Raw genomic sequence first — 50,642 nt, forward strand, 5'->3', positions numbered from 1 at the left:
TAAGCCGAGCTCAGGTTAACTAATTTTATACCATCAGGTAATGCATAAATAAGGTCAATATAACAATGAAGATTTGGGTTGATGCGGACGCTTGTCCTGTTGTAATCAAAGAAATTTTATTTAAAGCGGCTAATCGCACTAAAATTAGCACCACTTTAGTCGCTAACCATTATGTAAAAGTGCCTCCCTCTCCCTTTATTAGTTTTATGCAAGTTAGTAGTGGCTTTGATGTTGCTGATGATGAAATTGTAAAAAAAGTAACCGCGGGAGATTTAGTGATCACAAGTGATATTCCGCTTGCTGATGAAGTCATTGGTAACTCGGCTCTGGCCTTAAGCCCGCGTGGTGAGTTATTTACCAAAGAAAACATAAAGTCACGCTTAAACATTCGTGACTTTATGGATACTATGCGCGCCAGTGGCGTTAATACTGGAGGACCTGCGGCGCTGAGTCAAAGTGACCGTCAAACCTTTGCTAATCATTTAGATCGTATCATTACCAAAAGCCAATAGCGCCTGTAGAGCAAATAATACAAGCAAGTAACACAAGTAAATAACGCTATTACGCTCAACGTAACGTTAACGCGGCTCTTTAAGCCCATCAGTTGTTGTACTTTTTGCCACTAACAAGGCTTTAATTTCTGCGAGTTCGTGTTCTAGTTTTTCAATTTGAGCACGACTTGCAGGCTCAGCCCCTTCTGGAGACTCGCCATGAAGTTCAGCACGATATAACTCATGCTCTTGTCCCATCACCTCTAACACGGTACCAACCATCATATTTAAAAAAATGAAAGCGGTTAAAAAGATGAAAGTAAGGTAGAAAATCCAACTCATCGGATACACTGCCATGGTTTCATACATAACATCGGTCCAATCTTCAAATGTTGCCACACGAAATAGCGTTAACATTGAGATAGAAACATCGCCCCACAATACTTCATTAATTCTATTAAAGAACATGCTGCCCATTGCGGCATAAATATAGAAAATAACAAACATTAACAAAGCGATATAACCCATACGGGGTATTGCTTTGAGTAGTGCGTTAATCAGTATTCGCAGCTCAGGTATCATCGAAACTAAACGCAATACTCTGAAAACACGTAATAAACGTGCTAATAAAATGCCAGTTCCACCAGATGGAATTAAACTGCCAATGACTATAATAGTGTCGAAAATATTCCAACCATTTTTAAAGAATTGTTTCTTTTGTGGATCTGCCAAGAAACGAATAGAGAGTTCTATAGTAAAGAAAATAGTTACGCCAACATCAAGCATTAATAAGATTGCCAATGCATTTTCACTAATACGGTGAGTCTTAGCGCCTATTAATAGCGCCGAAATAATAATGACGGCAATAACTAAAAACTGAAATACTTTACTGTTATTAACTCGAATGAGTTGCTGTTGCACACTCATAAGTACACTAGGCATGAGTTTGTCCTTTTACTTGGCTATTTACCGCACGATCACTAACATGAGGGTTTGTTAGGCGTTCATGACCAAAGGTGCTCATAGGTCCGTGACCGGGAATAAAGCGAACATCATCACCTAAGGGAAACAAGTTATGACGAATAGAGTGAACTAACGTGGCATGATCCCCTCGAGGAAAATCAGTACGGCCAATTGAGCCACTAAATAACACATCGCCTACTTGGGCTAACTTAGATTGACGATGAAAGAAAACGACATGTCCTGGGGTATGCCCAGGACAAAAATACACTTCAAGGGTAATATTGCCAAAGCTTACGGTATCATTTTGTGATAAAAAACGATTTGGCGTAAAAGGCTGAGCATAAGAAAATGCCGTACCAAATTGCATTTTTTGTTGCTCAACAATGTCGATCCAAAATTGATCGGCTTTATGGGGACCTTCTATAGCTACATTATAGTGTGCCGCGAGTGCCGTAGTAGCACCCGCATGATCAATGTGTGCATGGGTTAACAATATTTTCTCTAATGTTAATTTATGACGAGTAATGGCAGCAATGATTTTTTCAATATCACCACCAGGATCAACGACAGCCGCTTTTTTCGTTTCATTACACCAAAATAATGTGCAATTTTGCGCAAAAGGTGTAACCGGAATAATTTCAAAATTTAGAGTATTTTCTGACATAAGGGTTTTATATAGCTACATGAAAACAGGACAAGGTTAACCGTACATGCACGGCAACGGGCTAGGATTGTATCATAAATTTATTTCACCAAATTACGAGTAAAATGTAACAAAACTAAAAAAAACTTCCCCTGCGTCTTTTATCTCGGTAAGCTTTGCCAAAATTTAACATCTACTGAGTAATTTAGTTAATTTCTATGGCTTCCACTACAACTCGCGACTCTTTTCATTCTCGCCTTGGTTTTATTCTTGCTGCCGCAGGAGCTGCTATTGGTTTAGGTAATATTTGGGGCTTTCCAACCCAAGCTGCAAATAACGGCGGTGGTGCCTTTTTAGTGGTTTACCTTATTGTCACTTTTTTACTTGCACTGCCAGCACTTTATGCAGAAATTTATATTGGTAACCAAGCGCAAACTAACCCTGTTTCAGCACTAACTAAAGCTTGTGGCGAGCGCTTTAAAAAAATAGGTCATGGTGCCGGTATTATTGGCATTATTGGCGCTATTATGATGCTAAGTTTTTACACTATTGTTGCAGGCTGGATGTTAGCGCATGCATTGGCCTCAATTGCACAACTACTCGGCTTAGCTGATATTGCTCAATGGTTATCAACCTCAAGTACATTACGTAATATTGTTTTTACCCCTATTTTTATCGTGCTAAGTGCTACCATTGTTCATCAAGGTGTACATGGCGGTATTGAACGTTGGTCTGCCAGACTGATGCCATTACTGCTTGTTATGCTACTTGGCTTAATTGTTTATATTTTACAACAAGACGGCGCTCAAACAGGTTTAACTTTATACTTACAACCTGATTTCAGCCAAATAACAGAGCCAACATTAATTGTCTCGGCAATGGGACAAGCTTTTTTCTCACTTGCTATTGGCGTTGGTGCAATGATGGCTTACGGCTCTTACATTCCTAAAGACAAAAACCTCGGTGGCTTAGTTATTTCAATAACGTTGCTCGATACTTTTATCGCTTTTATTGCTGGACTATTAATTATACCGGCATTATTTGTTGCTCAGCATGGCGGGCAAGAGGTTTTCGCTGATGGTAAGCTAATTGGCAAAGCACAATTAATTTTTAATATTTTACCGACCCTATTTAGCTCAATGGGCACAGGTGGTTTATTAGTGTCTTTTGCCTTTTTTGCGCTATTAGCTATTGCCGCATTAACTTCGACTATTTCTTCAACAGAGCTTCCGGTAGCGTATTTAGTTGAAGATAAGCAGATGAACCGTAAACGCGCAACATGGATAATTTCGACGATTGTTTTTGTCGCAAGCATGCTACTCATTGCATTTTTCGATCAACTCTTTGGCTTAGTGATTCAAATATTAACGACAATATTACAGCCTTTAATGTCGCTATTTTACTTCATTGTGGTTGGCTGGATTTGGCAACGCGGTAATAAACTCACCAATTTAGCAACGCTTAAAGCACAACCTAAACTGAAACTATTAGGGTTTTACCTACGCTTTATTTGTCCGGTATTACTACTCATTGTTTTTGTGCACGTTGCTTTTCAACAATAAGATTAACAATACTGATAACCGCTATAAATTTAGCGGTTATCAGTAATAGTCACCCAAAGGCTCTTTGAGCAAAGTATCGCTAGATATAAGCCCAGATATAATTACAATACTCATTTATTTAATATAAATGACAAGCTCTTAATTTTACTCCAAGGATAGAAATGAAATCTCTCAAAACAATACTTATTACATCACTAAGTTGTTTATCACTTAACGCCTTTGCCAACAATGCAAATCAATTTACGTACTTTGGTGTTAGCTTACAAAATAGTAGTTACGATGATATCAATTTTCACCCTCAAGTTGATACTAGCGCTTTATCACCGCTTGAATACCACGAAAGCACCTCAAAAACGGGTTGGAAGCTATTTGCAGGTCATCAATTTAATCGCTACCTTGCAGTAGAAGGTGCTTTAGCATCATTTGGGAGCGCTAATTTCTCAGTTACCGAAGAACAAGCAAATGGCACCATGAAAACACTTCACCAAGGTAGCTTTGATACAATGGGTCTTGATATACGAGCAGTCGGCACCTACCCAATAACAGACAATTTATTTTTAAAAGCACATTTAGGTGCCTTATTATGGGATAACGATTTTACTTTTTTAACTAACAGCTCCAACGAGCTTGATACTCAAAAAAAGTCAGATACCGGTGTATCTCTCACAACAGGGTTAGGTATTGCATACGCCTTTAATAATTCTGTGGCTCTTTCATTAGATTATGAAACTACAGAAATAGCTCATATTGCCACAAAAAACTTAGGCCTATCTGTACTTTTTCGCTTTTAGTTCATATGATTAAATGGTTGGAAATCGAGCTCATTATATGAGTGAAGTAGCATAATTTTAGAGGGTGTATCTTAAATAATAGGGATTGTGTATTTATCTTAATGCAAAACACAAAAACGTAATGTACGCCCTGCTATGAATTCAATCAAACATAAACTAATAATTACCGAGCCAATGAATTAAACGGATGAAGAGAATAAGGACATTATGAACATTAAAGCATACATCGACTATTTTAATGAAATTAAAAGCTTACCTCGAGATCAACAATTTTCATTACTATTACAAGCACGTAATGACGTTATCGATAACACGGTGATAAACCCATTTACGTTAATTACTTTTGCTTTTCCTATTTTCTTTATTGCCTTGCTCAATACCGCCACTTACTTACTTTGGGGCTATTCTATTGTGCTAATGGTTATCGCTGTATTTATCGCTTTACTGATTTCAAGAGTGGTTACTAATGAGGTTTTAGATACGCTATTACTGAAAAGCTTAAAGCAAGTATTAGCTAAAAATTCGTAATAAAAAATCCTGCAGGCAAATGCGTGCAGGATTTTTTATTTATCAATGTAACAATAAGTGCTAGCTAACCTGATCTCGGCTTAAAAAATGGTTTCTCTAGCAGCTATTTTACTAACTTCTTCGTTAAATTTAACGTTTAAATTCAGAAGTTTTACTCCATTGTGGCCATTGACCGTTATTTGATAACACATAACCGATATCAAAGAATAACTGCATATCTTCTACAGCCCCAGACAAGTCCCAATCACTTGAGTACTCATCACATAAACCGTGGTAGCATTTGGCTAACTTAGCATCTAAAGTTTTTCTTAGCTCTGCAGTTTTTGCATCTGCCGCTTGTTTACCACCTTTTGCATACAATGCTGGAATACCAACACTGGCAAAGGCAAAGTGATCTGAGCGGTAATAAATGCCACTGGCTGGACGAGGATCACCTGAAATAATACGGTTTTGCTTTTTAGCCGCTTTAGTTAAGTAATTATCAAGCTCTGATTGACCTAAACCATAAACAGCGACATCTTTACTACGACCATTAACATTTAACGCATCCATATTAATATTAGCTACCGTTTTCTTCGGCGCTATTACTGGGTTAGCTGCATAAAATTTAGAGCCAAGTAAGCCTTGTTCTTCTGCTGTTACCGCTAAAAAGGTAATTGAACGCTCAGGCAGTTTATCGAGTTTAGTAAACGCTTCGGCCACTTCAATTAATGCCGCAGTACCAGTGGCATTATCAACTGCGCCATTGTAAATTTGATCGCCCTTTTTACTCAAATCTGTGCCTAAGTGATCCCAATGCGCGGTATAAATGATATGTTCATCTGCTTTTTTACTGCCCGGTAAAGTGGCAATAAAGTTATTAGATATTGACTTTTTAATGGTGTTTTTTACCGTAACAGAGGCTGTTAAATTGCCCATATCAACGTTATATCCACCTTGAGCCGCCTTTACTTTCGCTTGTTCGAAATTCAAACCTGCTTTAGCAAATAACTCTGTGGCAACTTCACTATTAATCCAACCTTCAACAGCAACACGACCTTTATTTAAATCATCACGTTGAAAACCAAACTGTGGACCAGACCAAGAATTTCTTACCACATCCCAACCGTATGACGCCGGAGCAGTTTCGTGGATAACAATAGCGCCTTCTGCGCCTTGACGGCTGGCTTCTTCATACTTATAAGTCCAGCGACCGTAATAAGTCATAGCATTACCGGTAAATAAGTCCGGGTTTTGTGTAGCATAACCAGGATCATTAACTAGCATGACCACGGTTTTACCTTTAACATCTAAGCCTTCATAATCATTCCAGTTGTATTCTGGCGCATTAATACCGTAACCAACAAATACTAAATCAGAGTTTTTCAATTCAGATAAGGTTGTAATACGGCTGCTGCCCATCACCATATCAGTTTTGTACTGGTAATCTTTACCACCAATACTTAATACCATTTCAGGTGAGGCTTCAATTGAGACTAACGGTACTTCTTGTAAAAAGCTGTCACCATTGCCTGGCTTAAAACCAATCGCTTTGAACTGCTCAGTTAAGTAGTTAAGCGTTAATGTTTCACCTTCACTTGACGGCGCTCTGCCACCAAACTTATCTGAAGATAACACTTGAACATGTTCGGTTAGTTGCTCAGCATTAATGCTGTTGTAGCTTTTTTCAAAAGAGTTTGCCGATACTGTGCCTGACATAACAGCGATGAACGCAGTTGTGCCAACCAGTAGTGAATTTTTAAGTTTATTCATTGTTATAATACTTTCTCGATAAATCAGACGAAACAGTATAAAACGTCTAGTGTAAGTTAACCAGTATGTTTTTAAGCTTGTCGTCAAAGCTAGTAAGTTCAGCAGGTGTTAATCACCCTGACTCAGCTTAGCCAGTTTTAACTCAGAACTTTTGCTATTCTTTGGTGTCAACTCAACCTTTTCTATTTTTTCAAAGCGGTTGGAAATTTTATTCGCTGAAGTATGAATTTGCTGCACATCAACCGCTGCTTGGTCTATATGTTTCGCTAAATTGGCAAAGCGACTTTTAAAACGGCTAAAATCTTGCCCTAAGTCAGATAAGTGTGCTTGAATAATATGAATTTGTTGACGCGTGGCTTCATCTTTTAACACCGACCTTGCGGTAGTAAGTATAGCCATTAACGTAGTTGGCGATGCCATCCATACGCGTTTTTTATTCGCGTATTCTACTAAGTCAGCTTGATGACCGTGAATTTCAGCAAAAATAGCTTCTGCGGGAATAAACATAATGGCGCCATCAGCCGTTTCATTATCAATTAAATATTTATCACTAATGTCATTAATATGCTTTTTAATATCAAGTTTAAACTGACGCATTGCAACTTTTCGATCTAACTCCGCAACCTCTAAGTCCATCATTTTACGGTAACTTTCAAGGGGGAATTTAGAGTCCACTACCACGTTACCAGTAGGCTTTGGTAAAAATAATACGCAATCGGCAATTTTCCCATTTGATAAAGTGTGCTGTAATTTAAAGCTTTGCTCAGGCAGTACATTGCGAATCAAGCTATTAAGTTGCACTTCACCAAAAGCACCGCGCGAGCGTTTATCGTTTAGCACTTCTTGTAAACTCACGACATTACTTGAAAGCTCTGTAATTTTTTTCTGGGCGTCATCAATCAAAGCCAAACGCTGCAGAATATCACTAAAGGTTTTTGTGGTTTTTTCAAAACCTTCACTTAAGCGTTTTTCTACTTGACCGCTAATTTCTTGTAAACGCTTGTCGGTTGACTCGGTAAGACTATCAATACGTTTTGTCATTTGTTCGCTACTTTGGCTTAATGACTTTGCTAATTCTTCGCGATTGGTTTGTGTTGCGCTATTAAGGTGTTGTAATAACTGGTCAAGCGATTGATTTTGATTTTGGTTCAGTTGATCTTTTTGCTCACTAAACTGGCGTAATAGCTTAATGCGTAAATCAGCCATTTGTTGCTCAAAAGTATTCGCTAATTGCAACTTTTGCTTTTCTTGAATTTGTACAAGCTGTTGTAAAAAATTAGCTTCGGCGCTTTGTCCATATTGTTTAACTAACTCAAGACAATTGAGTTGTTGTTGGTTATATAACGCTATTAGCTCATTACGTTGCCTACTTTGTTTGATGAGCACTGTGCAAAGTAACACAATGGATAATATAAAAAATAATGCGCAAAACAAGAATGGTGATAAAGGGGAGCTCAATAATTGCTGCATAACAGAAGATGTCATGATTTGATCCTATATAGAAGAAAGTACGCAGTGCTTAATGGGTAACGTTAATTAACAACAAAAAGCACTGTATTTATTAACAGTATCAAATTTTAAACTGAGATAATAGCAATTTGTCATCACCACTCTCACTTACTCCTCATGAAATTACATTAATATTGACCTATTTTTTTATTTTTCCAAGCATGAATTAAGTAGGATGAAATAGAATCTCGACTGCCGGTTTGAACATTATCGAGCTGTTCTCGGGAAAACCATTGGCAATCTTCTAAATCATCTTCACTAATATCTATTGCTGTTGATGTCGCAACGGCTGTAAAACCGAGCATAATAGAAGCAGGAAAAGGCCAAGGCTGTGAGGTAATATATTGTGGGTTGCTAACCACAACCTTTGTTTCTTCGCCAACCTCTCTAATAACCGCTTCTTCTAGGGTCTCACCAGGGTCAACAAAGCCTGCCAGCGTTGAATACATGCCAGCTTTCCAGCTTGCTTGTCGCCCCAACAAACAGCGGGCAACACCATCAGAAAATTGATGTTCAACAAGCATAATAACCGCAGGATCCGTACGAGGGAATGACATATTACGACACTCACTACAGCGCCGCGCGTGTCCCGCCTCTGTTGAACGACTGATATTACCGCACTTTCCGCAATATTGATGAGTGTTATGCCAGTGTATTAACGCCTTTGCTAACGCTTGAATGGCGGCATCAGTAGCAGATAAATTAGCGGTAACTTGTCTTAATGATTGCCATTGTCCTAATACAGCTAAGCTGTCTTGTGTTGAAAAATGTAAACTCTGTAAATTAACAGCGAAAAAAGACTGATCGGACTCTTTGACTATATTGCTAGCTCTACTGCTACCAGCACTGCTGTTTACACTGCTACCCGCATTAGTATCAATTTTTTTCCCTAAATAAATGCAACTACTCAGAGATAAGTTACTGAGTTGCTGTTGAGTTAAATATACCGCTTTGGTGCTATTTTCGTCGCAGCTAAAAAGCCCCATATCATTATTTACAATACAAAATAAGGTATTAGGATGATTGAATTGAGCTGTTAACCAGCGCTTATTTTTACGTTGATTAGTACACCTATCAAGAGGCATATTGCTATATATCATCTACTTTTTCCTTATTTATTTGCTGCGCCCAATACTCAGACCATTGACCTAATGGAGTAATAATCGCGAATAGCTCAACTCCCGTCGGTGTTAGTTGATAACCTAACGAGGTTGACTCAACCAAGCTTAGGGCTTTTAATTCTTTTAAACGTGTGTTTAATAAACTCGGCGATATTTTTTCACAACGCTGCTGCAAATCCCTAAAAGTTGCACTGCCTTTGCTGAGCTGCCATATAACTCCTAAAGCCCATGTACGTCCCAATAAATCGAGTAATGCCATAATAGGTTTACCTGTTTTAGAGCCACGAACTTGTTCTCCGGGTATGGGGATCGACATAATATTCCTCTGTTATTAAATTATCGGCAATAAGGATGCTACTATATTAGTAGCTATATTGCTACTTTATTAGTAGCACAAGGGTATTCAACTTACGGAGAGTTTACATATAAGCCAATATCTACAGTTATTACTTAATAACAATCAGTTAGCTTGAAAGGGTATTTTTATTTGAAGTTAAATGTTTTTTCCAAACAAGAAATCGTTTAAATTACAGCCAAGTAACGGCACTTAAAGAAGATAATAAGTATACTTTTGAGGATGCATTTGAGCGGATTATATTTGTATACGAAAAAGGTGCTTGACGGTTATAGGATGTAATAAAAGCAACAACTCAAGGAGCAAAGCTACCTAAATAAAGTAAGTTATTTAGGTAGCTACCTTAGCCATACTGACCAATGCTAACTAACTTGTAGCAATGGACAATAAAAACAAAAAAGCCCCTTCCACCATAAGGGTATTACAGGGGCTTTTTTTACTTACTGCCTTATACCTTCAATGTGTAAGCCCATTTCAACATGGGTCGATGCTGGACCTAAATTGTAGCTAATATTATAGTCTGTCAACTTCAAGCTAGTTGTCCCTGAAAAACCAGCGCGGTAACCGCCCCACGGATCTTGACCTTCGCCCACTTTTACTACATCAAATGAAATCGTTTTAGTGACACCTTTTAACGTAAAGTCACCTGTTACAACCGCATTTTCAGCATCGCTAAACTTGATGCTTTTACTAACAAAAGTCGCCTTAGGAAATTTTTTAACATCTAAAAAGTCATTACCTCTTAGGTGTTTATCACGTTCGGCATGATTAGAGTCAATACTGTTAGTGTCAATTTCAATGTTAATTTTCGCTTGGTTAGGGCTCTTTGCATCATATGAAAAGTCGCCGTCAAAATGGTTAAATCTTCCTAATAGCCAGCTATAGCCTAAATGTTTAATTTTAAATTCAACAAAAGCATGAGCGCCTTCTACATCAACCTTATAGTCAGCCGCTTGTACACTATGTGCTGCCACGCCACTAAGTAACGTACTTAATAATAAGCCACTTGCTAATACTGTATTTTTCATAAAGTTTTCCTTTCGTTTGGTTGTATATTGATTGTGCATTAATAATGTATCGTTACGTGCTATTTCACACTAACGGCATTGCTGTTTATTTACTTTGCTCTTACTTTAATCATTTATTACTGGGTAGTACTTTAAGCATACGCACTAAGGTATTATTTTTATTTATAAAATGATGTTTAAGTGCGGCTAAAGCATGCCCTGCACTTAATACAATAAGTGCCCAAGCCAGTATTTCATGAATCTCACCAGCTATATCTTCTTGGTTTTCAAAACTAAACGGTATTGCGGGTATTGAAACAACACCAAATACATCAATTGCTCGGCCATCAGCCGTTGAAATTAAATAACCACTTAACATTAATACTGCCATTAAAATATACAAAAAAATGTGCCCGTAATGCGCAAGGCCTTTTTCAAAACGACTGGCATTATTGTCTGCGCTTTGTGGAGTAACATTAACGAAGCGCCAAACCATACGCAGTAATAGCACTATAAATAAAGTCATGCCAATGCTTTTATGTAAATCTAACGAGCCTTTATACCAAGTGTCGTAATAGGTTAACTCCACCATATATAGACCTAAGCCAAAAACTGAAAATATTGTAATTGCCATGAGCCAATGAATAACAATTGCAATCAAACCATAGCCATTTGGTGAGTTTTTTAACATACTCGCTCCTTATCCCGAGTTGTTTACATTGCCATATCATAACCAAGTTATAGCTAGCAAAATATAACTATAAATGCGAAACTGTTGTGCATATTTGCACAACTAAAGAATTTAAATGAAGAATATTTCATGGGATGATTATAAAACAGCATATCAAGTAGCCCTTGATGGGAGCCTCAGCAAGGCTGGTAAGTCTCTAAATATTAACCATTCAACGGTACTAAGGCGTATTAACCAACTAGAACAAGCGCTAAACGTTAAGCTTTTTATTCGTCATCAACGAGGTTATAAGTTAACCGACGCGGGCTTTATTCTTATGGATGAAATGCCTGAGCTATTAGCTAAGTTTGCTAGCTTAGAAAACAAACTCCAACATGTTGAAGGGGATATTAGTGGTGAGCTTAGAATCACCACTGTAAGTTCATACTCTCCGGTACTTACTTTGAAATTAAAGCTGTTTTTACAAGAATACCCTAACATTCGTATTAAGCTGATCTCGACCGATACGATTATCGCCCTAGACTCTGGTGAAGCACATATCTCGTTACGCGCTGGGCCTAGACCAAACGGTGTCGATTTAATTGTCAAAGAATTGATGCCATTAAATACTCAATATTACGCAAGTTCTGACTATGTTGAAACATATGGCATACCAGCAACACTTGCTGATCTGAATGAACATTTATGGGTATTACCTTCAGTTGAAAAGCACCGTATCCCCTTCGTTCAATATGTTCTTGGACATATAGATAAAGATAGAATTGCATTTCAAAGCAATAATTTTCCTGATATTTATCAAGCCATTATTAATGGTGTAGGCATTGGTCCCTTAGCTAAATATCAAGCATTAACAGACCCTACCCTTTGCCTTGTACCTTTAGATTTACCTAAAAAAGATGAGTCAATTTGGTTTGTTTATCATAAGGATTTAAAACGCAGTGCTCGTATCACCTGCTTGTATGACTTCTTGACAACGACACTTTAAGATTTTTTGCAATGTATCATCAAGATTACACTTTAATAAAATCAAAAGAATGATACACATTAACCAACTCTGTTTATCGCTAACAATACTTCGCGATAAGGCGGCATCTAAGGTAGAATAGCCGCTTTAATTCATACGTATGTTAAATATACGCTTAGAAAATATACTTATAAAAATTTTCAGCTATTTATAATGTACAAACTGCAACAAATAAACGCCCCGTTAACGTAAGGTACTTTCTACTATGACAACAATCGTTTTAGCTACTGGTAATCAAGGAAAAGTAAACGAATTAGCTCAATTACTCGCTGAGCAAGGCATTAGCATTGTACCACAAAGTGATTTTAACGTGCCTGACGTTGCTGAAACTGGTACTACATTTGTTGAAAACGCTATTATTAAGGCCCGCCATGCTGCAAGTATTACTGGCTTACCAGCAATAGCAGATGATTCAGGTTTAGAAGTTGATGCCTTACAAGGTGCGCCAGGAGTTTATTCAGCGCGTTATGCACAAGATATAACTCAAGGTAATGTAACAGATGAAGATAATACAAATAAACTGCTTAATGCTTTAGAAAATACACCTGATGATCAACGCAGTGCTCGTTTTCATTGTGTTTTGGTTTATATGAAACACGCACAAGATCCAACGCCTATTATTTGTCATGGGGTTTGGGAAGGAAGCATTTGCCGTGAAAAACAAGGTGATCAAGGTTTTGGTTATGATCCCGTTTTTTTCCAAGAAAAGTTACAAATGACCTCTGCACAGTTACCACGAGATATTAAAAATAAACTCAGTCATCGCGGGCAAGCATTACAGCAGTTAGTGCAGCGCTTAAAGTAAGTTATTCATCATTCACAACCTCAAGAGCTCTTTATTCATGTTAAAAGCACCACCATTATCTTTATATATTCATATCCCTTGGTGTGTTGAAAAGTGCCCTTATTGTGATTTTAATTCTCACGCACTGAAAAATACTATTCCAGAGCAAGCTTATGTTGAAGCACTCATTGAAGACTTAGATGCCGACATTCAACGCTTTAACTTAACAGATCGCCCTTTGCACTCTATTTTTATTGGTGGGGGCACCCCAAGTTTGTTTTCACCAGAGGCGATTGAGTCTTTGTTAACACAAGTACTCGCCCGCTTTACACATAAAGCTGATATTGAAATAACCTTAGAAGCGAACCCCGGCACGGTTGAAGCAGACAAGTTTGTTGGTTTTTTTAACGCCGGCGTATCTCGTTTATCTATTGGCGTACAAAGTTTTGCCTCAGATAAGCTCATCAAGCTCGGTCGCATTCATGACAGTAATCAAGCGAAAAAAGCGGCCGATTTAGCGACAAAGTGTGGTGTGAGTAGCTTTAATTTAGACTTAATGCACGGTTTACCAAATCAATCTATAGACAATGCATTAGATGATTTAAAAACCGCGATTAGCCTTAACCCAACCCATATATCGTGGTATCAGCTCACCATAGAGCCTAATACTGCTTTTCATTCTAAACCGCCAACGCTGCCACAAGACGATATTCTTTGGGAGATTCAAGACCAAGGCGTAAAACTATTAACCGAAGCGGGTTATATTCAATATGAAATATCAGCCTACGCTAAAAAAGGTTATCAATGCCAACATAATCTTAACTATTGGCAGTTTGGTGATTACTTAGGTATTGGTTGTGGTGCTCACGGTAAGGTTACCGACACCTTAGCGCAAAAAATATATAGAACCGTTAAAGTTAAACACCCGAAAGGCTATCTTGATCAACACCGTGAACATCTTGATCATTTAACTGAGGTTGATAAAAGTGAACGTCCGTTTGAGTTTATGATGAACCAACTCAGACTACATACCAGCTTTAATGTAACCGACTACCAAAATACTACCGGGCTAGGTATTGAAACCATTGAACCAACTTTACTCATCGCGCAACAAAAAGGCTTAATGGAGTCTAGCAATCACAACGGTATAGTACTTTGGCAAGTCACCAAAAACGGACAACGTTTTTTAAACGATTTATTAGAGCTTTTCTTATGAGTGAATTAAATAAAAAACCATTAAATGTGGCTAGTGACAATCATGAAAAAGATGATGTGTACTTTATGCAGCAAGCTTATGCATTAGCACAACAAGCCGAACAACATAATGAGATTCCTGTAGGGGCGGTTGTCGTGTACCAAGGAGAAATAATTGGCCGAGGGTTTAACCAGTCAATTATGACTAACGACCCCTCTGCACACGCTGAAATGTTAGCGATACGAGCAGCAGGAAAACAGCTTAACAACTACCGTTTAATTGATTGCACGTTGTACGTAACATTAGAGCCCTGCCCTATGTGTGCTGGTTTATTAGTACACAGTCGAATAAAGCGTTTAGTTTGCGCCAGCCCTGACTTAAAAACAGGCTCAGCAGGTAGTGCTTTAAACCTCACTAATAATGAACAACTTAATCATCAAATTGAAACAAGTATCGGTGTAATGCAAGCTGAGTGTAGTCAATTATTGTCAAACTTTTTCAAGCGCAGACGTGCTGAGAAGAAAGCACTTAAAAATAAAAAATAACGGGCACACTCTTCGAGTTTCAGCGTTACTCACCCGCTACTTTTACTCTCAAAAGCATGTAAACTAACTCCCCCATCGGTATAAAATACCGCCAAGCAACTTATTTTTAAGTAATTGATAGCTAATCTTATTTCTTGTGCTAACTTATAAAGGTTAACCTTGTATAAGTTCTATGAGCATGCATGGCGCTGCCTGTGCATAACTGCGAACAAACCACAATAACTAAAAACAACTCACGAATACATAATATAAATGCAGTTATCAAAACAACCACTATCTACTAACGATACAGAAAAGCTACTGACGATAGGTAGGGCTAAATACCCTATTAGTAAACAAATACCTATTATGTCGTTTGCAGTTGTATTAATTGCCACTATTTTGATTAGTTTTTTCTTCTACTTTGAAACAGAGAAGTTATTAACCAAACAAACTGAACATGAGTTAGCAATTGAAACCAGCTTAGTCGAGCCAATTATTGAGCAACTTTATAGCCAAGCTTATTCAGATACGCTTTTTTTAAGTAAAACCCCAGCTATTCAAGAGATGATAACGGCGATAAAAAATAGTAATAAAGAAAACTCGCGATTGTGGCGCAGTCGGTTAGAACAAATATTCTCGGAGTTTATTGCTCATAAAGATTACTATTACCAAGTTCGTTATATTGGTTTAGCTAATAATGGCTTAGAGCTCGCTAATGTCCGCAATGATGTACCGCAAAAGATTACCCCTGAACAGGCTTTACAAGAAAAGTTAAACCGCCCTTACTTCCAAGCTACAATGCAACGTGCTGATGGAGATGTGTATTTCTCTAAGGTAGAGCTGGCAAAAAATCATGGTCGAATCGAGCTCCCTTTCAAGCCGGTATTACGTATTGCCACCCCTGTGTTTGACGAAAGTACACAAGCGTTTTTTGGCATAATTGTTATTAACCTCGACTTTAATCAGTTTGTTTTGACCCTTAAAGAAAAAATGTTGGGACAACTATCCTTTTATTTAACCAACCAAGCTGGAGACTTCATTTATCACCCTGATAACACTAAAACTTTTGGTTTTGACTTAGGTGAGCGGCATTTACTACAAAATGATTTTCCTAGCTTACAAAATGTTGTTGAAAATAACTTGGCAGAAATGTCTTTAATTCGTGTGAACATTGATAACAAAAGCTACCTTGGTCACTTTCGCAACTTAGCATTAAATAAGTTCAGTGGTGCTAACCCGCTTAACTTACTGGTATTAAAAGACACTTCTGAAATAGAGTTAAAGTTACAATCGTTGAAAATTAAAAGTATCTTGTTCGGTGGAATACTAGCACTAGTTACCTTAGTTATCGCCATATTCTTAGCTAAAAAAATAACCACGCCGCTACAGCAAATTACCGAAAATATTAGCGCTTTAGAAAAAAGCACTAGTGTCCAAAAACTCCCTCTAGCTAGCAACAGCGAAGTGGGCGTATTAGCACGTTGTTTTCATAACCTGCTTATTCAAATACAAAGCGCTTTAAAAGAGCAGCAACATTCAGCTTTATTAGCTAAGCAAGCAGCCAACAAAATCACCGCTATTTTTAATAGTACCGCAGAAGGATTTATTACGATTAATGAGCAAGGCATCATTACCTCATTCAATGCCGCTGCTCAGCTTATGTTTGGCTATTCTGAAGTTGAAGTAGTCGGAGAAAACATTAGTATCTTAATGCCGACAAATCACAGCATTAAACATGATGAATATATTAAGAATTACCTTGCTACCGGCCTAGCAGGTATTATTGGTGTTGGACGAAAGTTAACCGCCAAGAAGAAATCAGGCGAGATGTTCCCTATACACTTAGCGATATCAAAAGCCGAAAATGAAGAAGGTATAATATTTACGGGTGTAATTCGTGATACATCAAAAGAAGCCCTTCTTGAGCTTGAAAAAGAGGCTCATCAAAAAGAGTTAATTGAAGTGAATGAAAGAATGAGCTTAGCCACTCATGCGGCAAATATTGGTATTTGGCAATATGACATTCTTAGCGATAGGTTAGAGTGGGATGATCAAATGTTTATTATCTATGGTTATGACAAAACCAAATTTAATAACACTATCACAGATTGGAAAAGTGCTGTACACCCTGATGACTTAGAAGATTCCGTCAGCGCCATCAATAATGCCATTAAAAATAAAAGTTCATTTGAGCATGAATTTAGAGTAATTCAAGACAATGGCAATATAAGATATATAAAAGCAATGGCGCTAACCAAGCAAAATGATGCGGGTGAAACAAATCAAATTATTGGTGTTAATTTCGATGTAACAGAACGTAAAGAAGTAGAGCGTCAACATATTGCGGCAAAAGAAATAGCTGAAGAAGCTACGCGCCATAAGGCAGAGTTTTTAGCCAGTATGAGCCATGAAATTCGCACACCGATGAATGGGATTCTAGGAATGCTAGGTTTACTCAAGCGCAACCCGTTAAGCGACGAGCAGCTTCATCGGGTAAATTTAGCCAACTCAAGCGCTGAGGCGCTACTCAATTTACTTAATGATATTCTTGATTTTTCAAAAGTCGAAGCGGGTAAATTAGATCTTGAAATTATTGACTTTGATTTAAGAAAATTATTTGGTGAGTTTGTTGAGTCTGTCGCATTAAAAGGTCAAGAAAAAAATATAGAAATCATTTTAGATAACAGAGGCATAGAGCAAAGCCATGTCAAAGGCGACCCTGGTAGAATAAGACAAATTTTACATAACCTCACCAGCAATGCGATAAAGTTTACTCAGCAAGGTGAAATTGTTATTACTGCAGCCTTAGTCAAGAAAGAGGCAAATAGTGATAAATTGCTTCTGCAATGCCAAGTAACTGATACCGGCATAGGAATTCCAGAAAAAAAAGTAGCTATTATTTTTGAGTCATTCACACAAGTTGACGCTTCAACTACAAGGCAATACGGCGGTACAGGCCTAGGATTAGCTATTTGTAAGCAGTTATGCACCATGATGAATGGTGATATTAGCGTTGAGAGTACATTGGATAAAGGTTCAACATTTACTTTCACTATAGAGCTATCGGAGTCAGATCACGCTTATGAGGTTATGCCCTCAACCCCTATCAACAATACTGAAATTCTAATCGTAGATGATAATACAACTAACTTACTTGTACTCAAAGAGCAACTAGAGTTGTGGGGAGCAAATGTGCATCAAGCTGACAGTGGCGAAAGTGCACTTCAATTACTCAATCAATCGGTAATACTAGAACAAGAAGGCTCTTCCGCTGGAGTTAAAAGTAAAGAAAAGTCCCCAATAAAAATAGCTTTCTTAGACATGCATATGCCTAAAATGAATGGTGCTATGCTTGCTAAGAAAATAACAGAAACACCTAAATTCGCTCATATTAAACTCGTTATGATGACGTCAATGGCAACTCGTGGTGATGCCAGCTATTTTGCAAGCCGTGGTTTTAGCGCTTATTTCCCAAAACCTGCGGTGACGGGAGACTTACTTAAAGCATTACAACTATGTTTAGCTAAGAATGAAACCTCGAACGAGCAAACACCATTAATAACTCACCACTATTTGCAAGATCTTGAAAACAATAGTATTACACAAAATACTGATGATGAAATAAGAAAGCTAACCCACTGTAGGTTGCTACTGGTTGAAGATAACCGTATAAATCAAGAAGTAGCCCGCCATATACTTGAAGATTTAGGTATTACACCCGATATAGCCGCTAATGGCCTAGAAGCACTAGCGTCATTAAAGGCAGCAAATGAAGATACTCCTTTTAATATTGTACTAATGGACTGCCAAATGCCAGAAATGGACGGCTATCAAGCGACCAAAGCAATTCGCTCAGGTAAGTCTGGTGAAATCAATAAAGATATTACGATTATTGCCATGACTGCTAACGCTATGGCCGGAGACAAAGAAAAGTGTCTCGCTGCTGGTATGACAGATTACCTTAGTAAACCAATTAATTCCGCCTCATTAAAAGAGAAAATTTTAATGCACCTTATGCCGCAATTTATTGATGACGGCTTAGGCGAGTATCACCCGAAAAGTATTAGTTTAGCGCCTATGGCCGAACAGGAAGTAATAGAAGATAAAACCGCACTCCTCTCTCAAAAGCAAAATACTGTGACCACTGACAATGAGACTACTAACAATAATATCTCTCAAGATACTAATATTGATTTAACTTGGGATAGCGATGATTTTGCTAAACGCCTAACCTACAACGATGCGATTCAACAAAAGTTACTCGCACTATTCCTTGAAGAAACCCCTAGTCTTATCAATGAACTAGAGCAAAGCGTAGCAAAAGATGATTTACTTCAACAACAAGAAGTCAGCCATAAAATACAAGGGATGACCGCCAATATTAGTGCTAAAAAACTATCGGCTTTAGCAAAGCAGTTTAATAAATATGCGAAGGAAGCAAAAAGCGTAGAAACAAAGGCATTAATAACTCAGCTAGTGTGTGAGTATAATAACTTAACAAAACTGTTAAAGGAGGCGCAAATAACGCACTAAATCAACGTTAGCGTAAAGCTAACCAAGATTTAATGGTTGTTTTCTTCAAGGGTGCTTTGGTTAAAGTAAAATTGACGACGGTTAACCATTTTATGTTGTTGACGACTTAACTGCTTTCTTCGATGACTGCTACGCAGCTGTTTTTTAATTCTCATATTAATCACCTAGTTGGGTATTATTAGTAATAGATAAATGATTGATGTAAAAACCTAAAATATACCATAAGTGTTAAAGGCTCATATCAATATGCTCATCATGCCAATCAACTATGACAACTTTATGACATAAGTCAAAATAAACAGCTCAGATTATTCACCACAGTGTTGTAAAGGGCTTTAATTAACAAACATTTTGTAACCTGATAATTAATTCGTCCTGGTTTCTACCTCAACATCATTACCTGTTTCATCTTGTGTTGAACTTTTTAATGGCTCGCTATTAACCGTTTCACTATTGACTGAGCTATTACTGCTATCAGATATAGTCACAGCACGCTCAGCTTCTTCCAATAACTTCTCTTGCTCAGCTTTTGCCTTATCATCCAACCAAGTTAAAGTATCGTAATAACGCCTAATGTTTTCAACATAACGTACCGGCTCTTCACCGCGCGCATAACCATATTTAGTATTTTTATAGTATTTCTTCTGTTGTAATAACGGTAAGCGTTTTTTTACTTCAACCCAGCGATCTGGATCGCCACCTTGGCGCTGCGTAATAATACGCGCATCATTTAAATGCCCAAAGCCAACATTATATGAGGCTAATGCAAACCAAACTCTGTCTGGTGAAGGTATTCTGTCTGGTATTCTGTTAATCATACGCCTGAAGTATTTAGCGCCACCTCGAATACTTTGCTCGGTATCTAAGCGACTGACAACTCCCATTTGTTTTGCCGTGGCTAACGTTAACATCATCATGCCACGTACCCCAGTATGAGAGCGTGCTTTAGGACGCCAGTGAGATTCTTGATAGCTAATGGCCGCGAGTAAGCGCCAATCAAGGTCTTGCGCATATTTTTCAAATAAGGGCTGAAACTTAGGTAGTGTTTTATCTATCGCTTTAATAAAAGTACGAGTATCAACATAGTCAAAGTCTTCGATGTGTCCGTAATATTTATCATCTAAGGCAAGTAAAGTGCCGTCATGATGAACTTGACCAAAAAATTCAATGAGACTCGCTAACAGATCATCTTTACTATGCTTACTGACCATCCAAGCTAACGGCTCAGGTTGCTGAATACTAAAACCAATACTAATTTCTGGGTAATAACGGCGATTAATCGCTAAGCTATTACTGTCAATTACCGTATAATCAATCTCTTCGTTGAGCACCTTAACAAGTAGCTCTTCGCTATCAAATTCGTTAGTTTCTAACCAATTAAGATCTTGATGAGTAAATTTTAAATACTCAAGGTTTTCAACATAGCTCGAACCAGAAGTTACCATTAACTTACCGGTAAGATCGCTGACTTTTCTCGGTCTGACTTTACCTTGCTTAAAGACTAACTTTTGACTGACATGTTGATAACTCGGCGCAAAACGAAAGCGCTGATGGCGCTTATTTGTTATAGCTAAACCAGCAGCAAGCACATCCACTTCGCCAGTATTAAGCTTAATAAATAATTCGTCGACACTGTAGCTTGGTACTATTTTTAGCTCAACACCAATTGAGTCGGCGTATTTTTTTGCCAGTTCATATTCAAAACCAATCACTTCATCAGCATGCAGGTAATAATTGGTCGGCCCATAAATCGTCCCTACGTTAATATAACCACGTTCAAGAATACGGGTTAAGCTCGCTGACTTATTTTCTTTATCACAACCAGTCAGCATCAATAAAGTAAAGGCAAACATTAAGGTAAATGCTCGCTTAGCTAGCCTAATTAAGTGAAGTTTAATCGACAATTTTGTTAGTAAAAGCTGTATTTTCATCCTGCAATTGTGTCGTGTATTGCTTTGTTAGCCAAGTACTTTTTTTTCTTAGTTATTTACGATGCATTTTCCATTAACAAAAGCGCATTTTTCAACTATAATACGCGCGAAATTTTCGGTTAGTGTTAACTCGAGCTTTGCTTACAGTAAAAACTAATCAAAACCTTACATAAAACTTGGTGATTACCCTATGACGATGTTGATTAAAAACCTTCGTGGCGCTCCAGCACTTTCTGATTTTAGAGTTAAAAAATTATTAGCTCAATGTGAGCAGTTACAACTGCCTGTTAGCGATATTTATGCTGAATTTGCCCATTTCGCCCAGCTTAATCAAGAGTTAAGTACTAGCGAAGAGAACGTTTTACAGCAATTACTTACTTATGGTCCAACAATTGAAGAGCATCAACCTGTTGGTTTGTTCTTATTAGTCACCCCTCGTCCGGGTACTATTTCACCTTGGTCATCAAAATCTACCGATATAGCACATAACTGTGGCTTAAATAGCGTTGTGCGTTTAGAGCGCGGCATTGCTTATTACATTACCCTAGATAACGGTGCACAATTAACCACAGCACAAGAAGTACAGTTAAATGCGTTACTTCATGATCGCATGATGGAAAGTGTTTTTAATGATTTCGCGCAAGCAAGTCAATTATTCGCAAGCGCAGAGCCAGGCAAATTAACCGCTATTGATATTGAAAGTGGTGGTAAAGAAGCGTTAATTAATGCCAATATTGAATTAGGTTTAGCTTTAGCTGACGATGAAGTTAATTATTTGTTTGAAAACTTCACTAAACTAGGCCGTAACCCGCACGATATTGAACTTTACATGTTTGCTCAAGCAAACTCTGAGCATTGTCGTCATAAAATTTTTAACGCTGACTGGACTATAGACGGTGTTAAGCAAGAAAAATCATTATTTAAAATGATCCGCAACACCCATGAAGTTAATACAGACTTTGTACTAAGCGCTTATAAAGATAACGCTGCAGTAATGGTGGGTAATAAAGGCGGTCGTTTCTTCCCTAATCCTGAAACTAACGTTTATGGCTACAACCATGAAGATATTCAAGTATTAATGAAGGTTGAAACACACAACCACCCTACCGCTATTTCTCCTTACCCTGGTGCTGCAACTGGCTCAGGTGGCGAAATTCGTGATGAAGGTGCTACTGGTGTTGGTTCAAAACCTAAAGCAGGCTTAGTAGGGTTTTCAGTATCTAACTTACGTATTCCTGAATTTGTTCAACCGTGGGAAACTGATTTTGGTAAGCCAAGTCGTATTGTAACGGCTTTCGATATTATGATGGAAGGCCCGTTAGGTGGCGCAGCGTTTAACAACGAATTTGGTCGCCCTGCTATTCTTGGTTATTTCCGTACTTACGAAGAAGAAGTTAACTCATTCAACGGTAAAGAAGTACGTGGTTACCACAAGCCAATTATGCTTGCCGGTGGTTTAGGCAATATTCGCGATGAACACGTACAAAAAGGTGACATTGTTGTTGGCGCTAACCTAATTGCTTTAGGTGGTCCAGCGATGAATATTGGTTTAGGTGGCGGTGCTGCTTCTTCAATGGCATCAGGTCAATCGGCTGAAAATTTAGATTTTGCTTCGGTACAACGTGAAAACCCAGAAATGGAACGCCGTTGTCAGGAAGTTATCGATAAATGTTGGCAACTAGGTGATAAAAACCCTATTTTATTTATTCATGATGTTGGCGCTGGTGGTTTATCAAATGCCTTCCCTGAGTTGGTATCAGATGGCGGTCGTGGCGGTGTTTTTGAACTACGCAACGTACCAAACGATGAACGTAGCATGGCACCTCATGAAATCTGGTGTAATGAATCTCAAGAACGTTATGTATTAGCTGTTTCAGATGAGCAATTAGCACAATTTACCGCCATTTGTGAACGTGAACGTGCACCATTTGCTGTCGTTGGCCGTGCTACAGAAGAAGAGCACTTAACCGTAACAGATTCACATTTCGCTGATGACAAAGCACTTAATACACCAATCGATTTACCATTAGATGTACTTTTAGGTAAAACGCCTAAAATCATTAAAGATGTTGTCTCAGCAAAAGCTGTTGGTGACTCACTAGATTTAAATGGCGTTACATTAAGTGACGCTGCCGACAGAATTTTAAGCTTACCAACCGTCGCTGAAAAAACATTCCTTATTACCATTGGCGATCGCTCGGTAACAGGTATGGTTAACCGTGATCAAATGGTTGGTCCTTGGCAGGTTCCTGTGGCTGACTGTGGTGTTACCGCCTCAGCTTTAGACTCATACCACGGTGAAGCAATGTCACTTGGTGAACGTACACCTGTTGCGTTATTAAACTTTGGCGCTTCAGCGCGTTTAGCGGTAGCTGAGTCACTAACTAACATTGCCGGTACTGATATTGCAGGTCCTGACGGTGATAGACTAAACCGCATTAAGCTTTCTGCTAACTGGATGTCGCCAGCGGGTCACCCAGGTGAAGATGCCGGTTTATATGAAGCCGTTAAAGCCATTGGTGAAGAGCTTTGTCCTGCCCTAGGATTAACTATTCCTGTAGGTAAAGACTCAATGTCAATGAAAACACAGTGGGAAGAAAACGGTGTTGAAAAATCAGTAACGTCTCCTCTTTCTCTTGTTATCACTGCCTTTGGCGTTGTTGAAGATATCCGTAAAACAGTAACACCTGAACTACGTTCAGATAAAGGCGGCTCTAATAAAGAGACGCGTCTTGTGGCTATTGATTTATCAAAAGGCAAAAAGCGTTTAGGTGGCTCATGTTTAGCGCAAGTTTACAAACAGCTTGGTAATGAAACACCTGACGTTGACAGTGCAGAAGTATTAAAAGGCTTCTTCAATGCCATGCAAGCACTTGTTCGTGCTGAAAAGCTTATTGCTTACCATGATATTTCTGATGGTGGTTTATTCACAACCGTAACTGAAATGGCTTTTGCTGGTCACACAGGTGTTGATATTGATATTTCTAAACTATCAAACGGTGCAAGTGACGACTTAGCAACACTATTTAATGAAGAGTTAGGCGCCGTAATTCAAATTGCTGCAGACGATGTTGATGCTATTCACGCTATTTTAGCTGAGCACGGAATTTTAGATTATTGCACTGATATTGGTACGTTAAACAACGAAGATACTATTCGTTTCTCTCGTGATGGTGAAGTGGTACTTGAAAACTCTCGTACTTACTACCGTACAGTGTGGGCGCAAACAACTTACAGAATGCAGTCACTTCGTGATAACCCAGAATGTGCACAGCAAGAGCATGACGTTAAGTTTGATACTGAAGACCCAGGTTTAAACACTGAGTTAACATTTGATATTAACGAAGATATTGTTGCTGATTTAATTGCTAAAGATGCGATTAGTGGTAACAATCCACGTATTGCTATTTTACGTGAGCAAGGTGTTAACTCTCATGTAGAAATGGCGGCTGCATTTGATCGTGCTGGCTTTGTTGCTATTGACGTACATATGTCTGATATTTTATCTGGCCGTGCTGATTTAGCCGACTTTAACGGTTTAGTTGCTTGTGGTGGTTTCTCTTACGGTGACGTACTTGGTGCTGGTGAAGGTTGGGCGAAATCAATCTTATTTAATGCCAATGCCCGTGCGATGTTTAAAGCTTTCTTCGAACGTGAAGATACTTTCTCATTAGGTGTTTGTAATGGTTGTCAAATGCTGTCTAACTTGAAAGACATCATTCCTGGCTCAGATCACTGGCCTCACTTTGTACAAAACAAATCTGAGCGTTTTGAAGCACGTTTCTCATTAGTTGAAATTCAAGAAAGCCCATCTGTATTATTTAAAGGTATGGAAGGCTCACGTATGCCAATCGCCGTATCTCACGGTGAAGGTCATGCTGAGTTTAAATCTGATGCAGCAATTGATGCAGCAAACAACTCAGGTACGGTTTCAATGCGTTATGTAAATAACTACGGTGAAGTGACTGAAACCTACCCAGCTAACCCGAACGGCTCAGTTGACGGTATTACCTCGTTAACCACTACCGATGGCCGCGTAACTATTATGATGCCACATCCTGAGCGTGTATTTAGAACAGTTGCTAACTCTTGGCACCCAGATAGCTGGGGTGAAGATTCGCCTTGGGTGCGCATGTTCCGTAACGCCCGCGCATTTATAGGTTAATTTTATTGCTAGCTGAACAAGGTTCTACATCAGAAGTACTCATTGACATGCGTCAACTCCGTCCTTCTTCTTTGAACCTTGAGCAGCTAACTGCAAAATGATCAATAAATTTAAACCGGAAAATTTCTGTTAAGAGATTTCCGGTTTTTTATTAACGGTAATTTCATCGTGGGAAGTGTTCACAAATTATTCGGGAAATAATTTGAACGCCAAAGGCGGCCTGTAAGGCGAAGTACAGGATGTACGGAGTATTGACTAACGCAACTCTGCGCTTCCTTCGTGAAACTAACCTAATCAACTTCAAGATGTTCTGATTAACTTTGAATATACGTTAATCAGATTAATGAACCGACAACCTCTCTGAGGTTTGTCGGTTTTTTATTGTCTTTTTGTTGCCTTTTGAAAGTCGTTAAAATATTGTAAAGAGCGCATAATCATAACTAAAACAAAAAGGACATTCCCTTATGCAGGAACATGACTGCTCTCCCCTTAGCGATTACATTGAATACCCAGAAGCAGAAATGCTTGAACGCTCACAAAGCTTTTATAATGACATAAAGCGTCGCCATTCTATTCGCAGCTTTAGTGATCGCCCAGTAAGTAAAGAAATTATTGAAAATTGCTTAAAGGCTGCTGGTACAGCACCAAGTGGTGCTAACCATCAACCTTGGCATTTTGTTGCCGTGAGCTCTGCCGAGATAAAAAAGCAAATTAGAGAGCAAGCCGAGCACCATGAACGTGGTTTTTACGAAGGTCGCGCAGGAGAAGAGTGGCTTAATGCACTGAAAGATTTAGGAACTGATGCCAATAAACCTTATTTAGAGCATGCCCCTTGGCTAATTGCGATATTTAGCCAAAAGAAAGGCGGGATCACTAATACCGACAATGAAGAAGATAAAAAAACAAATTACTACGTGCACGAGTCTGTCGGTATCGCGACCGGAATTTTAATTACGGCATTACATAATGCAGGATTAACCACCTTAACTCACACACCAAAACCTATGTCATTTTTAAATAAAGTATGTCAGCGCGGCGATAACGAGCGTGCTTATATGCTACTTATTGCCGGCTACCCTGCTGCAGATGCAACCATACCGGCGCACGCCCAAGTGAAAAAGCCTTTAACCGATATCGCTACTTTTTTATAAACGCTGATGGTTTAAGCAAAATCTAAGGCTATATCGGTACAACCTTTAGCGCAGCTAATACCGGTTGGCTCAGCTTGCGCTGGTGTTAGTAATTTTAAAGGTTGCTGACATGTAGCGCAAAGTACAGTTTTTCCCGACATAACTTGTTGCAATAGCTTTTTTTGGGCAAAAAAAGAGTTTTTGCTATTTTTTTGTAAAGCGGAAAACTGTTTAAGATCGATACTCATATAACCTCAATATTACTTAACCTGAACTCAGATTACTTAGCTGCCGTAAAGTACATACCATCAAACTGCCCTTTCAAGGGAGCTGCACTCGTTTCTAATAGTTCGCGATAACCACTAATATTGATATAACTAGCCGGCATACAAGGGTAAGCCGTTATTTCCCAAGGCAATGACTCATTAGCTTCAAATGGAGTAAAAGACAGCTTTTGATTATTCTCTAACAACAGCTGCCCAAACTGTAATGCTAACGCTTGCGTTGGAAACAACACTGAAAACTCTATTTCACGCTCAATTGTTAAATCTTCGCCACTTTGCTGCATTTGCCATAAGGTATTTCCTATTTCATCTTCAGGAAAAAGCACTTCATCACGGTTCATATTATTTTCTCTTCATGGGTTTTATTTGGCTTTAATCGATAAGTTGTTATGTATAACAACTTATCGATAATTAATTTTACTATTTGCTTATTTTAGCTTTGATAAGCAGAGAAACCTAGTAAAATAGGGAGATTATCCTTGTTACGCTATTACTTATGTCTGTAAATAACGCTCATATGAATCATCAAAAGACTACGCCTATCATCGTCACAGACAATAATGACAAGTTTGAATGGCACATTATCGTAACCTCAGAAAACAGTAGCGCTATTAATATCTTAGAAGCGCAATGTTTATCAACAAAGGTTGGCTTATCAAAAACAGAAATCAAACAGGCAATATCAAAAGGAGCTTTGTGGTTAACCCCCATAAAAAACAAAAAGCAAACACAGCGCTTACGCAGAGTGAAAAAAATACTAAATATTGGTGATCAGCTTCATTTTTACTTTAATCGCAACGTACTTTCAAGTGCTGTACCCAAAGCTCTTTTAATCGCCGACTTAACCGACTACAGCGTTTGGTATAAACCTTATGGTATGTTGTCACAGGGATCAAAATGGAGTGATCATTGTACTATTGCTCGATTTGCACAAACCAACTTACCTGATGAGCGCCCTGCTTTTATTGTTCATCGTTTAGATAGAGCTGCAACAGGGTTAATATTAATTGCTCATACTAAAAAAGCTGCCCGAGCCTTATCGGCAATGTTTGAACACCACGCCTTAGAAAAAACCTATCATATTATTGTGCACGGTAATCATAATAATAAAGTGCAACCCGAAATAATTGAGATGCCAATTGATGGTAAAAAATCACGCAGTACATTTACCTGCTTGGCTTATGATCAAGCGCGTGATCAATCACTGATTGAAGTAAAAATTGATAGCGGTCGTAAACATCAAATTCGAATACATGCCGCCAGCATCGGCATGCCAGTAGTTGGTGATCGATTACATGGTAAGGCCACCGAAGATGAAGCTCAAAATTTACAGCTGTGTGCGGTAAGTTTACGCTTTAACTGCCCTTTACTCGCTAAAGGCTCCCCTGTAGTTAATAAAGAATACTTTTTTGAGTTGCCTGAAACGTTAACGCCCCACTTATAGGTGAGGCGTTATGTTCATCAATTAAACTACTGTGATTGTAATTTACACGTTAAGCTTAAATACAGTAGTTAAAGTCGCTATCATCGAGTAGCGATAAACTATCGCCAACCAAGGCTTTAGTTTCTATCGCCTTTAATAACTCAAAACCTTGCTGTCTTTGCGCTAATGTTAACGCCTGATAAGGTAAGCGGAAGTTTTTTGGTACCGCGCCTGTCATCATTAATGTGGTATTGATTGCAATAGGGTTTGGCTCACAAAAAAGCCATTGCATTAACCCTTGCAGTTGTTGGTTTAACTTTGCTGTTTCAGCTAAATTGTCTTTATCCATTAATTGGCGCATCAAGCCAGGCACAATATTTGAGGTAACAGAAATAACGCCATGAGAGCCATGATTATGTCGTCCAACATAACTTTCATCATCATTACCAGACCAACAAGCAATACCTTGCTTTTCATAATAAGCAATACGTTCATTACCCGCACACTCTTTTACGCCAATAAAGTTTTCATGCTTTGATAATGGTTCAATAATATCTGGTGTAATATCTTGACCAGTACGACCAGGAACATTGTAAATAAATGCCGGCCCTATCGCTAATAACTGTTTAAAGTGCTCACTGACCCCAACCATAGAGGTACGGCCATAATAAGGGTTTATTTGTAATGCCGCATCCATACCCACAGAAAATCCGTTAATGGTTGCCTTGATAGCTTCACGCGTATTATTACTTCCAGTATTCCCTACTATAATGAGGTCTTTGCCAAACTTATGAACACTGTGAGCAATTAATATAATGTGCTCTTCCCAGCTAAGTAAGTGCCCTTCACCTGTTGTACCGCCAACAATAATACCATCAACGCCTGCAGCTATTTGTTGGGCTACTAAGGCATCATAAGTTGTTAAACATATTTCACCTTTGTCATCATATGGTGTTTTAATTGCGGTAATTAAACTTGCTGCTTGTAATCGTTTCATTACGTTCTCTAATATTTAATGTTTTTAGCTTTCGGGGAGAATAACCAATACTTGGTTATAAATTAACAATGCCCAATGTTATCAACAACGCGCCGCATAATATAGGTTTCATTCGTGAGAATATGTTGATATTCGAAAATTTGATGATTGAGCTGTAATACTCGATACGCCTGATAGTTACCTTCATCATTCAAATCAGCAGCATAAAGTTGCTCATCAATAACTTCATCTTTAGTAATTGTAAAGTGAATATCACCTACCAATCCCCAATCACCTAGCTCAGTAACTTTTTCAATAAGCTGGTTGTTGCTATCAAAGCGAGAAAAAGTAAACTCAAAGCTACCATCAGGTAAAATCTCTGAATATTCGGTACTTTTTAGCCCTTCATTGGTGGTATTTGTGCTAAACCAACAACCACACAATAATGAGCGAGCATATTGCTTAGGTGTTTTTGTCATCATAATGGAGTCATTGCTGATATATAAAGACCTGTAGAGTAAACTAAAATCTAGTGCCAATCTAGGTTATCCATGATAAAAACAATGTATAGTTAAGTAATCTGAACCCAGATTACAAGATAATTAGAAAGGAATAAAAATGTCAGCTCCCCAAGTACAACTTTTGCTAACCGGCAATGAATTAATGACCGGTGATATTGTTGATAGTAATTCCGCCATGATCGCTCACGAGCTTAAAGAGCTGGGGTTAACCATTAGTAAAAAAACAACGGTTGCCGATGATCTCAATTTACTGGTTGCTGAAATAATAACAATAACTCACCAAGCTGATATTTTAATTATTAATGGTGGCTTAGGGCCAACGATTGATGACTTAACTGCTCAAGCCTTAGCCAAAGCTACAAATACCACCATAACAGAGCATCCAGAAGCTCTCGCTCATGTAACTGCGTGGTGTAATAAGCGTAACTCTGAACTAAATGCGCCCAATTTAAAACAAACTATGCTCCCTAAAGGCTGTGATATTATCAGCAATCGCAACGGCAGCGCTGTTGGCTTTTCCCTAATTTTTCAAAATTGTATTGTTTATTGCACGCCCGGAGTGCCAAGTGAATTAAAAATCATGCTCGCAGAGCAAATAAAGCCGCATATTAAACAACAATTACCCGATAATTTAATTTGTGATGTTACTCGTTTACAAGTCTTTGGTATCGGCGAGTCATCATTGCAAAAACTCATCAATGAAGCACTACCCGATTGGCCCGAAAGTATTGAAATAGGGTTTCGTGCGGGCAGCCCTTTACTTGAAGTTAAACTGTCAACTTACAGCCAAAAAGCCTCTCAGTTAAAAGCTTTATGGCAAGAAAAGTTATTAAGGGTACTTGGCGATAATTTTATTGCACAAGTAAAAGAAAAACCTTTTACATTAGCTGAGCATTTAGTGAAAAAACTCACCGAAAAGCAGTTAACAATCACAACCGCAGAATCATGTACTGGTGGATTAATTGCAAGCTTAATTACTAGTGTAAGTGGCGCTTCAGCTTGTTTTGAGGCTGGTTATGTAACATATAGCAATAAAGCTAAGTCAGAAATGCTTGATGTACCTTCAAAACTCATCGAACAATACGGCGCAGTAAGTCAACAAGTTGTAGAGGCTATGGCACAAGGCGCGTTAGCTAAATCTTCTGCTGATTTAGCTATTGCGGTTTCAGGTGTTGCAGGTCCCGATGGCGGCAGTGAAGATAAACCTGTAGGTACGATTTGGATCGCTTGGGGCAGTAAAAAAGCTATACAAAGTGAGTGTTTGTTATTACCTTACACTCGGCAAAAGTTTCAGCACTACTCAGCCAATATTACCTTAGACCTCATCAGAAGAAAATTAAATGAGACAACACAAACGCCTTGTTATATTAAAGAGCGTGCTTTTCAAGCAAAGCAATAACTTAAGCACAATAAGTTAGGAATATCTGTAAAAATTGAACTAATATAAAAAAGTCAATTGATTAATAAAGCACAAATATTGCTTAGTTCATTAATTCTTTATATATTAAACTAAAATATTCATAATTAGCTTATACTGACGTAACTTTAACGTATTAAAATATAACTAATTATTTAGTATCAGGAGCATATTTTGATAGAGAAAAATTTTATAACTAGTGGTCGTAATACCGTCATTCACAAAGTGAAAAAATTTGACTTATTGATAATTAATGGTGATAACCCTGTTGTCATTATCAGCCATCGCGGCATTGGAATTTATAAAGGTGAAATACCTGAGAAGCGATCCATCGCGAAAAAAGCTTATCAGGATATCGTTGATATTTCTTCTGCTGAACTTTTTGGTGAAGAAAAAACACTACTCTTTGTACAAGCCCTTGATGGTATTGAATACAAAATTGATTACACCAAAGTAGATACAAAAAGCTTTATTAAAATTCACCAAAATCATTATATTTAATCAAGTCATTAACTAATAATTAGAATAATAAATGCCTAACCGTTATTTGGCTCAGCTGTACTTAACGATTAGGCGGAGCAACATGAATGACCAAAGCACACTTAATCAGCAACGATAAAAATAATGTTGACTTACTACTAGAGCCAATTAAAGGTGGAGATACTATCTCTACTGCAACAATTAATGAGCTTATCAACGCATCTGAATTTAATAATTTACGTATTAGTACCGCGAGTATTACCAACGCTATAGCTGAACTTAATGATGTATTAAAGCCACTTCAAGAAAGCCAATCAGGCCGTGAGATACGTTATCAAGTACTAGAGCGAATTGACGCTTCAATTATTATTAACATTGAAAGTGATGAAATGTCAGCTTCAGCAGAAATAACAACCGCACAAGGTGGTGCTCACTTAACCGCTAAAGCTATTTTAACTGCCGCCCAAGAAGCTGGAGTAAAAAAAGGCTTTAGCAAAGAGAACCTTGTGAAACTTGCTCAGTTAGCCGCTAAAGAGCCTTCTAACACACAAGTGTCTGCACAAATAGCCTTAGGTAAACTGCCGATAAATGGTAACGATGCGCAAATAAAACCTTTAGTTGAAAGTGCACAAGCACGTATTCTTAGACCAAAAAAACGCGAAGATGGTAGCGTCGACATGCGAGATTTAGGGGATATTATTTGTGTTAAAGTTGGCGATCCCTTAATTAAAAAAATTCCATTATCAGAAGGGCGAGAAGGCTATACAGTAACAGCAACAACCTTAGATCCATCACCAGGTAATGACGTTGAACTTATTCCTGGAGAAGGTACTGTCATCAGTCCTAAAAATGAAAATGTATTATTATCAAATAAAGTCGGCTTGCCAAAAATGATCCCTAATGGGATGGAAGTTGACGAAGTTTATAAAATTAAAAATGTTTCTGTTGCCACGGGTAACATTAACTTTACTGGCAGCGTAATTATTGAAGGTGATGTCACAGAAGGAATGAAAGTGATTGCTAGTGGCGATATTACCGTGGGCGGCTTTGTTGAGTCGGCAATGATTGAGTCTGGTGGCGACATTACTATTTCTGGCGGTATTATTGGCCGTAAGCATGATATAGAGCAAACCAAGGTCACTGACGTTACTATGAGTGTAAGTGTTAATGCCAAAGGGAATATTTACGCAAAATATTGTCAGTATGCTCAAATAACCTGTACTCAAGATGTTCGTATTGAAAACCAATTATTGCACAGCTTATTAGACGTTAATGGTAAGTTATGGATTGGCAAAGCAGAAAAAGCTGACGGTAAGCTGATTGGCGGTTACACAAAAATAGGTAAGTCAGTTCAAGCTGGCATGATAGGCGCTCCTGCGGGAAGCAATACCCACATTAATTTCGAACGTAAAATTAATAAATTAAAAGATGAAATTAATGATATTGATGATTTAATGCATATTGAATCCGATAAAACTACAGAGCTGCTTAATGCGGTGAATAAACTCAAAGCACTCCCTAAAAATAAGGCTAAGCCTGACTTATTAGCCAAGGTTGTTGCTAGCTATCAAGTGCATGCTAAACGCATGGGAGAAATACTCGAGCAGAAAGCAGCGGTAGAGCAAAAACTACAAGACTATAAAGATAGTGTTTATATTGAAGCGACTGAAAAACTTTATCATGGCGTAGAAATGATTGTTGGGGATTTCAATGATAGATCTCGTCGTGAATATGGTCCAAGTAGAATGATTTGTAAAGAGCGAAAAATAGTGATTGACCCTATCGTCAATTCTCCTGGTAATTAACCGATTGTATTCAATGTCTAAAACCTTATTTATCACATCAGCATTATATCTTCTGAGCCATAATGCTTTTGCACAAGAGTGTGCAATAAACTTTAATTATGGCGTTATTATTGACCCTAATCACATTCGTATTGTCGAACAAAGTAAAACGCAAGTTCAAATTAATAACGAGCACCAACTTTTTATTCAAGGTAGAGAATTAGCCTTATCAAGTGAACAACAGCAATTACTTGCACAATTTTCTGCGGGTATTCGTCAACAATTGCCCGAGATGGTCTCTATAGCTATTGAAGGCGTAGATATAGGTTTAAAAGCAGCGAATGAAGTTATTGGTGGCTTAACCGGCGAAAATAGTAGTTCACAACAAAAAGTACAAGCCAAGTTTGATGAGCTAAAGTGGCGCATTCGTGCTCGCTTTAACCAAAGCGCTAATAATTACTATATAGCTCCTCAAGACTTTAACGATTTTGATGAAATGTTTGCAGGCGAGTTTGAACAAGAAATTGAAGAAATTATTTCAAACTCAATTGGTACAATACTCAAAGCTGTTGGGCAATCACTCTTAGCTGAAGGCAGTCACGATGAAACTGGCAACGGTGAGCAGCGTATTGCCACTTTTGATCAACGCTTAACAGGCATTGAGCAAGGTTTACAACTTGAGGTTACACAACGTGCTAAAGCGCTTGACGAAAAAGCTTCGTTATTTTGTTTGCAATTAACGGCACTAGATCAAATAGAACATGATTTACACAAGGTAATACCTGAACTAGCGCTTTACAACATCATTGAAACTAAGAATTAGTTTGCAGTAGAAGTTAATCATTAAGCGTAATGCTAACGTTAACTCATTAGCATTACGTGAAGTTTCCCAATACTCAAAAACTACATATTTGGGTAGTTAGGACCGCCGCCCCCTTCTGGTGTTACCCAAGTAATATTTTGGCTCGGATCTTTAATGTCACATGTTTTACAGTGAATACAGTTTTGAGCATTAATGACTAATTTACTTTCCTGCTCAGCTTCAACTATCTCATAAACACCTGCGGGACAGTAACGCTGTGCTGGCTCATTATATTGACTTAAATTCACCGTAATGGGTAATGACACATCATTGAGTTTTAAGTGGCAAGGCTGTTCTTCTTCGTGGTTAGTATTCGACAAAAATACTGATGAAAGCCTATCAAAACTTAATTTATTATCGGGTTTAGGATAGTTAATAACGGGAGCATTTTTAGCTAATGTTAATTGCTCACTATCAATAGAGTCATCTTTAAAGTTAAACGGTAACTTACCTGAAAATACATTTTGATCTAAGGTATTGTAAGCACCGCCCAAGAAAGTGCCAAATTTATGCATGGCTGGACCAAAATTACGCGTACTATACAACTCGTCATATAACCATGAACTTTTATATAAATCATAAAAACCAGTTAAGTCTTTACCACCAACTTCAGCAATACCTTCGCTACTTAGTAAATCATTAATTACCGCTTCAGCTGCTAACATGCCAGATTTCATGGCGGTATGATTACCTTTGATTTTAGCAAAGTTAATTGTACCTGCGTCACAGCCAACTAATAGCGCACCAGGCATGGTCATTTTAGGTAATGAATTAAAGCCACCTTTAGCCATTGCGCGTGCGCCATAAGACACACGTTTCCCATCGGTAAGGTATTGGCTAATTTTAGGATGATGTTTGAAGCGTTGAAACTCTTCAAAAGGATTTAAGTGTGGATTGCTGTAATTTAAGTCAACAATTAAGCCAACAAACACTTGGTTGTTTTCAGCATGGTATAAATACCCACCACCATTGGTTTTTTTATCTAATGGCCAGCCTGCAGTATGAACTACAAGCCCCTCTTGATGTAAGCTTGGGTCAATATCCCATATTTCTTTAAAACCTAAACCGTAATGTTGTGGTGAGCTGTCTTTCGTTAAATTAAACTTCTCGATTAACTCTTTACCTAAATGTCCTCTACAACCTTCCGCAAAAATTGTATATTTTGCTCTAAGCTCCATTCCAGGTGTAAATGAGTCTTTTTCTTCGCCATTTGCATCTAAGCCCATATCACCAGTGATAATACCACCCACACTGCCATCATCATTATAGATAACACTCTGTGCTGGAAACCCTGGGAATATTTCTACGCCTAACTGCTCTGCCTGCTCAGCAAGCCAGCGACAAACATTACCCATACTGACAATATAATTATCATGATTGTGCATGGTTTTAGGTACGGCAAAGTTAGGCAGCTTCACCCCTGACTCTTCATCATTTAAATAGTAAATATCGTCGCTAACCACTTTAGTGTTAAGTGGGGCATTATTTTGTGCCCAATCAGGAAAAAGCTCATTGAGCGCTGTGGGTTCAAAAACCGCGCCAGAAAGAATATGTGCTCCCACTTCAGAGCCCTTTTCAACCACACAAACCATCAATTCTTGCTGCTGTGCTTGTGCAAGTTGCATTAAACGACATGCTGCTGATAATCCTGCTGGTCCAGCACCAACAATAACAACATCAAAATCCATTGATTCGCGTTCCATAAGCTCTCCTAGTATTATTATAATTTCGCTTATTTAATTGAATTTAAAAGAATTAAACAAATATTAAAACAGTTGTTTGATATTAAAACAACTGTTTGATAGTATCTTATAACCTAAACTCAAGCAAGCAGCTATAGTTCTTATAAATAACAATTGTAACTTAGTTTAAAAGTTTTCACCAAGATTACGTTGACGTTGACGTAAACCGACTGTATCTTTTAGCTAATAACTGAATATTACCAACCAGATCAGAGGCTATCATGAAAGTATTAGTTCCGATAAAACGCGTTATTGATTATAACGTTAAAGTTCGAGTAAAACCGGACAACTCAAATGTAGACTTAGCCAATACAAAAATGGCTATTAATCCTTTTTGTGAAATTGCTGTTGAAGAAGCTATTCGCTTAAAAGAAGCGGGAGTAGCGAGCGAAGTTATTGTCGTGTCAATTGGTGACAAATCATGCCAAGAGCAACTGCGTACAGGTTTAGCATTAGGTGCTGATCGTGCAATTCAAATAGACACCGATGAGAGTTTAGACTCACTCAATATCGCTAAACTATTACAAAAGATTGTTGAAGAAGAACAACCTCAATTAGTTATTCTTGGTAAGCAAGCGATTGACAGTGATAATAATCAAACAGGGCAAATGCTAGCCGCACTTACTGGTATGCCACAAGGGACTTTTGCATCAAAAGTTGTTGTTGATGACGATAAAGTCAATGTAACACGTGAAGTAGATGGCGGCTTACAAACTCTTGCCTTAAATTTACCCGCGATTGTTACAACCGATTTACGCTTAAATGAACCTCGATACGCCTCATTACCTAATATTATGAAAGCGAAACGTAAACCGTTAGATGTTAAACCAGCAAGCGAATTCGGGCTTAATTTATCAGCGCGTACTAAGTTATTGAGCGTAACACCACCAGCAACTAGACAAGCAGGTATTGTGGTAGAAAGTATTGATGAATTAGTAGAAAAATTAAAAAATGAAGCCAAGGTGATCTCATGAGTATATTAGTTTACGCTGAGCATGATAACAGCACATTAAAAAACGAAACCTTAAAAACCGTTGCCGCAGCACAAGCTATTGGTGGAGATATCACCTTATTAGTCGCAGGTTTTCAATGTCAAAGCGTTGTCGATGCCGCGACAAAAGTTAATGGTATTAAACAAGTATTAGTTGCTGATAATGCTGCTTTTGAGCACCAGCTTGCTGAAAACGTTAGCTTATTAGTTACTGAACTAGCGAGTGACTACCAACACATATTAGCGACAGCACTAACAACAGGCAAAAACTTTATGCCTCGTGTTGCTGCCCTATTAGATGTAACACAAATTTCTGACATCATTGCGGTTGAAAGTGCAGATACCTTTGTACGCCCTATTTATGCGGGTAATGCTATTGCAACCGTACAAAGCTTAGATGAAAAGAAAGTAATTACCGTAAGAACAACAGGTTTTGATGCGGTAGCGACTGATGGGCAATGTGAAGCAGTTGCAATAAGTAACAGTAACGATGCAGGTAACTCAAGTCATGTGAGTGATGAGTTAACCGTATCTGAACGCCCTGACTTAGGCGCAGCCAGTGTTGTTATTTCTGGTGGTCGCGGTATGCAAAACGGTGAAAACTTCAAGCTACTTGAAGGTATCGCGGACAAGCTAGGCGCAGCTATTGGTGCGTCTCGTGCAGCGGTAGATGCGGGCTTTGTTGCCAATGATATGCAAGTGGGACAAACAGGTAAAATCGTTGCCCCTGATCTTTATATCGCTGTAGGTATTAGCGGTGCGATTCAACATTTAGCGGGTATGAAAGACTCTAAAGTGATTGTCGCAATCAACAAAGATCCTGAAGCACCAATCTTCCAAGTAGCTGATTACGGTATTGTTGCTGATTTATTCGACGCACTACCAGAGCTAGAAAGTAAACTTTAATGCGAGTGTTTCGGTTAGCCTATTGAAGCAATCGTTAAACGCTATTTCATCGTTTATTTTATATTGATACAATAAACCGCATCGGCATTTAGCCCATGCGGTTTATTTTTATTAACGTGTATATAAAACGATAGAGATTTTTATGAAAAACAGTTTTTCTAGTCTAAGTGATCTTGCTAACGCTTTTGGTAAAACTCCTGATTCAGCAACGACAGAAGCCGTTAATAAAAGCAGCTCTAGCGATTCTGACTTGGTTTATTCAACCGATGGTGGTCGTGTAAAAAAAGCAGCCACAAAAACCGTAACCCCAAGCGATGGCTTTGCTAGAGTACGACGCGAAACCAAAGGTAGAAAAGGAAAAGGCGTTGTCGTGATCAGCGGGCTAGGTTTAGCTGCAGAGCCACTGAAAGCTTTAGCGAAAAAACTCAAAAAAACCTGTGGTACGGGCGGCTCAGTTGTCGGCGAAACTATCGAAGTACAAGGCGATCAACGTGACACCATTAAAACAGTATTAGAACAAGCTGGTTTTAAAGTAAAATTTACAGGTGGCTAATCTAGTTAAGCTAAACAGCTACTTAAGCTAAATTTTATTCGCTCACTATCACATTACATCTGGTAGGATTTTCGCCCTGAAAATGCATGAGATAAAGTATTACCATCAACATACTCAAGCTCACCACCAACAGGAACACCGTGAGCAATACGAGACATGTTAATTTGATACTCCTGAGCCAAGTCAGCAATATAATGAGCCGTCGCCTCACCTTCCACGGTAGGGTTTGTCGCAAGAATAACTTCGGCAAACTGACCGCTGGCAAAATGCTTAGCTAAAATGTCTAAGCCTAAGTCATCAGGTCCAATACCATCAATTGGCGATAAATGCCCCATTAACACAAAATACTTGCCAGTAAACTCTCCTGTTTGTTCAATAGCAAGAACATCTCCAGGGCTTTCAACAACACATAACGTGGTTGCTAATTGACGTTTAGGGCTTTGACATATTTCACATAACTCATGCTCAGTAAAGTTTCGACATTGTTGACAATGACCAACATCAACCATCGCTTTACTTAGTGAATGTGCTAACTTGCTACCGCCACGACGATTACGTTCAAGTAAATGAAACGCCATACGTTGAGCCGACTTAGCACCAACACCAGGTAAACATTTTAAGGAATCAATTAACTCTTGAACTAATGGGCTAAATTTCATGGTAAGTTGTCTAAATAAAGGGAGGAAGCTGCTAACTTGAAGGTTTCACTTAGCAGCTGAAATTATAACACTGTATCTACTGTTAATATTTTAAAGCTTAAAAAGGCATTTTCATCCCTGGTGGTAATTGCATACCGCCAGTTACTGAGCCCATTTTTTCTTTACTTTGTTCTTCAACACGACGTACAGCATCATTTACCGCTGCAGCTAATAAATCTTCAATCATGTCTTTGTCATCGTCCATTAAGCTTTCATCAAGCTCAACACGACGTACACTATGGCTACCTGTCATCGTTACTTTAACCATGCCAGCGCCAGCTTCACCAACAACTTCCATATTTGCTAACTCTTCTTGTGCTTTTGCCATTTTAGCTTGCATCTGTTGAGCTTGCTTCATTAAATTTCCCATACCGCCTTTCATACTTTTCTCCAATAATTCAAATGTATAATAGAGCTTACTGTAAAACTCTTACTTGGTAATATTCTTATTTTAACCCAAAGCCACATGCTTTTAAAAGCTAATGCGCATTTATAGTTTCTTCATCTAATGTTGCTTGAAAATTATCTTGTAACGCAATAACAACAGGATCTTCTTTTAATAATGCTTTGGCATAATCATAGCGTTTATCATTAATATGAGATTGTATTTGAAAAGGATCAGCAACAGTGCTTTCAACAATCGTTAACGTAACGGTAATTGGCCGAGATAAAAATTCACTAATAGAGGATTGAAGCTGCTGCTGTGCTACTTCGGTATTTAAGTGACTTGTTGCCTGATCTAATAAAAGAATTAAACTATCATCCGTTGATTCATCACTAATGGTTGCATGAATCGCTAATTGACGAATACGCGCAGTAAGCTGCATTGAGTCTATCATATGCGCCCATTTATCCACTTGATTTGCTTTACGCACAACGGCGGGATCTATACTTTCAGGTTGATATGGCGCTTCTGGCTCAGGAATAGCAACACTTGGTTTAGTCGCTGAATTTTCAGCAGAGTTACTTTCTGTCGCATTACTCTGCTTTGGGTCTGTTATCTGACGCTCTTTCGCGCCATCAGACTTTTTTTCCTGACTCTCCAACTGCTTTTTTCGACTACGTAACATATTTCGAGTCGCTAACACTGAGCTTATTGGACTGTCAGCTAGCGTGTCCGAAATAGCAGGAATTACGTTTTGGGGAGTTATTGCTTCGCTCGTTGCTGAGGCTGGCAACTCAACTGACTCATTGTCAAGCTGTGGTTGATGAAATTCGCTGTTATCTTCACTCTGTCTTTCGCCAACAGTTGACTTATAAGAAGTACTATTAGATAAAGAGTCGCTTGCACTAGGAACTTCAGTTGTCGCACCTGCTACTGAATCATCAAAAGGCAAAGCTGTATCTTGTAAAGGCGCTCTCGGTGCATGACTGGTAGTGTTACTTTCATTTTGTTGCTGTTGAGCTTGTGTTTCAATCGCTAGCATTTCGGCCGCAAGAGTTTGTGCCGCCTCGTGTTTATCTTCGTTTATATTTTCACTGGTATCTTTACCTAACTCACTTACGTTGTTAGTAATATTTCTAGCCGCTAGCTCATCATTGGTTTTAGCATCAGTAATCGCCGTATAATTTTGTGGCGTAGCGTCGTTAATAACGCCGCTATTGAGGTTTTCATTATCAAACTCATTAGCTTGAGTCTCAGATAAAGTAGTTGATGACAGCATTGCTTCATTAAAGTGAGCTTCACTATTGGCACTATTATCACTAACCGCATCTTGAATAACATTATTTTTTAATTCATTACGCTGCATTGGCTTAAATGCTAACAAGCGTAATAGTGTCATATCAAAAGCTGCCTGCTCATCAGCAGCATAAGGTAAATCTTTGCGGCCGTTAACACATATTTGATAATATAACTGCACATCTTCTGCTGACATTGCTTGACTGAATTTTTTCAATAGGGAATGCTGCTCTATAGACAAGGTAAAACTTTTTTCGACTACTTGCATTAACGCTATTTGGTGAAAAAGTTGAATTAACTCAGCAAATAATCGGTTATAACTTGGTGCATAAGCTGCAATTTCTTGAGAAAGCGCCATTAACCCTTGGCTGTCTTGCTTTAACAAGTGAATAACAATATTAAATATCCAATTTTGGTCAATATCACCCAGCATTTGCTGAATATTAGCTAAGGTTATATTGCCCTGCCCTTGCGCAATGGCTTGATCTGTTAAACTTAAAGAGTCGCGCATACTACCGCGTGCCGCTTTAGCCAATAAGGTTAAACTGCCAGCTTCATGAGCGACTTCTTCATATTTTAAAATTTCTGTTAATTTCGTTTCTATTTGAGCAACATTAAGTGCTTTTAAATGAAACTGTAAACACCGAGATAATACGGTTATTGGCAGTTTTTGTGGATCTGTGGTCGCTAAAATAAATTTAACATGTTCCGGCGGCTCTTCTAATGTTTTCAATAACGCATTAAAACTGTGCCTAGAAAGCATATGTACTTCATCAATCAGATAAACTTTATAGCGTCCTCGCGTTGGGGCGTACTGAACGTTATCTAATATTTCACGAGTATCATCAACTTTCGTTTTTGACGCGGCATCAATTTCAAGTAAATCAATAAAGCGACCTTGATCGATATCTACACAAGCATCACATTTTCCACAAGGCTTGTCTGTTACCCCAATATCACAATTCAAGCTTTTCGCAAAAATACGAGCAATAGTGGTTTTACCCACACCACGTGTGCCTGTAAAAAGGTAGGCGTGGTGCAAACGCTGCTGAGATAAAGCATTTGCGAGCACAGTAACAACATGCTCTTGTCCCATTAACTCTTGAAAATTTTTAGGACGCCATTTTCTCGCCAGTACTTGATAACTCATAATTGTCTTCTTGAATGCTCGATAAATGTAAAGAGGTTAACCAAATGATTTTCTAAATATTTTACTATTCACCTGCATATTGAATCAGTGAAAATATTTCAAGTCCCATTGCAGTTAAACGATCTTCACCACCTAAATCAGGCAGTGATATCACAAAACCTGCGTGAGCCACTTTAGCGCCAACGCGTCGTATCAGTTTAGTGGTTGCTTCAATAGTACCGCCAGTTGCTAATAAGTCATCAATTATTAATACCTTATCATCACTCGTTAGTGCATTTTGATGAATCTCTAAAATATCTTCGCCATATTCAAGTTGATAAGGTTGAGAGTAAGTTTCTCGTGGTAATTTTCCTGGTTTGCGAACGGGTACAAACCCTATACCTAATGCTAATGCTAAAGGTGCACCAAATAAAAAGCCTCTAGCTTCAGTACCTACAACTTTTGTAAACCCTTGATCTTTATATTTATCAGTTAACAACTGCATAGTCAGCGCAAAAGCTTGCGCATCCTCAAGTAAGCTCGTCACATCTCGAAATAAAATGCCCTTTTTAGGGTAATCAGGAATGGTTAAAATAGATTGAGTTAACTGTGCAAGTTGTAAGTCATTCATAGGTTTTCTCTAAAATTGGATCATCGTTTTTAAAAATAATAAGTTAAGCATAATGTAAAATAACTTAGTTTGATATAGTAAAGGCCGTACTAGCAAAACGCCAAATAGATGCTCGGTATTATGACGTTCACTCATTGGCTAATTTTTATATCAACTTACTTAAGCTTTAATATTTTTCGATTATTTTTATTGGGCTCAGTTGTTGAATTTGTAGACACCTTAGGGTTTTTATAAATGGTACTAGCATTAGGCCTAGCCCCCTCTACAAAGGGCTCATTCGGCTTTTTCTTAGTAAACTTCTTATGTTCAACCTTTTGGCTAGCTTTGCTTCCACCCTCTACAGGTTTTTGCTGTATTTTTTCTGTTCTCGCTACATGATATTTTTTATCAATTGCATTTAAAAAGTTACGAATTACCTGATCTTTACATTCACGATAATGTTTATGGTCAACCTTACGCGCAAAAGCGCTTAATTCAGGCTTACTTAGCCTAAAGTCGACAGTGTTTAGTAACTCAATAATATCTTCTGCTTGAAGGTTTAACGCTATTTTTAGTTTAGTTAAAATAATATTATTAGTAACTCGCTTTTCTGGCGCTATTTGAGGACCAGGCTTTTTACCACGCCTATCATTAATAAAACCATTTAAAAAAATAGCCAGTTCGGTATCACTACAACGAACAAAATCGCTATCATTATCTTTCTTTAACCATTGGCTAATGTGCTCACGGGTAACCGTATGCTCAGCTAACGCAAAAATCTCCACCATTTTTTTGTTATTAAAATTAAAGGTGTAGCGGATGCGTCGTAAAATATCATTATTAGTCAAGGGGTTGTCCAAACAAAAAAGTGAGGTGTATATTATACACCTTTTGTTAATGAGCTCACACTTTTCCAATGTAATTACTGTCTTTAAATCCTTCAGCTACATAGCTTCGTATACTGGGCGTGTTAAAAACAGAAGTTATTGAATTAAGTCATTATCAAATAGGGTTTAACTATTAAATAAAAAGAATTTTTTGTACTATACGTGCTTACCACTTATATAAGGTTAGCGGGATAGAACCGATGAATAAAAATATGAACTCTATAACATTTAATCATTCAAGATTAGCTAGTTATGCAACAATAATTGCCGCCACATTCCTTACAGGTTGTGTTAATCAAAATAAACTTGCCGAGCAAACGTTAGCGCCTATCTCCAATCCATGTCAAAAAATAACGATGCTAGCTAATGCTTATAAAACTAACTTTGAAACATTAAAGCAAAGTGAAGTGAAATCAAGAGCAAGCAATATTTGGCAGGCTAAATATCACTTAGTTGGTAACAACTGTAAAATATGGTCGTTTGGTGCGAATAATGCGACCTATTCATGCAACACCATTGAAGTTGAACAGCAATCTGCACAAAAATACTATCAAAACGCTAAAGAGACTATTCAGCAGTGTTTAGGCGATGATTGGCGTTTAACAGAGAGTAAACGCAATCACGATGATGGTTTAAAGGCTGAGTATGTTAATGAAATTAACGATCTAACTATTTCAACACACTTAGTACCAAGTACGGGCGTCTTTAAGTCTAAATGGTCTGTTTATTATTACATTGGTAATGTTGATCGCTAGAGCATAGAAGCTACTCAACTAAATTTAATTAATAAAAAACGGGCTTAGCCCGTTTTTTTATTGATTAAATTTCACCCATTAAATACTTTGGTATTATTCACCACACTTTTTATCTTTTTTGCTGGCGTCTTTCATTTTGCCTTCGCCGCATTTACCTTCACCACATTTGCCCTTTTTTGCAACATCTTTCATTTTGCCTTCGCCACACTTACCTTTTTTTGCAGCATCTTTCATTTTGCCTTCGCCGCACTTACCTTCACCACATTTACCTTTTTTTGCAGCATCTTTCATTTTGCCTTCACCGCATTTACCTTCACCACATTTACCTTTTTTTGCAGCATCTTTCATTTTGCCTTCGCCGCATTTACCTTCACCACATTTTCCTTTTTTTGCAGCATCTTTCATTTTGCCTTCGCCACATTTACCTTCGCCACACTTGCTTGTATCATTACTAGCAACTACAGTAGCTAACTCCTTAGATGAAAAGGGGTTAACCTCTGCTTGTGCCGTTATACTCGTAAAGCATGCCATTACTAATAACGAAGCAGTAAGCAATAATGTTGATTTTTTAATTATATTCATGCGTATTCCTTAATAATTACTGTATTTATCTCTCTGTCGGTAGTGAGATAGTCTTAGTATATAAAAAGACCTCTATATTCACCTAAAAATTTCACTATTATTTGGATATTTTTTGCCGCACTTCATAAGAAAATATTACGATTGATACTGCTCAAGAGAAATAGCAAAAAGTAGACATAAAAAAACCAGCAAAATAGCTGGTTTTTTAAATTAGATTAAGAGTATAAATACTTAACTAGATTGAAACATTTTTTCGTTTAGCTGCATCAACTATATAAGTTTTCCAACCCTGTGCATATTTACGAGAGCTAGGATCTTTTATCGCTTTTTGAATAGCAGTATAAGCTTTCTTATAATCTTCAAGGTAATAATAACATTCTGCAATGCTCATATGAATTTTCCCTTGATCATCAATATTAAGATCTAATGCTTTATTCAATGCGGAAACTGCTTTAGTAAATTGCTCATCCTGCTTTAACAACATACCTTGCTTGCGATAGTGTTTTGCTTCACTGGTCATTTTAGCCAGTTCACCATAATACTTTGCTGCTTTATCAATATGTTGTGCAGAATGCCAAGCATTAGCTAAAGACGATAGATTTTGATCATCACGCTTAACTAAACCTGAAGCAATATGCTTTTCTAGTAAAAGAGCTGCTTTATAAGGCACTTCTAACTGGCTATATAAGCTAGCGAGGGTCTTAATTTGCGATTCTTTATCTAAAAACCCTTTCTTGTAAGCCATTTCAAGCGTGTAAGCCCCTTTTTTATAATCTTCTATTAATAAATAGAACATTGGGAGCTGTGTCCACCACTGCTTATTTTCAGGGAAAAGCTGAATTACTGTTTCTAAAGTTTTAACTGCATCTTTATATTTTTTACGCTCGTAATACGACGTAACTTTTAAAATATAAGGGTTTTGGTTAGGTTTATCACCAAATGCAGCAATAGCTTTATCAGCAGGCTCAATAATTTTGTCAAGCTGCTTCATTTCATAATGAGCTTGAGCAATTTTAACAAATGTTGGGCCGTCGCTTTTACCAGTAAATTCCATCCAAGCATAATAGTTCGCTAAAGCACTTTTAAAATCTTTTATCTGCATTTGTAAGTCAGCTAAAAGCTTTAACGCTTCACCGTGATCAACTTCACTTAAAATATCGGGTTCAACCGCTAATTTAAGATATTTAATCGCGTTTTCTTCATTGTCGCCAATTGTTGCATACATAACGGCAATAAATCGTGAAACATAGGCTTTATCAAACGTTTTACTTGCATCAATTTCAAGCAGAACAGCTAATGCACCTTGAAGATCAGACTCAATGCCTTCTTCTTCATTACCTGCATATAGTTCAAAAGCTTTTTGTACTTTTTTACCAATATTTGGGCCAACAAGATGCGTAGGACGCTTTTTCTTCTCTTCTGCACCGACACCGGCGGCGACAGCGTAATCAGAAAAAGGAACCTGCACTACAAGCAAAGATGTTGCTACCACTAAAGAAGTAGATAATTTTTTCAACATTACTCACCTCCCATAGAGAAATCAAGTTGTACAGTTAGCCCAGGTTGTTTCATAGCTTTGCCATCAACAACTTTAGGTTTATATTTCCACTTTCTTAATGCGCGTTTAGCTTCTTTATCGAAAACACGCTTCGGCTCAGCTTCAATTACTTCAACATCTTCAACGCCACCAATTTCGTTAATGGTAAAAGAAAGAATTACATAACCTTCTTTACCATCACGCGCTGCTTGAATTGGGTACTTAGGCTCAATTCGAACAATTGGTGTTGCATCGCCATCACGGCCCATACCTGCACCTGGTGCTGATAAGCCTGTTGAAGCACCTGCAAGTTGAACACCTGGCATATTAAAGTTTAAGCCACTGGTATTGTTACTAGCTTCAGGCTCAGGAGCCTGCTGCTTAGGTGGAGCTTTAGGCGGCGGAGGCGGCGGCGGCGGTACACGTCGACGCTGCTCTGCTGCAGACTTTGGCGGCGTAGTATTAACTTCTACTATTATATTCTCTTGTTGCTCTTCCTTGTTTCGATCACCTGATGAAACAAGGAAAGCCATAAAAGCAAATAAGCCAAAGGTAACTGCCGCGCCTAGTAGTATTGATACTAAAAAGCGAACCATATATCTACCCCTTTGCAGCCGCGATAGAAATTCGGTCTATGCCAGCCTCTTTAATTGCATCCATTACTTTAACAACGATGCCGTGTTTTGCATCTTTATCAGCTTGGATAATAACAACATCGGTTGGTTGTTCAGCAAGTAATTTTTCAATCCTTGCTCCAACACGTTCGATATCAACTGGGCCTTTATCTAACCAAATTTCGCCGCTATCTTTAATTGCAATAAAGATGTTAGCATTTTTTTGCTTAGACTGATTTGCCGCTTTCGGTTTATTAACTTCAATACCAGCTTCTTTTACAAATGAAGTGGTTACAATGAAGAAGATCAGCATGATGAATACGATATCTAGCATCGGTGTCATATCAATTGCTGCTTCTTCGTCCTCACGAATACGTTTACGTGCCATGAATATATCTCTCTAGTGATGAGGTAAACTGTCAACCAGTTTAGCCTTTGCTAGTTTAACTTTAGCGTCTAATCTTGAACTAAAGAACACGCCTGATAATGCTGCAACCATACCCGCCATTGTCGGAATTGTTGCTTGCGATATACCAGCGGCCATTAGACGCGGATTACCTGTACCTTGTTGAGCCATGACTTCAAATACGCCAATCATACCTGTTACTGTTCCCAGTAAGCCGATAAGAGGACACATTGCCACTAAGGTTCTAATGGTAATCATACGCTTTTCAAGTAACTCGTCTGCTTCGGAGATCCAAGTCTCTCTAATTCGATGTGCATACCAAGATGTAGTATCTTGACGTGCATCCCAGCGAGAAATGATATCATCTCTCATCTTAGGGTAGACTGATGCTAAGAACCAATAACGTTCTATCATCATAATCCACATCAATAAGAGTGCAAAGGCAACAACATAAAGTACGTTACCACCTGTCGCAATAAAACCCCTGACAGATTCCCAAAGCTCTATCAGGAATAACATTATTTAGACCCCTTCTCTGCGATAGCAGCGATTAAACCAGCGCTTTGCTCATCTAGTTTTTGTAGAACTGATTTACTCTTACCAGCTACAATTGAGTGGATAAGGATAAGTGGTAATGCACAAATTAGACCTAATGCAGTTGTTACAAGTGCAAGAGAGATGTTACCAGCCATAATTTTCGGGTCACCTGTACCAAATAATGTAATCGTTTGGAACGTCATGATCATACCGATAACTGTACCTAGTAGACCCATTAGAGGTGCAATAGCCGCGAACATTTTGATTAAGTTAACACCACGGTCAACTTTAGGTGTTTCACGTAAAATAGCTTCATCAAGTTTCAGCTCTAATGTTTCAGCATCTGCCGACTGATTGTCGTAGAAAACTTTAAGTAAACGACCTAGAGGGTTGTTTTCATTAGGCTTATCAAGGTTTTTCTCTTGTGCTTTAATTTTAGCACTCATGCCGCCAAGAACAATTAAACGCTCAAGAGCAATTAAACAACCAATGATTAATAATACTGTGATTGCATAACCAACTTCTTTACCTTCATGGAAGAATTCTTCAAGCGTTTTCTTACGCGTTTCAAGTGATAAAATACCACCACGTGAAGGGTCAACGTATACTGCTGTATAACCTGAAGAGGTATTAAAGAAATTTGATGCTGTTTCAGAAATATAACCAGCTGGCTGCTTAGGTAACGGCTGAACTTGGCCAACTTCATCGTTATAAGTTAAGTAACCATTAGATGATACTAAGTTAAACGCACCAATACGTGTAATGGTTTCAGTTGATTTAGAGCCGTCTAAGTTAGTTACGCTAGAGCTGAATTGAGAGATTTTACCTGATTCTGTCATTTCAGTTTGTAATGCAAACCATAACTCTTCAAGATCTTCTAAAGCGGGAATAGCTTTCGAGTTAGCGATACGGTTAAGGTCAGAGCCACGATCTGGGAACTCAGCACTTACAATTGAAGTAGTGATTTGACCAAATGCATTAGCTGCTGCTGCACGAGAAACACCGAACATTTCACCTAAAGTACCCGTAGCATTATCAAGTTCAACTACTTTTTGCGATATTGTAATATCATTCGCTGCATATTCTTTAGTTAAACGTTTGTTACGTGCATTTTCGTTAGCTAGATCTTTTTTAGCTGTAGCTAAAAGCGATTGCTTGTCGGCGCGTTCTGATAAAAACTCAGCTTCACGTTTTTTATCAAGTTTAGCTTCTGATACGCGATCTGCTTTTACTTGCTTTAATAACGCATCTAATTCATTAGCATGCGATGTAGAAACCATGCCAGCAGTCATTGATGCAGCTAGCAATACAAAATTAATAACTTTTTTCATTATTTGGCTCCTGCTGCAAATACTGGTAATTTAGTTAAGTCCATAGGTAGTTGCTTACGGGCCATACGAATAGCGTCTGTGATAGGTTTTAAGTATTCATCACCTAACTCTTCCCATGCACGTGTTTCGTTGTTCCATAACCAAGAATGTTTTGCATCAAGTGATTGTGCAATTAGGGCAATACGTCCCATATGTACGAAATCAGCAGTTAATGTACGACCACCTAAATCAATTTCGCCTTGGTATGCATCAAATATAGTACCGTAACCAGCTTCAATTTCATAAGCTTCAAGTACTAAACGGAATTGCTCAGAAACAGTTACGTTTGAGTCATCCATAATTGCACGTAAATTTTCAACACGCTCTTTACGACGTTCAATGTTCATAGGAACATCTAATTCGATGAACTTATCTAACGAGTCAATCATTTTGTACATTAACGGTACAACGCCTTGCTTGATTTTATCAATGCCGTTAATTTGCTTTTGCAAAGAAGCGATATTAGCTTTTTGGCCATCAACCATACGTTGAACATGGTCGTTATAACCACGAAGTACGTCTGCTTCATCAACAGTATTACGATACTCAGCAAGAAGGTCTTGCGTTTGTTCGTAGATGCTATTGATTTTTGCTTGTGATTTAGCTGACTGTTTAAAGTTTTGAGCTTCAGCTTTATGAAGATCTGTTAATGCATCTGCTGCGGCGATATTGCTACCAGCTAACGCTAGTGCACCAACCATCGCTGTAGCGATGAGGCTTTTCTTACTTACTTTGGACATAGTTCCCAACCATTGCTATTTTAATTTTGATAATTTATTCAAACAAATAATTTGTTAAAACGTTAATTACCGCAAATATAAAAGTCTGTCGTTTTTAAATGTAACTTTTTATGAATACAACCTAGCAATAATCCCAAATGACAGCGGTGCTGTCAAGGCGAGACTTTAAAAGATAAAGTTATTCTTTTACTGCTAACGTACTTCTTAAATACAAAAACGTATCGTTTTGCTAACAAAATTACTCATTCTATTTCTGATACAATGAGAGACATAAATTTTGCCGTAGTCTGTTTTACTAACATCTTCGTAGTATGTCAAATTTATTTACGATAAATATACCTTAATACACTAAGAAAATTTTTACAGCGTAATATTTATACTAGGGGCTGTTGATCTTTAGCGGTTAGATTTTGTTCAAGGTAAAAGTGTTTTAATTGCGGCGGACAGTGTGTTGC

Annotated in this window: 47 protein-coding genes; 20 read left to right on the forward strand and 27 right to left on the reverse strand. The window is 38.1% G+C overall.

What is annotated here, in order from left to right:
- Positions 1-65: 65 nt before the first annotated feature.
- Positions 66-512 carry a YaiI/YqxD family protein gene (locus KO495_RS11830; protein WP_215980609.1) on the forward strand — a complete coding sequence of 149 codons (447 nt, stop codon included), beginning with the start codon at positions 66-68 and terminating at the stop codon, positions 510-512.
- 66 nt (positions 513-578) lie between these two features.
- Here the strand turns inward: KO495_RS11830 and KO495_RS11835 are convergent, their stop codons facing one another.
- Positions 579-1,433 (reverse strand): ion transporter, encoded by an 855-nt coding sequence (locus tag KO495_RS11835; RefSeq protein ID WP_215980610.1) that lies wholly within the window; start codon positions 1,431-1,433, stop codon positions 579-581.
- On the reverse strand, positions 1,426-2,118 hold the full coding sequence (locus KO495_RS11840; RefSeq protein ID WP_215980611.1) for an MBL fold metallo-hydrolase: 693 nt from the start codon (positions 2,116-2,118) through the stop codon (positions 1,426-1,428). Before KO495_RS11840 ends, KO495_RS11835 begins: the two co-directional genes overlap by 8 nt.
- A 197-nt stretch (positions 2,119-2,315) precedes the next feature.
- Here KO495_RS11840 and KO495_RS11845 point away from each other — a divergent pair, with 197 nt between their 5' ends.
- The 3 genes from KO495_RS11845 (at position 2,316) to KO495_RS11855 (ending at position 4,978) form a co-directional block, all read left to right on the forward strand.
- Positions 2,316-3,659 carry a sodium-dependent transporter gene (locus tag KO495_RS11845; RefSeq protein ID WP_215980612.1) on the forward strand — a complete coding sequence of 448 codons (1,344 nt, stop codon included), beginning with the start codon at positions 2,316-2,318 and terminating at the stop codon, positions 3,657-3,659.
- Positions 3,660-3,820: 161 nt separating this feature from the next.
- Positions 3,821-4,450, forward strand: a complete 630-nt coding sequence (locus tag KO495_RS11850; protein ID WP_215980613.1) for an outer membrane beta-barrel protein — start codon at positions 3,821-3,823, stop codon at positions 4,448-4,450.
- Between the two features lie 207 nt (positions 4,451-4,657).
- Entirely contained in the window at positions 4,658-4,978 is a 321-nt protein-coding gene (locus tag KO495_RS11855; protein ID WP_215980614.1) for a hypothetical protein, read from the forward strand.
- Positions 4,979-5,107: 129 nt separating this feature from the next.
- Here the strand turns inward: KO495_RS11855 and KO495_RS11860 are convergent, their stop codons facing one another.
- The 6 genes from KO495_RS11860 to KO495_RS11885 all read right to left on the reverse strand — a co-directional run bounded on the left by KO495_RS11860 (position 5,108) and on the right by KO495_RS11885 (position 11,413).
- The gene (locus tag KO495_RS11860; RefSeq protein ID WP_252738931.1) at positions 5,108-6,676 is read right to left on the reverse strand and encodes a M28 family metallopeptidase; all 1,569 of its coding nucleotides are present in this window, start codon (positions 6,674-6,676) and stop codon (positions 5,108-5,110) included.
- Between the two features lie 162 nt (positions 6,677-6,838).
- Positions 6,839-8,215, reverse strand: coding sequence for a DNA recombination protein RmuC (gene rmuC, locus KO495_RS11865; protein ID WP_215980616.1), 1,377 nt, complete (start codon positions 8,213-8,215; stop codon positions 6,839-6,841).
- Positions 8,216-8,367: 152 nt separating this feature from the next.
- Entirely contained in the window at positions 8,368-9,339 is a 972-nt protein-coding gene (gene nudC / locus KO495_RS11870; protein ID WP_215980617.1) for an NAD(+) diphosphatase, read from the reverse strand.
- A complete protein-coding gene (locus tag KO495_RS11875; RefSeq protein WP_215980618.1) occupies positions 9,329-9,676 on the reverse strand; it encodes a helix-turn-helix domain-containing protein in 348 nt (115 codons plus the stop codon). Before KO495_RS11875 ends, nudC begins: the two co-directional genes overlap by 11 nt.
- Positions 9,677-10,155: 479 nt before the next feature.
- Positions 10,156-10,743, reverse strand: a complete 588-nt coding sequence (locus KO495_RS11880; protein WP_215980619.1) for a YceI family protein — start codon at positions 10,741-10,743, stop codon at positions 10,156-10,158.
- 109 nt (positions 10,744-10,852) lie between these two features.
- A complete protein-coding gene (locus tag KO495_RS11885; RefSeq protein ID WP_215980620.1) occupies positions 10,853-11,413 on the reverse strand; it encodes a cytochrome b in 561 nt (186 codons plus the stop codon).
- 115 nt (positions 11,414-11,528) lie between these two features.
- Between KO495_RS11885 and KO495_RS11890 the strand changes: the two genes are divergently transcribed.
- From KO495_RS11890 to KO495_RS11910, 5 genes are all read left to right on the forward strand, one after another.
- On the forward strand, positions 11,529-12,398 hold the full coding sequence (locus KO495_RS11890; protein WP_215980621.1) for a LysR family transcriptional regulator: 870 nt from the start codon (positions 11,529-11,531) through the stop codon (positions 12,396-12,398).
- 244 nt (positions 12,399-12,642) lie between these two features.
- The gene (gene rdgB, locus KO495_RS11895; protein ID WP_215980622.1) at positions 12,643-13,242 is read left to right on the forward strand and encodes an RdgB/HAM1 family non-canonical purine NTP pyrophosphatase; all 600 of its coding nucleotides are present in this window, start codon (positions 12,643-12,645) and stop codon (positions 13,240-13,242) included.
- 37 nt (positions 13,243-13,279) lie between these two features.
- On the forward strand, positions 13,280-14,437 hold the full coding sequence (gene hemW, locus KO495_RS11900; protein WP_215980623.1) for a radical SAM family heme chaperone HemW: 1,158 nt from the start codon (positions 13,280-13,282) through the stop codon (positions 14,435-14,437).
- Positions 14,434-14,961, forward strand: a complete 528-nt coding sequence (gene tadA, locus KO495_RS11905; protein WP_215980624.1) for a tRNA adenosine(34) deaminase TadA — start codon at positions 14,434-14,436, stop codon at positions 14,959-14,961. The genes hemW and tadA overlap by 4 nt, the downstream gene beginning before the upstream one ends.
- Before the next feature lie 252 nt (positions 14,962-15,213).
- A complete protein-coding gene (locus tag KO495_RS11910; protein WP_215980625.1) occupies positions 15,214-19,476 on the forward strand; it encodes a response regulator in 4,263 nt (1,420 codons plus the stop codon).
- A gap of 29 nt (positions 19,477-19,505) precedes the next feature.
- Here the strand turns inward: KO495_RS11910 and KO495_RS17690 are convergent, their stop codons facing one another.
- Positions 19,506-19,631 carry a hypothetical protein gene (locus KO495_RS17690; protein WP_289847623.1) on the reverse strand — a complete coding sequence of 42 codons (126 nt, stop codon included), beginning with the start codon at positions 19,629-19,631 and terminating at the stop codon, positions 19,506-19,508.
- Positions 19,632-19,841: 210 nt separating this feature from the next.
- Positions 19,842-21,329, reverse strand: coding sequence for a membrane-bound lytic murein transglycosylase MltF (gene mltF / locus KO495_RS11915; protein WP_215980626.1), 1,488 nt, complete (start codon positions 21,327-21,329; stop codon positions 19,842-19,844).
- A gap of 274 nt (positions 21,330-21,603) precedes the next feature.
- Here mltF and purL point away from each other — a divergent pair, with 274 nt between their 5' ends.
- Entirely contained in the window at positions 21,604-25,572 is a 3,969-nt protein-coding gene (gene purL / locus KO495_RS11920; RefSeq protein WP_215980656.1) for a phosphoribosylformylglycinamidine synthase, read from the forward strand.
- A gap of 464 nt (positions 25,573-26,036) precedes the next feature.
- Positions 26,037-26,723, forward strand: coding sequence for a nitroreductase family protein (locus KO495_RS11925; RefSeq protein ID WP_215980627.1), 687 nt, complete (start codon positions 26,037-26,039; stop codon positions 26,721-26,723).
- Positions 26,724-26,734: 11 nt separating this feature from the next.
- On the opposite strand, the gene KO495_RS11930 is transcribed toward KO495_RS11925, so the two are convergent.
- A complete protein-coding gene (locus tag KO495_RS11930) occupies positions 26,735-26,950 on the reverse strand; it encodes a hypothetical protein (protein ID WP_215980628.1) in 216 nt (71 codons plus the stop codon).
- A 32-nt stretch (positions 26,951-26,982) separates the two neighbouring features.
- Positions 26,983-27,327 (reverse strand): ribonuclease E inhibitor RraB, encoded by a 345-nt coding sequence (locus KO495_RS11935; RefSeq protein ID WP_215980629.1) that lies wholly within the window; start codon positions 27,325-27,327, stop codon positions 26,983-26,985.
- 155 nt (positions 27,328-27,482) lie between these two features.
- Between KO495_RS11935 and KO495_RS11940 the strand changes: the two genes are divergently transcribed.
- A complete protein-coding gene (locus KO495_RS11940) occupies positions 27,483-28,430 on the forward strand; it encodes an RNA pseudouridine synthase (protein WP_252738927.1) in 948 nt (315 codons plus the stop codon).
- 55 nt (positions 28,431-28,485) lie between these two features.
- Here the strand turns inward: KO495_RS11940 and dapA are convergent, their stop codons facing one another.
- Together dapA and KO495_RS11950 are read right to left on the reverse strand one after the other, a co-directional pair.
- Positions 28,486-29,406, reverse strand: coding sequence for a 4-hydroxy-tetrahydrodipicolinate synthase (gene dapA / locus KO495_RS11945; RefSeq protein ID WP_215980630.1), 921 nt, complete (start codon positions 29,404-29,406; stop codon positions 28,486-28,488).
- A gap of 62 nt (positions 29,407-29,468) precedes the next feature.
- A complete protein-coding gene (locus tag KO495_RS11950; RefSeq protein ID WP_252738928.1) occupies positions 29,469-29,867 on the reverse strand; it encodes a hypothetical protein in 399 nt (132 codons plus the stop codon).
- Between the two features lie 136 nt (positions 29,868-30,003).
- Between KO495_RS11950 and KO495_RS11955 the strand changes: the two genes are divergently transcribed.
- The 4 genes from KO495_RS11955 (at position 30,004) to KO495_RS11970 (ending at position 34,410) form a co-directional block, all read left to right on the forward strand.
- A complete protein-coding gene (locus KO495_RS11955; protein ID WP_215980631.1) occupies positions 30,004-31,305 on the forward strand; it encodes a CinA family nicotinamide mononucleotide deamidase-related protein in 1,302 nt (433 codons plus the stop codon).
- Positions 31,306-31,497: 192 nt separating this feature from the next.
- Positions 31,498-31,824 (forward strand): hypothetical protein, encoded by a 327-nt coding sequence (locus tag KO495_RS11960; RefSeq protein ID WP_215980632.1) that lies wholly within the window; start codon positions 31,498-31,500, stop codon positions 31,822-31,824.
- Between the two features lie 86 nt (positions 31,825-31,910).
- Entirely contained in the window at positions 31,911-33,608 is a 1,698-nt protein-coding gene (locus KO495_RS11965; RefSeq protein ID WP_215980633.1) for a FapA family protein, read from the forward strand.
- A gap of 13 nt (positions 33,609-33,621) precedes the next feature.
- Positions 33,622-34,410 carry a DUF2884 family protein gene (locus KO495_RS11970; protein ID WP_215980634.1) on the forward strand — a complete coding sequence of 263 codons (789 nt, stop codon included), beginning with the start codon at positions 33,622-33,624 and terminating at the stop codon, positions 34,408-34,410.
- 80 nt (positions 34,411-34,490) lie between these two features.
- Here the strand turns inward: KO495_RS11970 and KO495_RS11975 are convergent, their stop codons facing one another.
- Positions 34,491-36,152, reverse strand: coding sequence for an electron transfer flavoprotein-ubiquinone oxidoreductase (locus KO495_RS11975; protein ID WP_215980635.1), 1,662 nt, complete (start codon positions 36,150-36,152; stop codon positions 34,491-34,493).
- Between the two features lie 260 nt (positions 36,153-36,412).
- Here KO495_RS11975 and KO495_RS11980 point away from each other — a divergent pair, with 260 nt between their 5' ends.
- The 3 genes from KO495_RS11980 (at position 36,413) to KO495_RS11990 (ending at position 38,641) form a co-directional block, all read left to right on the forward strand.
- Positions 36,413-37,165 carry an electron transfer flavoprotein subunit beta/FixA family protein gene (locus KO495_RS11980; RefSeq protein WP_215980636.1) on the forward strand — a complete coding sequence of 251 codons (753 nt, stop codon included), beginning with the start codon at positions 36,413-36,415 and terminating at the stop codon, positions 37,163-37,165.
- Positions 37,162-38,088: an FAD-binding protein gene (locus KO495_RS11985; protein ID WP_215980637.1), complete on the forward strand. Its 927-nt coding sequence runs from the start codon at positions 37,162-37,164 to the stop codon at positions 38,086-38,088. The genes KO495_RS11980 and KO495_RS11985 overlap by 4 nt, the downstream gene beginning before the upstream one ends.
- Before the next feature lie 250 nt (positions 38,089-38,338).
- Positions 38,339-38,641, forward strand: a complete 303-nt coding sequence (locus KO495_RS11990) for a stress response translation initiation inhibitor YciH (RefSeq protein ID WP_252738932.1) — start codon at positions 38,339-38,341, stop codon at positions 38,639-38,641.
- Positions 38,642-38,694: 53 nt separating this feature from the next.
- Here KO495_RS11990 and recR read toward each other — a convergent pair whose 3' ends face one another.
- The 5 genes from recR to KO495_RS12015 all read right to left on the reverse strand — a co-directional run bounded on the left by recR (position 38,695) and on the right by KO495_RS12015 (position 43,607).
- Positions 38,695-39,300, reverse strand: coding sequence for a recombination mediator RecR (gene recR, locus KO495_RS11995; protein ID WP_215980639.1), 606 nt, complete (start codon positions 39,298-39,300; stop codon positions 38,695-38,697).
- 97 nt (positions 39,301-39,397) lie between these two features.
- Positions 39,398-39,721: a YbaB/EbfC family nucleoid-associated protein gene (locus tag KO495_RS12000; RefSeq protein ID WP_215980640.1), complete on the reverse strand. Its 324-nt coding sequence runs from the start codon at positions 39,719-39,721 to the stop codon at positions 39,398-39,400.
- Positions 39,722-39,818: 97 nt separating this feature from the next.
- The gene (dnaX, locus tag KO495_RS12005; protein ID WP_215980641.1) at positions 39,819-42,170 is read right to left on the reverse strand and encodes a DNA polymerase III subunit gamma/tau; all 2,352 of its coding nucleotides are present in this window, start codon (positions 42,168-42,170) and stop codon (positions 39,819-39,821) included.
- 64 nt (positions 42,171-42,234) lie between these two features.
- Positions 42,235-42,780: an adenine phosphoribosyltransferase gene (gene apt / locus KO495_RS12010; protein WP_215980642.1), complete on the reverse strand. Its 546-nt coding sequence runs from the start codon at positions 42,778-42,780 to the stop codon at positions 42,235-42,237.
- Between the two features lie 155 nt (positions 42,781-42,935).
- Positions 42,936-43,607: a DUF1456 family protein gene (locus KO495_RS12015; RefSeq protein WP_215980643.1), complete on the reverse strand. Its 672-nt coding sequence runs from the start codon at positions 43,605-43,607 to the stop codon at positions 42,936-42,938.
- 251 nt (positions 43,608-43,858) lie between these two features.
- On the opposite strand from KO495_RS12015, the gene KO495_RS12020 reads away from it, so the two are divergent.
- A complete protein-coding gene (locus KO495_RS12020; RefSeq protein ID WP_215980644.1) occupies positions 43,859-44,401 on the forward strand; it encodes a hypothetical protein in 543 nt (180 codons plus the stop codon).
- A 93-nt stretch (positions 44,402-44,494) separates the two neighbouring features.
- Here the strand turns inward: KO495_RS12020 and KO495_RS12025 are convergent, their stop codons facing one another.
- From KO495_RS12025 to KO495_RS12055, 7 genes are all read right to left on the reverse strand, one after another.
- Positions 44,495-44,983: a hypothetical protein gene (locus KO495_RS12025; RefSeq protein ID WP_215980645.1), complete on the reverse strand. Its 489-nt coding sequence runs from the start codon at positions 44,981-44,983 to the stop codon at positions 44,495-44,497.
- 235 nt (positions 44,984-45,218) lie between these two features.
- Positions 45,219-46,502, reverse strand: a complete 1,284-nt coding sequence (locus KO495_RS12030) for a tetratricopeptide repeat protein (RefSeq protein WP_215980646.1) — start codon at positions 46,500-46,502, stop codon at positions 45,219-45,221.
- Positions 46,502-47,116, reverse strand: coding sequence for an energy transducer TonB (locus tag KO495_RS12035; RefSeq protein ID WP_215980647.1), 615 nt, complete (start codon positions 47,114-47,116; stop codon positions 46,502-46,504). The genes KO495_RS12030 and KO495_RS12035 overlap by 1 nt, the downstream gene beginning before the upstream one ends.
- 4 nt (positions 47,117-47,120) lie before the next feature.
- Positions 47,121-47,522, reverse strand: coding sequence for a biopolymer transporter ExbD (locus KO495_RS12040; RefSeq protein ID WP_215980648.1), 402 nt, complete (start codon positions 47,520-47,522; stop codon positions 47,121-47,123).
- Positions 47,523-47,534: 12 nt separating this feature from the next.
- The gene (locus tag KO495_RS12045; RefSeq protein ID WP_215980649.1) at positions 47,535-48,059 is read right to left on the reverse strand and encodes a MotA/TolQ/ExbB proton channel family protein; all 525 of its coding nucleotides are present in this window, start codon (positions 48,057-48,059) and stop codon (positions 47,535-47,537) included.
- Positions 48,059-49,408 (reverse strand): MotA/TolQ/ExbB proton channel family protein, encoded by a 1,350-nt coding sequence (locus KO495_RS12050; protein ID WP_215980650.1) that lies wholly within the window; start codon positions 49,406-49,408, stop codon positions 48,059-48,061. Before KO495_RS12050 ends, KO495_RS12045 begins: the two co-directional genes overlap by 1 nt.
- Entirely contained in the window at positions 49,408-50,187 is a 780-nt protein-coding gene (locus KO495_RS12055) for a DUF3450 domain-containing protein (protein WP_215980651.1), read from the reverse strand. The genes KO495_RS12050 and KO495_RS12055 overlap by 1 nt, the downstream gene beginning before the upstream one ends.
- Positions 50,188-50,642 lie beyond the last annotated feature (455 nt).

The organism is Colwellia sp. D2M02, assembly GCF_018860755.1.
Lineage (GTDB): Bacteria > Pseudomonadota > Gammaproteobacteria > Enterobacterales > Alteromonadaceae > Colwellia > Colwellia asteriadis.

Excerpts from the sequence above, each read along its gene's own strand:
- KO495_RS11830 (WP_215980609.1), top strand. The coding sequence starts at position 66 with ATGAAGATTTGGGTTGATGCGGACGCTTGTCCTGTTGTAATCAAAGAA.
- KO495_RS11835 (WP_215980610.1), bottom strand. The coding sequence starts at position 1,433 with ATGCCTAGTGTACTTATGAGTGTGCAACAGCAACTCATTCGAGTTAAT.
- KO495_RS11840 (WP_215980611.1), bottom strand. The coding sequence starts at position 2,118 with ATGTCAGAAAATACTCTAAATTTTGAAATTATTCCGGTTACACCTTTT.
- KO495_RS11845 (WP_215980612.1), top strand. The coding sequence starts at position 2,316 with ATGGCTTCCACTACAACTCGCGACTCTTTTCATTCTCGCCTTGGTTTT.
- KO495_RS11850 (WP_215980613.1), top strand. The coding sequence starts at position 3,821 with ATGAAATCTCTCAAAACAATACTTATTACATCACTAAGTTGTTTATCA.
- KO495_RS11855 (WP_215980614.1), top strand. The coding sequence starts at position 4,658 with ATGAACATTAAAGCATACATCGACTATTTTAATGAAATTAAAAGCTTA.
- KO495_RS11860 (WP_252738931.1), bottom strand. The coding sequence starts at position 6,676 with ATGTCAGGCACAGTATCGGCAAACTCTTTTGAAAAAAGCTACAACAGC.
- rmuC (WP_215980616.1), bottom strand. The coding sequence starts at position 8,215 with ATGACATCTTCTGTTATGCAGCAATTATTGAGCTCCCCTTTATCACCA.
- nudC (WP_215980617.1), bottom strand. The coding sequence starts at position 9,339 with ATGATATATAGCAATATGCCTCTTGATAGGTGTACTAATCAACGTAAA.
- KO495_RS11875 (WP_215980618.1), bottom strand. The coding sequence starts at position 9,676 with ATGTCGATCCCCATACCCGGAGAACAAGTTCGTGGCTCTAAAACAGGT.
- KO495_RS11880 (WP_215980619.1), bottom strand. The coding sequence starts at position 10,743 with ATGAAAAATACAGTATTAGCAAGTGGCTTATTATTAAGTACGTTACTT.
- KO495_RS11885 (WP_215980620.1), bottom strand. The coding sequence starts at position 11,413 with ATGTTAAAAAACTCACCAAATGGCTATGGTTTGATTGCAATTGTTATT.
- KO495_RS11890 (WP_215980621.1), top strand. The coding sequence starts at position 11,529 with ATGAAGAATATTTCATGGGATGATTATAAAACAGCATATCAAGTAGCC.
- rdgB (WP_215980622.1), top strand. The coding sequence starts at position 12,643 with ATGACAACAATCGTTTTAGCTACTGGTAATCAAGGAAAAGTAAACGAA.
- hemW (WP_215980623.1), top strand. The coding sequence starts at position 13,280 with ATGTTAAAAGCACCACCATTATCTTTATATATTCATATCCCTTGGTGT.
- tadA (WP_215980624.1), top strand. The coding sequence starts at position 14,434 with ATGAGTGAATTAAATAAAAAACCATTAAATGTGGCTAGTGACAATCAT.
- KO495_RS11910 (WP_215980625.1), top strand. The coding sequence starts at position 15,214 with ATGCAGTTATCAAAACAACCACTATCTACTAACGATACAGAAAAGCTA.
- KO495_RS17690 (WP_289847623.1), bottom strand. The coding sequence starts at position 19,631 with ATGAGAATTAAAAAACAGCTGCGTAGCAGTCATCGAAGAAAGCAGTTA.
- mltF (WP_215980626.1), bottom strand. The coding sequence starts at position 21,329 with ATGTTTGCCTTTACTTTATTGATGCTGACTGGTTGTGATAAAGAAAAT.
- purL (WP_215980656.1), top strand. The coding sequence starts at position 21,604 with ATGTTGATTAAAAACCTTCGTGGCGCTCCAGCACTTTCTGATTTTAGA.
- KO495_RS11925 (WP_215980627.1), top strand. The coding sequence starts at position 26,037 with ATGCAGGAACATGACTGCTCTCCCCTTAGCGATTACATTGAATACCCA.
- KO495_RS11930 (WP_215980628.1), bottom strand. The coding sequence starts at position 26,950 with ATGAGTATCGATCTTAAACAGTTTTCCGCTTTACAAAAAAATAGCAAA.
- KO495_RS11935 (WP_215980629.1), bottom strand. The coding sequence starts at position 27,327 with ATGAACCGTGATGAAGTGCTTTTTCCTGAAGATGAAATAGGAAATACC.
- KO495_RS11940 (WP_252738927.1), top strand. The coding sequence starts at position 27,483 with ATGTCTGTAAATAACGCTCATATGAATCATCAAAAGACTACGCCTATC.
- dapA (WP_215980630.1), bottom strand. The coding sequence starts at position 29,406 with ATGAAACGATTACAAGCAGCAAGTTTAATTACCGCAATTAAAACACCA.
- KO495_RS11950 (WP_252738928.1), bottom strand. The coding sequence starts at position 29,867 with ATGATGACAAAAACACCTAAGCAATATGCTCGCTCATTATTGTGTGGT.
- KO495_RS11955 (WP_215980631.1), top strand. The coding sequence starts at position 30,004 with ATGTCAGCTCCCCAAGTACAACTTTTGCTAACCGGCAATGAATTAATG.
- KO495_RS11965 (WP_215980633.1), top strand. The coding sequence starts at position 31,911 with ATGACCAAAGCACACTTAATCAGCAACGATAAAAATAATGTTGACTTA.
- KO495_RS11970 (WP_215980634.1), top strand. The coding sequence starts at position 33,622 with ATGTCTAAAACCTTATTTATCACATCAGCATTATATCTTCTGAGCCAT.
- KO495_RS11975 (WP_215980635.1), bottom strand. The coding sequence starts at position 36,152 with ATGGAACGCGAATCAATGGATTTTGATGTTGTTATTGTTGGTGCTGGA.
- KO495_RS11980 (WP_215980636.1), top strand. The coding sequence starts at position 36,413 with ATGAAAGTATTAGTTCCGATAAAACGCGTTATTGATTATAACGTTAAA.
- KO495_RS11985 (WP_215980637.1), top strand. The coding sequence starts at position 37,162 with ATGAGTATATTAGTTTACGCTGAGCATGATAACAGCACATTAAAAAAC.
- recR (WP_215980639.1), bottom strand. The coding sequence starts at position 39,300 with ATGAAATTTAGCCCATTAGTTCAAGAGTTAATTGATTCCTTAAAATGT.
- KO495_RS12000 (WP_215980640.1), bottom strand. The coding sequence starts at position 39,721 with ATGAAAGGCGGTATGGGAAATTTAATGAAGCAAGCTCAACAGATGCAA.
- dnaX (WP_215980641.1), bottom strand. The coding sequence starts at position 42,170 with ATGAGTTATCAAGTACTGGCGAGAAAATGGCGTCCTAAAAATTTTCAA.
- apt (WP_215980642.1), bottom strand. The coding sequence starts at position 42,780 with ATGAATGACTTACAACTTGCACAGTTAACTCAATCTATTTTAACCATT.
- KO495_RS12020 (WP_215980644.1), top strand. The coding sequence starts at position 43,859 with ATGAACTCTATAACATTTAATCATTCAAGATTAGCTAGTTATGCAACA.
- KO495_RS12025 (WP_215980645.1), bottom strand. The coding sequence starts at position 44,983 with ATGAATATAATTAAAAAATCAACATTATTGCTTACTGCTTCGTTATTA.
- KO495_RS12030 (WP_215980646.1), bottom strand. The coding sequence starts at position 46,502 with ATGTTGAAAAAATTATCTACTTCTTTAGTGGTAGCAACATCTTTGCTT.
- KO495_RS12035 (WP_215980647.1), bottom strand. The coding sequence starts at position 47,116 with ATGGTTCGCTTTTTAGTATCAATACTACTAGGCGCGGCAGTTACCTTT.
- KO495_RS12040 (WP_215980648.1), bottom strand. The coding sequence starts at position 47,522 with ATGGCACGTAAACGTATTCGTGAGGACGAAGAAGCAGCAATTGATATG.
- KO495_RS12045 (WP_215980649.1), bottom strand. The coding sequence starts at position 48,059 with ATGTTATTCCTGATAGAGCTTTGGGAATCTGTCAGGGGTTTTATTGCG.
- KO495_RS12050 (WP_215980650.1), bottom strand. The coding sequence starts at position 49,408 with ATGAAAAAAGTTATTAATTTTGTATTGCTAGCTGCATCAATGACTGCT.
- KO495_RS12055 (WP_215980651.1), bottom strand. The coding sequence starts at position 50,187 with ATGTCCAAAGTAAGTAAGAAAAGCCTCATCGCTACAGCGATGGTTGGT.